The sequence below is a fragment of the Pseudoalteromonas luteoviolacea S2607 genome (assembly GCF_001625575.1).
GTDB lineage: Bacteria > Pseudomonadota > Gammaproteobacteria > Enterobacterales > Alteromonadaceae > Pseudoalteromonas > Pseudoalteromonas luteoviolacea_E.
In genome coordinates, this window is record NZ_AUXV01000029.1 from 1 (window position 1) to 50,787 (window position 50,787).

Consider the following 50,787-nt stretch of genomic DNA (forward strand, 5'->3'; position numbering starts at 1 on the left):
ACTCTTTCGGCATTATTTTTAGTCGTTCATAATTGAAATGGTTGGGTCACGAATCCTTCATCAGTTATTAAAATAGCTTATTTCACCTTGCGCAAAAGAAACGTACTCACTGCGCTCGCTGTCGTTAACCTTTTGCACTTAATTCATCCCTGAAGCAGGGTCCCATCGCGCATCCATGCGCTCACTTCCTCATGCTGCGAAACTTTGTTTCGGTCATTCCTCACCCTTGCGCAAAGGAAACGCACTCACTGCGTTCGCTGTCGTTAACCCTTTGCACCTAGTTAACCCTTTGCACCTATCTTGCGTAAAAGTGCCTGTACTTTCTTAGAACAAGACACTTAACTAACTCAGTAGAAAAGACGTAAAGTGGCGAGCAAGGGTCGATATGTGGATATATCTAAATTGCGTGAGGATACTTTTTAGGAGGGGTCAAGGGAGCTGTGTCGCCCCCTCGTTGTTAGATTATAGTTCGAATGGTGCGACGCCTACAGCTTGCATTGTGTACCCTGTTTGTGCGAGCTCATTCTTAAAGCTCTCCACTTTTATAGTACCGGTAACTGTAATGGCATCGTAAAGGCTGTCGATAGGCACTCCATTTTTAATTTTAACGTGCACAATTTGATTTGGTGGTGGAGGTGGTACATGGATACACGCACCAAAATAAGGTACAAGTAAAAACTCTGTAATTACTTCACTGTCACCTTCAAGTGGTACGACGAATCCTGGTAAGCTAATGCTTTTGCCATCAAGGCTTTTTACGACGGGCGCATCGAGATCCGGCTGAACCCAGTTTTTATCATCGCCATCATGGCTGGCTGCTTCTTGGTTGCTAATTTGAACATGTCCTGTAGGGATGAGGTCGTCCCAAAAGATTTCTTTAGGGGGAGCCGCTAGGGCTGTAAAGGACACTAAGATCATCATAGCTACAGATATGAGCTGCGATAGCAATCGAGTTGAAAACATAAATAACCTCTTAAAGTTTGATACTCATACCGTCATTGAGTGAGTAAAAATATGCACGAATAGCTGGGATTGTGCCTATCACCGCGCCTGTGCACATGATAACGCCAAGTAACATTAGTTCATAGTAACTGAGTAGAGATAAAGAGATCGAGATGCCGAATTGTGCCTGCAATACACCTTGGCCTATCAGCATGAGCAAATAGAACAGTACTACTCCAATTAAACTTCCAAGTACGGTAATAAGAACTGCTTCACTACACATTAAAGAAAAGATATGTTTTGGTCTTGCACCAACAGAGCGCAATATCGCAAGTTCTCTTCTACGTTGGCTTAGAGAAGATAGAAGTGTTGTGAGCATACCTAATAAACTAATTAATACCACAACAACTGAAAACAATAACAGGATCTTTTCGACGATATCTAACATCCCCCATAGTTCCCTGAGGGTTACACCTGGCATAATGGCCGATAGTGCCTCTGGCTTATATGTATTGATATTTCTGCGGACTTGAAGCGTATAGAGTGGTGAATCAAAACCCATTAAAAATGCTGTGAGTTGTTTTGGGTGACCAATTAGATCTCCAGGTTCACTTTCTAAAGCACTCAAGTCATGCGCTTTATGGTTGTGATGTTTGTGCTCGACATTATCATGCTCATGCTCATGCTCATGCTCATGCTCATGCTCATGCTCATGCTCATGCTCATGCTCATGCTCGTTGCTTATAATACGTGCGTCATTAGTATGTGCAGAGTCATGCATAAGTTCTATTGCTTTAAGCGGAACGTGTAAAGTTTTATCAACGGGTGTCCCTGTTGGTTCTAAAATGCCAACAATGGTGAGTGGGTTATCATCGTGATTATGGAAGCTGGTATTTCCCATTCCATGTGCGACAATAATCTGCTGCCCAACGTGATAATGGAGTTGTTTTGCAACTTCGCTGCCAATCACTACTTCTTGTGCATTATGATAGGCTCTGCCGTAAGTAAACGTTAGGCTTTGTTTCTTACCATAACGGTAATATTGAAAGTAGTTCTCGTCACTACCTAGTACTGAAAACCCTTTATGACTGTCCCCAAGACTAATAGGGATTGTCCAAGCAACACCTCGTTGATCTTTGATGTATTGATAGCTTTGCCAGGATAACCCGTTGTTAGCATGCCCAATTCTGAAAACACTAGACAATAAAAGCTGTATGTCACCAGTACGAGCGCCAACAATTAAATCGGTCCCTGATATAGTACTGCTAAAGCTTTGTTTTGCTTCTTGGCGTACTCTTTCAATTGAAAGAAGTAACATCACACTAATGGCAATAGTGAATAAGGTGAGGAGTACGCTGGCTTTGCGGTTTAGTATGCTCTTGAATGCGAGCGTTATAAGGTTCATCGGCAAGCTCCATTGATCTCTTGAAGACTCACTTTTCGATCAAATAAATCTGCAAGGCTATTGTCGTGACTGACAAATAACACTGTAGCTTGGTAGTGATCAGCTTGTTCAAACAATTGTTTTATAAATACATCTCTATTGTCTGCATCTAAAGCTGAAGTAGGCTCGTCAGCAATAATTAACTCTGGCTGACCGATGAATGCACGAGCAGCTGCAACACGTTGCTGTTGGCCAATACTTAACTCACCTACTGAACGGCTGCGGCATAGTTCATCAATGCCTAATTCTTCGAGTAATGTGATTGCTTGTTGATTGGCTGTACTATTTGCGGACTTTAAGGTTGCAGTTCTGCGGTCTGAAAAGTTACACCCTAAAATGACATTTTCAACTGGGCTCAAATAGGGTAGTAAATTGAAATTTTGGAATATAGTACCAATATGGTCTGCTCTGAATTTGTCTCGATTGGCATCACTGAGCTGACCCAAGTCTTGCCCTAATATTGTGATATTACCTTGCTGCGCCGTTTGAATTCCAGCTAAAAGGCCAAGCAATGTGGACTTGCCACTTCCACTTGGACCATGAAGAAATAGTTTTTCTCCTTTTGCTATGTGCAAGTTACTTATATGCAGTGTAGCTAGAGGCTGGCCCGGCCAGCTGAAAATCAGATCTGAAATTTGGATCATTTAAACATCTCTTTGTACCGAGTTTTAATTATGTTATCTCAGAACAGAACCTTGCTAAACTAAGTTTCGCTCGGTTTGCGTTGTAATGCGGTAAACAATTGTGATTTTTGTTGCGCTCGACTATTATACACCCCTCTAACCCCCTCTGTATTTTGCGTCCTTTAGCAAGACGCAGCCGTTCTCTATGGAGATACAATGAGTAGCTACAAAGTTTTAGACGTCAATGACGATCTACCAATACGCACCAAAGGTGCAGTTCACAGTGGTAAAGTACGTTCGGTTTATTGGTTAACCGACCAAGACAGCGCCAGATTAATCGAAGAAAAAGGTTATGATGTTCCCAAGGGAACTGAGCTTGCGATCATGGTTATTTCAGATCGTATTTCAGCATTCGATTGTATTTGGCAAGGTGAAAATGGATTAAACGGTGTGCCAGGAAAAGGCATCGCATTAAATAGTGTCGCCGCTCATTGGTTTAAATTATTTGATGAATCAGGCCTTGCTGGAAATCATATTGTCGATATTCCTCACCCTTATGTGTGGATTGTGAGAAAAGCAAGTACAGTGCGTGTAGAAGCGATTGCTCGTCAATATATAACAGGCAGTATGTGGCGTGACTATGGCAAAGGTGTAAGAGAGTTTTGTGGTATTAACTTACCTGAAGGCCTTGAGGCACATCAGAAACTGAATGATGTACTTATCACGCCATCTACAAAGGGAATTATATCTGGCGTTGACGGGGTACCAGAAGTGGATGATGTAAATATCACCCGCAGCAATATCACAGATAACTTAGAGGCGTTTAACTTTAAATCTGAAGATGACGTTGCCCGCTACGAGCAGCTACTCAGCGAAGGATTTAATTTGATTTCAGCGCAGCTGAGCAAATTAGACCAAATCTTCGTGGATACGAAGTTTGAGTTTGGTTATGTAGAAGATGCTGATGGTTCTTCGCGCCTTATTTATATTGATGAAGTTGGTACGCCTGATTCATCTCGTATTTGGGATGGACCAGCATACAGAGATGGCAAAATTGTCGAAAACTCTAAAGAGGGTTTCCGTCAGTTATTGATTAACAACGTTCCAGATAGTGATGTGTTGCTGAACAAAGATCGTATGCCAGAAAGAGAAGCGCTTGCAGAGTCATACAAACTGCCGCAAGACGTGATGATGTCAGTATCTGAAACTTACGTTGGTATAGCGAGTAAAATAGTTGGCCAGTCTCTCACTATTCCACAAGACCCTCGTGCGGAAGTTATTGCAATCTTAGACCAAGAATACGGTCTTATCGATTAAGCAAACTCACTAAAATGCCTAGCAGTCAGTTATTTACAGGATTGTTAGGCATTGCGACGTGAATTCCTTGCATTTCCTCCCTAAGTCACTTTTACTTAGTATAAATACATGCGCGTTCACTAGGTTTGAACGGAAAGGTCTCAATGTTGTTACCTGCTAGGTGTGAAAAATAATAGTGTAACTATTACAACGCCATTCAATTTTTCACTCTCTTTTCTTTGATATAGGTAGCGTCGTTTTATCTTTTCTATATTATAAGCAATAGCTTATAAAGTGCACCGTTCGCTCCTGAGGTGTAAAAGCATAAAGTTTTTTGATTGATTTTATTGATGCTGAAATTAAATGCCCGCCGGCAAGGTCTGTCATTAAGGGCATGCGTTTAGTAGTACAAAATCGAATAATCATAGGGTTGGTTACAGTAAGTTGTTGCTGTTTAGCCGGAGTTCTCCGGTTTCAGCTTGAACTGAATAATTGTAGTGTTAAAGGATCGCTATGGGCACGAGTTTTAAAAATCGCATTATAGTGCTGTGTGTTGGTTTGGTATTAATTACCGCGATTGCTAGTTTGGCGGGCTTTTGGTGGTCAACAAGCCAATTTAAAGAGCGTCAAGTCCAACAAGACATTCAAAAAGCACAGAGCGTATATCAACAATATTTAGTTGCCAGAGAGCGATTGCTCGTTACTGCCGCATCAGTGTTGACGCAAGACTTTGGCTTTAAACAAGCTGTTGCAACAAGAGATGCCTCTACGATTAGCAGTGTACTGTACAATCATAGCCAGCGTATTAATGCAGAGTTGATGCTACTGCTGGATATGCGTGGCAAATTAATTTCGACCAACCAAAACCAATTAGTCTTACCTCAAGATATGCGGCCGCTAGTAAAAGAACTGCTGGCGCATGAAGAACGCTCAGCTTTTTTGGTGCTTGATAAAAAACTCTATCAAGCAATTATTCTACCTGTAAAAGCCCCTAGAACCATTGCATTCACGATTGTTGGCTTTGTCGTCGATGAACCAATCGCAGAGCAATTGAAAGGGCTCACGGGCATGGAAATGAGCTTTATTAGTCTTGGTGAAAAGATGAAAGCGAGCTCTATTCAGTTGCCCGAAGACAGAGATTTGTTCGCCTATTTACATGAACAAAAAATTAGTAGGTGGTTTGGTGAGTATCCTTTGTATATTAATGCGGAAGTTGCATTGCCGTCTTTGTCTCAAGTGCCTGTGAGCCTAATTTTAAGCGCTGATTTGAGAAGTGAGTACGAAGAGTTTGATCAATTGGTACTGACGATTGTATTTCTGTCTTGTATTACAATGTTGTTTGGCTTTCTCGCCAGTGGCTTTTTAGCCAAAAACTTGGCAACACCGTTACAGCAGTTAACGGTAATGGCTAGGCGGTTTGCCAAAGGTGATTACAACGCCGAAATTCATGAATCGCGACCGACAGAAGAGATCTGTCAGTTGGTCGACGCTTTTCATGAAATGGGAGATGATATTCAGGCGCGTGAGAAACAGATCCGGTACCAGGCAAGTCACGATTCGTTGACGGGGTTTTATAATCGAACCTCTGCATTACCAATTTTGGATGCTTTGGTGTCGACAGATCAGGTTTACTATCTGTTAGCACTTGATATTAAGGGGCTAAGGCATATTAACGATAAACTTGGCCCACGCATTGGGGATAGCTGCATCGAGGCAGTTGCTAAGCGGATTGAGATTGTAACGTCTAGTTTCGAAGGGCTGAATATTCGTCTAGGTGGTGATGAGTTCTTAACCGTATTGCAAGCCAAGCCTGATTCGACGATGGAAAATTGTGTTGATAGTTTCCTAAGCGAGCTCAGTAAAAGCTATACCATACATAGCTTTGAGATTAGTTTGCGCTTTAGTGTTGGTGTCGTGCACAGCCCAGAGCAAGCAGACAATGCGGATGACAGTATCCGTCGTGCGCTGATAGCTGCCGATAATGCTGCACATGGGGTAGAGGATGTCTACTTTTACCAAACGGGTGAAGATGAAGCCTACTTAGAAAGATTAGAAATTATTGATGAGTTGAAGCAGGCACTAGTCGACGATGATGGTCAGTTGTTCATGACTTATCAACCTAAACTAAATATGCGTTCGGGTATGGTTGATAAGGTTGAGTCATTAATACGCTGGAAACGAAAAAGTGGTGACTGGGTGTCACCAGAGCTGTTTATTGATTTAGCAGAGCAATCAGGATTGATTGTAGACTTAACTCAATGGGTATTAAAAACGGTGGTATCCCAAATTGCGCATTGGGAAGCGCAGGGTGTCACCATGAAGGCGGCTATTAATGTCTCAGCGCAAGATATTGCAGATGTAGACTTCATTCCCCACTTGCAAAGTGTGCTAAGTGAGTTTTCAGTTGCGCCGGGCTTAATCACGATTGAGTTAACTGAGCGAGACATGATTGAAAATGAAGAAAAAGGGATTGCTGCGCTGCTGGCATTAAAAGAACTTGGTGTTCATATTTCTTTAGATGATTATGGGGTTGGGCAGACTTCTCTTGGGCGACTGAAAATGCTGCCTATCGATGAATTGAAATTGGATAAGGTCTTTATTCTTAAGTTGGCAGCATCCCATCAAGACCAGTGCATTGTGCGCTCTACTATCAGCTTAGGTCATCAATTAGGTTTTTCGGTTGTTGCTGAAGGGGTGGAAGATGCAGACTCATTGCAGCTACTTGATGAAATGAAGTGTGATTATGCCCAAGGGTACTACTTAAGCAGGCCATTAAAAGCCAATGATTTAACACAATGGTTAGGGCAATATCATAAAGCAGGCTAACAGTGCTCAGACAATAGTGTGCTTAATGCATGGTAAATCTTTTCAGGGGATACATCTTGTATCATATCTAACTCATTGAGCGATGTAGACTGGTGAGTTAAAGCAATCAGTTTGTCTGTTTTAGGAGCTACAAGGGACCATGGTGAAGTTCCGTGCCCCACGATGGCGACACATGGGACGTCACAAGCTGATGCGATATGCATTGGTCCAGAATCAATCGAAACAATGGCATCCATTGCACCAATATTATCTACGAGTTCTGCTAAACTCATGCTGCCGGCTAAATTGTGTACGGTAACGTTTTTCCTAAGCGCCAGAGAAGATAGGGACGCCATATCAGATTGTTCAGACTGATCACCCAACAGAAAAATATTAATATTTTTGAGGGTGGAAATGTGCTGAACAACCTGTATTGCCAGATGCTCTGGGTAATATCGAGTTCCTTTCACCTTTCCACCCAAGTAGAGCGCAACATTACATTGGGTCTCAGATAGCGTTAGTGTTGATGGTTGAGCTGTAAGCTTTGGCGAACTGAAATGTGTAAAAGGCCTGCCATGTGCATCATTGACCAGCTTACAGTAGCGATAGATATAATGGTGGCATTGGTCTAATTTAAAAGCATGGCTTAAAAATGGTCGGCGTGCGTTTTGAGCGTAGCCGATCACATTTTTTATACCTGCTAGTTTTGCCAAGACAGCGTCGGTGAGTGAACCACGAAATAAAACAGCTAATGCAAAGTTTTGATGTTTAAGCTGGCTGGCCATACCATAAAGGCCGCGATGTTTTTTACGGCAATGGCGATCATCAGATATGATCTCGAGTCCATATTGACTTGCGCGTGAGAATATTTCGGTCAGATGCGGCCTGACGAGAATACAGATACGTTGCGTTGGGTAGAGTTGCTTCAGTAATGCTAAAGCCGGCAGTGTATTGATAGCATCGCCGATAAACTTAGGTAAGATAGCTAATACAGCCCCATCTAGTCGATTTGAAACAATTACTTTATTACCCATACATTAACTTGAGATACAAATTTATCCTATCTAGTATAACGCTACGCGTTTTAGAAATTAACTAGAATCAATGAAATAAGTGTCTGACTATGACAAAAAATATAAAAAGCTGTCAATGGTTGTTTGAAAACCTAGCAAATGTAATTGTGCTCGATGCGGGGATAGTCAAACCTGGAGAAAAGGGCAATTATAGCCCACCTGCAATTATCCCTACCGCACTGCGCTTTGATATTAGCAAAAATTTAAGTGACGAATACTCAAATTTGCCAAATATGATGTGCTCAGAACACGTCTTTCAAGCCGAAATGCGCCAGTTAGGGATCGATGGTACAGACACGGTTGTGGTATATGATGACAAGGGGTTATTTAGTGCTGCTCGAGCTTGGTGGATGTTTAAAGCGATGGGGTTCGATCGAGTTTTCATTCTTGATGGTGGATTAAAGCAGTGGATGGCTTTGAGTTATGAGACAGCATCTGAATATTCAACTGTGAAGCAGGTTGGCAATTTTACAGTAATGCCTCGAGAGCAATATTTTATTGATAAACAGCAGGTATTGGCATGTATACCTCACCAAGATGTCTTGCTGTTGGACGCTCGAGGGCAACAGCGTTTCAAGGGTATAGTAAGCGAACCTAGAGCAGGCATGCGAAGTGGGCATATTCCTCAGAGTGTTAATTTACCTTATACCAATGTATTGACCGAGCAAGGCTTATTGAAACCCCTACCTGAATTGGCACAATTACTTGAGAGCTTGGGTGTGAATGAAACAATCAAGACATTACAGTTTAGCTGTGGCTCGGGAGTAACGGCCTGTATATTGGCTTTGGTCGCTTTAGAATGCGGCTACTCAAACCTACAAGTGTATGATGGCTCTTGGAGTGAGTGGGGCCAACTCGCTGACTATCCGATTACGGTTTGTGAGCGCTAGGTAAGAGTGGGTTACATATATATCAATTGTTGTACTTTGCTTTGTAAGGAAGCGGGGGTGGTATAAAGCGTTTGCATGTTTTTATCATTTAACGCGGCATGCAAAGGCAAAGTTGATATGCCAGCCATTGGCACAGAGTCGTTATTGGGCACTTTGATGAGACGCACGATATCTCTTTTTCCCAGCTGTGAAATGGAGGGAATAAAAGGTCTGAGCTGAGAAATCAAGAAGTCTAAGCATGGCTCCCCTATGTCTCCTCCCAGAATAATCGTCTGGGTGTTGAGAATGGACTCTAAGGTATGAATCGCAATGCGCAATGGTTCTGTTGCTTGCGATAGCCAATTTTTACTTGCGACGTGATTATTGGGGTTTAAGTGTTTAATGGAAGCAAGCGGTTTTTTGTCATTTTTTTCAAGGTATTTCTTAAGAGAAGTAAGGGATGCAAACTCGTTCAACGTGCCCAGTTCCCCTGTGGGTTTACTGCTTTCGGGGGTGACAAAAATATCACCCAAAGCACCTGTTATTCCATTCGTTCCGAGCATAATTTGTCTGTCATAAACTACTGCAGCTTCAACTTTATTACCAAGATGAATGTATATGAAGTTATGAAGCGTTTTAGCCTCACCAAATAACATTTGGTAAGCAGCACATGCAGACGCGGTTGTTTCTACCGCGACGGGCATCTCGAGCCTTTGGCTTAATTCGGTTTGTAGACGTTTATTCGTTTGGTATTGAAATAACGTATCTCCTCGCCCTGTTTGAATAGATAGTCCAGCTGCAAGTACTGAGTGATGATTGAGGTTTTCTGCTTGTATTAGCTTCAAAGCTTCATTTGCAATGTCATCGACATGCCAAGCAGTATCTGTGTGGTGTGTTATTTTCGAGAGGCACTCACCATTTACATAGTACAGGCCAAGTTCAAGCATTTCAGGTGAAATGCGCACAGCTAATGTGTAACAGGCTTTTTTATTCAGACATAGCATTTTTGAAGGTTTACCGGCTCCTTCTGAACGTTTAACTCCAACTTCTTCTATGAGGTTTACACTCAGTAAGTCCTCAACCATATTGGTAATCGTTTGTTTTGTGAGTTGGGTGTTACGTGCGATTTCGGCACGAGAGATAGGGCCTAACGTGACTACTTGCGATAATACTAAACGTAAATTAGCGGCTTTATTTTGTTTAGCATTTAACCCCTTCAATATACTTCTCCCGAGCTTGTCTAATACGACTTTGAAATTTGAAAGATATCTATCTTATTACACATATGAAAAATATCGAATAGTTTATCTCGCTCAATCATACCTGCCATCTTGCTGTAGTTAAGTAAAATTAATTGACAAATAGAGTGCCGCTGATTAAATGTACTAAATTAGGATTTATTAAAGGAACATTGTGTGTCAAGGAAAGGGTCTAATCTACCTACCACAATGCAGCAAAAAATTATTATTAAAACGACTTGGCTAAGTTTATGGGTGGGTGCACTTTGTTTTTCTGTTTTGGGTCATTCATCAACAACGTACACATTGACGCCTGAACAGTCCGCAAATGTACAAGGTGCAAGATTAAGTGCAGCAATGGCGTGGCATGGCTCCAGTCCTTGGATAAGTGCTGTTACTAAAGGTGCGAAAGCAGAATTTAAACGCTTGGGTATCAATGTCATTGCTGTGACCGAGGCACACTATGATCCAGCTAAACAAGTTTCTGACTTAGAGACTTTAACAGCATTAAAGCCCGATATTTTGCTTTCTCTGAGTGTCGATAGTTTGAGCACAAAGCCAAGTTATTTACAACTGATTAAGTCAGGAACGAAACTTGTGCTGCTTAGCAACCCAATTTCAGGCTTTAGTCACGGTGCCGACTTTGCTGGTATCGTCAAAGACGATGTGAAAGGGATGGGAGAGGCCGCAGCGCAATTGGTTGCTAAAGCTCTATTTGATAAAGGTCGAGTTGGGGTGATTTACCATGAAGCTAATTACCCTATAACAAACCATCGCGATAGCGCATTTAGAAAAGCGCTAAAGCGTTTTCCAGATATTAAAATTGTGAGTGAAAAAGGATTTGTTAAAAAAAATCAAACAGCTCAGCTTGCAGCTGCAATGATGATTCAACACCACGATATCGATGCAATATATGTATCTTGGGATGCTGCTGCAGAAGGTGTCATTGAGGCACTGCGTATAAGTGGCCATAAAGACACGAAAGTGATCACTCATGACTTGGGAGTCAACAATTTAATTGATATGGCACTGGGTGGAAATATGTTTGGTACAGTTTCCGATAGGCCGAATGAGATGGGAAAATTAATGGCAAGGATTGGTGCCGGAGCGGCCATTGGTTTAGATACCCCGCTTTATACGCAAGTTCACTTTAACACCGTGACACGAGAAAATATTGCGGCATCTTGGCAAATAGCTTTCGCAACCGAGTTACCTAAGTTGCTGCAACAAGTATTGAAGCAGAGCGAACAGGTAAAGGTGCCGGAATGATGAAGTTGAGTGCACAGGTGACGGCAAATACGTTGGTATATTACACCTTTGTACTGACTGTGGTTGTTTTTACTTTTGTTTTACACAGCAGTGCATTTTTCTCAGTAGAGAATTGGCTTAATATTGTGCGTCAAACCGCACCTATTGTGGTCATGGCTATTGCGTTGAATGTCGCGTTGTCAGCTGGTCAACTTGACCTTTCTATTGGTGCTGTAGTGGCTTTATCAGGCTTGATAGCCGCATTGTTGTTACCTGAGTATGGTGTGGTCATTGCCTCAGTGGTTGCTTTGAGTTTAGGTGGGGCGATAGGCGCGTTTAATGGCTACCTTTCGCTGCGTTTGGCAGTACCTTCATTGATTATCACTTTGGGTACTATGGTCTTTCTGAATGGTTTTGTGCGTTACCTATCAGGGCTTGAATCAATTCCCATTTTAAATAAACCGTTTTTGGCCCTCTTTGGTGGTGGCAGCATTTGGGGGGTGCCTACGCTGTTACTATGGGTTTTGGGTATCGCTGTGAGTGTTTATTGTGTGTTTAATTATGTACAACTAGGTAGACATTTATTGGCGACCGGCGCAAACGTAACTGCGGCTCGGGCTATGGGTGTCAATACAATCAAGGTACGTATCATTGCAATGTCCCTGTCTGGTTTTTTGGCGGCTCTCGCTGGGCTGCTGTACGCAGGCAGAATGCAAAGTGCGCGTTACACATTGGGTGAGTCTGAGCTAATAACGGTGTTAGCCGCCATTGCGATAGGTGGGTGCAGTTTACTGGGGGGGAAAGTCAGTATTTGGGGAACGGTGTTGGGCGTTTGGCTCATTGGTATTTTGAATAACGGTTTGATTTTGTCGGGTTTCTCCAGCGATGTTCAGATGATGATGAAAGGAGTGATCCTTATTGTCGCAGTTGGTATTACTTTTAGGGCTCGTAAGCAATGATACGTACTGCGTTAGATCAAATTGCTTTGCAGGTAGTGGATTTGCACAAATATTTTGAGGATTCACATGTCCTCCGAGGCATCAGCTTTACTGCGAATAGAGGGGAAGTTGTCGCTCTGCTAGGCGACAATGGTGCAGGAAAGTCAACACTCGTCAATTGCCTTGCTGGAAAGTTACTACCTACTCGCGGTGAGATCCTGATAAACGGCACCAAGCAAGTAATTAACTCCCCAATTAAAGCACAAAACTTGGGGATATCAGTGGTTTATCAAGATTTAGCGTTGATAAAAGAAATGAGTGTGGTTGAGAACTTGTTTTTAAATAGGGAAATAATGCACAGTAATACCCTGTTAAATCGCCTTGGTTGGTTAGATAAAAAAGCAATGGAAATGCGAGCTAACAAGTTGTTACGGCGCTTGGGAGGTGAGGGAATTGAGTTACAATTACCCGTATCGATGCTTTCTGGTGGGCAGCAACAAATTGTGGCTTTGATCCGTGCTGTGAATGCTGGTGCGAATATCATTGTGATGGATGAGCCTACAGCTGCATTGGGAAGTGAGCAGTGTAACCAAGTGATTCGGCTAATACGCCTATTGAGCTCTCAGGGTGCTACTATTGTCCTGATCAGCCATAATTTAGGGCAAGTGGCTAAGTTATGTGATCGGGCTGTGGTATTATATCAAGGCCAAACGGTCGCTGACATTGCAGTCAAAGAAGTTACGCAACTAGAGCTACTCGCGTTGATGAGTGGTAAACAATGCGATGGTGTTTCAGCTAATCAATTCAGCGAATACAAGAGTTAATTATGGAGTACTTTGAGGCACTAAGTGCATTTGCACGTTGTACCGTGAACAAGAGCGAAGCGATCGCTGTCTTGGCAACAACAGCAGATGGCTGTGGTTCAATTCAGGTAACGCTGCCAATGTTTAAAACGGTGTTGCAACAAGTTTTAAACGACGAGTTAAGCTTGGATGAGCTTGAGTTTTGGGCAACAATTTTATTGCAACGTGAAGACTTTCAGGTAGACGCAATAGAGGGAAGTTTATACGCATTGTCTGAGCCCGGTTTAATGGGCGGATTGGATAAGGCCAAAATAGCACGGCTATTAGCATTGCTAGATTGACCTAATTGGTGGTTGTTATTTGTGGTATGTCAAACAAGCTTCCACTTCGTTCTTAGAACCTAAGATGACCGCAACACGCTGGTGGATTTCCTGTGGTTCAATGTCCAGAATACGCGCTTCCCCTGTGTGAGCTAGGCCACCAGCTTGCTCAACAAGCATTGCCATCGGGTTTGCTTCATAAAGCAACCTCAGCTTGTACGGTTTTTCCGGGTTTTTGGTATCTGCAGGGTAGGTAAATAGTCCTCCGCGACACAATACGCGGTGCACGTCTCCAACCATCGCCGCTATCCAGCGCATGTTGAAGTTTTTCTCACGTGGCCCATCGCTGCCCGCTAGTAAATCAGCAATATAGTTTTTCATTGCAGGTTGCCAGTGGCGCTGGTTAGACGCATTAATTGCGAATTCTTGTGTATCTTCAGGGATTTTTGCAAAGTCCTCGGTTAACAGGAAGCTGCCATGGGTCTTGTCTAAAGTGAAAATACGAGTGCCTTTACCTGTGGTCAGCGCCAATGTAGTTGAAGGGCCATATAATACATATCCTGCGGCAATTTGGTTTTTGCCTGGTTGCATAAAGATGGCTGGATCTGCTGCGTCCGAGCCTTCAGGTGCTTCCATAATTGAGAAGATGGTGCCAACCAAAGAATTAATATCGGTGTTTGAAGAGCCATCTAGTGGATCAAACGAGACAATAAATTTTGCATCTGGATTACCCGCTACTGTGTAATCTTCTTCTTCTGAGGCAATGGCTTTAACATAGCCTGACTCAAGCAAGATGTCTTTAATTAGCTGATTGGAAAGTACATCTAACTTCTTTTGCGTTTCGCCTTGAATATTTTCATCCAAAGTTGAACCCAATACACCAGAAAGTGCACCTTGTCCTACGCGAAAAGAGATTTCTTTACAAGCGGCTAAGATAGTACGGATCAGAGAAACTAATTCTCTAGAACACCCATCTTCAAATAACACCGGCGGTAATCTACGCATATTTTAAATCCTGATAACGTTTGTCGGGCCGCAGTGAAGTGTATGTGAGAGAGTCACTGCAGGCTGCGCTGAATTTCGTCTTGATTCACTGTTTTTTGTATACAATTTTATATACTAGGTAAAAAACAATCACAAAACATGAAATAACAAAGACACAATTATGATAAAGAGACGTATGACACCTTATCTCGTTTCGACTTTGTTACTGCCTATGATAACGCATGCTCAGGCAGCAATTAAGTCCATAGACGAATTTACTGATAAGTTTAATCATTTTCCAGGCTATTATTCGTTTTACAGCGACAAAAGCAGCGGCAAAATATACCTAGATGTAGATAAACTTTCACAGCCTTTCTTATTACAGCATAGTTTGCCTTATGGGGTTGGTTCAAATGACATTGGATTAGATAGAGGTCAGCTAGGTGGCACGCACCTTGTTCAGTTTGAACGATTTGGTGATAAAGTCATGCTTCGCGCCAACAACACTTACTACCGTGCTAGTGCAGATAACAATGCAGAGCAACAAAGTGTGAAAGAAGCGTTTGCTTCAAGTATTTTGCATGGCTTTAAGGTTGTCGCGGAAGACTCGGACAGTGTACTGATTGATTACACCCCTTATTTGTTGTCGGACGTGCATGGTGTAAGCCGCCGTTTAAAAGCCACTAAACAGGGCAGTTATAGCCTCGATAAAAATCGCAGTGCGGTATATTCGCAGCGCTCAAAAGCTTTTGTGAACAATACTGAGTTAGAAGCGGTACTTACCTTTAAAGGAAAAGACCCCGGAAAATATGTGCGTCAAGCAGCTGCCGACCCTTATGCGATTACTGTACACCAAAGGCACTCGTTAATTGCATTGCCAGATGAAAACTACACGCCGCGTCAGTTCCACCCTCAATCTGGTTTTTGGAGTATTGAGCACAAAGACTATTCTGCACCACTGGGTGAGTCTATGTATGTACGATATATCCCGCGCCATCGTCTAGAAAAGAAAGATCCAACGGCAAAAGTATCCGAAGCAGTAAAACCGATCGTCTATTATTTAGACCCCGGTGTACCAGAGCCCGTAAGAACGGCTTTACTTGATGGGGCTCGCTGGTGGGAGCAAGCCTTTGAGGCTGCGGGCTATCGAGATGCATTTCAGGTTAAAATGTTGCCCGAGCATGCTGACCCAATGGATGTGCGCTACAACGTGATCCAGTGGGTTCACAGGGCAACTCGCGGATGGTCTTATGGTGCATCTGTGGTAGACCCGCGCAGTGGTGAAATTATTAAAGGCCACGTGACTTTAGGGTCGCTTCGTGTGCGCCAAGATATTCTTATTGCAGAGGCTCTGGCTGCGCCCTTTATGAAAGGCGATGAGGTAACTCAGCGACTTCATGATATGGCGTTGGACCGTATTCGTCAGCTCAGTGCCCATGAAATAGGACATACTTTGGGTATTGCGCACAACTTTGCGGCTTCCGGAGATGAGCGAGCTTCTGTGATGGACTATCCACACCCCTTGGTAAAGTTTGATGCGCAAGGCAAGCTGGATGTAAGTGAAGGTTATGCGAAAGGCATGGGGGCTTGGGATATTCAAGCTGTAAAGTATGGCTACAGTGATTTCTCAGCGACCAATGAAGCCGAAGCGCTCAGTGGCGTTATTCAGGAAACCAAAGATCTTGGCCTCGGGTATATATCTGATGCCGATGCGAGACCGAAAGGCGGGGCGCACCCGAGTGCCCACCTTTGGGATAATGGCGCAGATCCTGCCACAGAGCTGCGCAGAGTGTTGGGTATTCGCAAACAAGCGCTAGCGCAATTTGGTATAAACAACATTCAAAATGGGGTTGCGTTATCTCAACTTGAAGAGAAGCTTGTACCACTTTACCTGTTCCACCGCTATCAAGTTGAGTCTGTTGTTAAGCTTATCGGTGGAGTTGATTATCACTACGAGGTACGTGGAGAGGGACCATTGAAAGGTGCTGAAGTTGTGGCGAAGTCAGAACAGGCTGATGCATTGAATGCGCTTCTAGAAACGTTAACGCCTGAAGCATTGGCTATTCCTGAGTCAGTACTTTCTGTTATACCACCTAAAGCGTATGGTGAATCTCGTAACCGTGAGAGTGTACATGGTCGAACAGGCTTGCCGTTGGATGCGATGGCTTTACCTGAAATGGCAAGTTCACATACACTGGATCTGTTGTTAAATGCAGAGCGATTGAATCGTGTGGCTCAGCAATATGCAAGAAACACCAAGTATCTTGGTAGTAATGAATTGTTGACTAAGTTACACAAAACCGTGTTCAAATCTACAGCGAGCGCTCCAATGGCAAAAAAATTGAACGAGCGAGTTCAATATTTAACGGCACATAGAATGGCTACGCTTAGTGCCAGTTCAAAAGTTGACCCAGAAGTTCAAGCACAGTTACGTTATTACTTGCAGCAAGTAGCTGATGAGTATACTGAACAGTCTATGTTCTCGAGCACTGACATATCGAAGGCCTTTGAGCAGTATTTAGGGGAGCATATTCAATATTTCTTAAAACGAGGCAAGTGGCCAGAGAGCTTTAAACCGCTTTCAATGCCGCCAGGTTCTCCTATTTAGGACGGGTCTTAAGCTATAAAAAAGCCCCAATGAAGGGGCTTTTTACTACGAATTCTGGAGCCTATTACCATTTAAGCGATTTGCTTTTCAGCCAATTTCAATTCCATGGTCGCTTTCAATAATCGATATAAATTAATCGCGGCATCAATTTCTTCTTTACGATTGGTTAAGCTTTCAATGTTTAGCCCAAGGGGCACATCAAGCTGAGCGCAACTGCGTAAGATTAAATCCAAATTTTCACGGCAGATCTTAATCGACTCTTTCAATGTATTGTCTGAATCTAGCATACGCCACTTGGTTGCTTCTGGAACTGAAATGCCGAGCCACTGCATAAACTGCAAAGTTTTCTCACCACCGCAGGGTGTAAAAGTTAAAATAATACGTTTAGGTTCGATGCCTTGCTGGCGACATGTACGCGCATAGCTAGTTAGCAAATCTATGGTTGCTTGCGCGTCATACACAGCTTGAGAAATGAAGAACTCGCACCCTTGTGTCGTTTTGTCAATTAAGCGTTCATGCTCATTGCGTTTACTGGCATGACGCTCGGCTATCGTTACACCGCCAAGAAAGAAATCATCTTGATGGTCACGCAACGTTTGGTAGGCATCTGGCAAACTTAGCTTAATGTCCCCTTTTGACGATGGGCTACCGACAAGTACTAGGTTACTCAATCCAAAATCTTGTTTTGTTTTATGCAACCATTGGGTAAATTCACTTTGATCTCTTTGCGCAACACTTTTATAAGTAATGACATCTAATTTAGACAATTCGCTAACTACTTGGCTATATTCACAAGGGTCAACAGTCTGCTTAAATGGAAATGGGCGAGGCACATCCGTGCGGCTACTTTCATCTTGAATATCGTAAATAACAACACCGTCATATTCGATTTCATGTAATCGATTCAATAGCTTAGTGGCAATGGTTTGTACTTGTTCTTTATCGGTCCCCTGCTTTGGCGGTGTGGTTCCGATTAAATATACCCCTTGATTCGGGTCTAAGATTTTCTCTTGCAGCGATAATGCCATGGTCCTCATTCCTGCCAATTCGTAGTTTCTCGTGTAAATATAGCAGCCATTTAGACGTCTAGATAGATTTTTATTAATGAAAGAAATTCAATTAACTTGAATTAAATTCATATTGAGGTGTCGTAGTGCTATTTTGTGCTTGTCTTTTCAGTACTTAGAATTTTTGGTTATTTTTGAGTTTTTGTCGTGATAATGCAGATTTATTGAGGCATTAATGCATAATTGTGTCACTGACAAGCGCTCACAAAATTGCGTGTATAAAAAACATCAAGATAAAGACTAGGGACACATATGAAATATAAGCTTTTAGCGACCAGTCTAGCGGTGACGTTAGCACTGGCTGGTTGTGCATCTAACAAAGCCACACTCTCATCGGCTCAACAGAGCACCGCTGCAACCCAACAAGCGAATGACAAAGTATTTTCCCATGACTATGTATTAGAAGAGTTAGATAATGGCTTACGAGTTATGGTGGTTAAAACCGATTACCCAGATGTTGTGTCACTGCAGATCCCTGTGTCGGTTGGTTCAAGAAATGAGATAGAAGAGGGTAAAACGGGCTTCGCACATTTCTTTGAACATATGATGTTCAAAGGATCGAAAAAATACCCCGAGCAAATTTATAAAGACATAATCAAGAATTCCGGTGTTGATAACCGTGCATACACCACGAATGATTACACGAATTACTACCTGAGTTTTTCCAAAGAGCACTTAGACAAGGTGTTGGAAATACAGGCTGATATTTTTCAAAATTTACACTTTAGTGAAGAGCAGTTCCGTACAGAAGCGCTGACTGTGAAAGGGGAGTATCTGAAAAACAATGCTAATCCTTTACGCAAATTACTCAGTGCAGTTCGTGATAACGCATATGAAGAGCACACATATAAGCATACTACGATGGGGTTCTTTGAAGATATTGAAGCAATGCCAGATCAAATGGCCTATGCGGACCTATTTTTTGAACGATTTTACAAGCCTGAGTATGCAACGATTATCATCGTGGGTGATGTGGAACCACAAGTAACGGTTGATATGGTAAAAAAACACTGGGGTGAGTGGCAGCGCGGTGACTACCAAGCCGATATCCCTGTGGAGCCAAAACAACAAGCAGCAAAATATAAACATGTCGTCAACGAGGGACAACCAGGTCATTGGTTGCTGGTCTCATATAAAGGCCCTGCTTGGCAGCCAAGTAAAAAAGATCGCGCTGCGGTTGACTTGATTTCAGAGCTTTATTTTTCAGAAAACTCAAAGCTTTACCAAGAGCTTGTAGTAGATAAACAAATTGCGACCCAACTTATTACTTACAATGCCGAAACGAAAGATCCTGGCTTATTACACGTATTCGTAAAAGTTGAAGATGAGAAAGATTTGGCTGCAGTGCGCGATGCTGTAAATCGCACGTATGCGAGTGCGCGTACTGAGCTGGTCGATGCTGAAAAGCTTGCAGCACTTAAATCAAATCAGCGTTACAGCTTTGCAAATAGTATGGACTCCTCAAAAGCCATCGCATCCACATTGGCAAGCTATGTCCACTTCGAACGCGACCCAGAAGTGATTAATCAAATGTACGCGACAGCTGATACAATCACACCTGAAGACATCCGTAAGATTGCAAATCAATACTTTGTTGATAGCGGCAGAAATACAGTGACAATGTCAGCGCTTGAAACAATTGAAGGCTTTGAGCAAGAAGTTGGGCTTGATGCCTTAGCTGAGAAGATGGGCAAACCAGCCAAGCAATATTTTACTGTACTCGACAAAACGTCAAACTCTCCACTGGTGGACGTAAACTGGTTATTTTATACCGGTGCTGCAGCGGATCCTGAAGGGAAAAAAGGCCTTGCCGCATTAACTGCTGCAATGTTGGCAAAGGGGGGCAGTGCAACCAAGTCTTACAAAGAAATTCAAAAGGCCCTCTACCCATTAGCTGGAAGTTTGTCTCATCAGGTAGACAAAGAGATGATCTCTTTACGTGGTCGCGTGCATAAGGATAACGCCGACCAGTGGTATGCATTGGTGGGGGAGCAGTTATTAAACCCAGGCTTCAGAGAAGATGACTTTAATCGTCTGAAAAAAGAGATGATAGATGGTATTAAGTCGGGTTTGAAATCATCTAATGATGAAGAGCTAGGCAAAGAAGTACTCTATCACCGACTTTATCAAGGTCATGTATATGAGAGCTTAAACCTAGGCGATTTATCTGATTTAGAGGCACTTACACTGGACGATGTTAAAGACTTTTATCAGAGTCAGTTTACACAAGCTAAGCTGAATGTTGGGCTTACCGGTGCACTCAATAACGAACTTAAAGCACAGCTGATTAGAGATTTAACTAAACTACCTAAAGGCGAGCAAAAGCGCCTCAATGTTGACGATGCCCCTAAATTGGAAGGCATTCATGCAACGGTTGTGGAGAAAAGTGCAAAGTCTACGGCGGTTTCTTTTGGCTTCCCAATTGATACCATTCGCAGCAGTAAAGACTGGACAGCACTGTGGTTAGTACGTTCGTATTTTGGTGAACATCGTAACTCGGGGGCGTTTTTGTTTGACCGTATTCGTCAAACCCGTGGTATGAATTATGGTGATTACGCATATATTGAGTATTTTCCTCGCGGTATGTTCCAGACCATGCCAGATGCAAACTTAGGCCGTTCAGAGCAGATCTTCCAAGTTTGGTTACGCCCACTTCGCTCGAATAATGATGCGCATTTCGCAACACGTGTAGCCGTGTATGAGTTGGATAAGCTGATCAGCCAGGGCATGACAGAAAAAGACTTTGAAGCGACGCGTAACTTCCTAAATAACTACGTACCTCAACTTGTTGCAAGTCAAGATAGACAGCTAGGTTATGCGCTTGATAGTCAATTCTACAAGACTGAGGAGTTTGTTAATTTAGTTCGCGCTCAATTGGCATCTTTGAGCTTAGAAGATGTTAATCGCGTCATTCGTGAAAATCTACAAACAGACAACATGCACTACGTATTTGTCACTGGCGATGGTGAAGATATGAAACAGCGTCTAGCGAATGAGCAAGTGTCGCCGCTAAAATACAATGTAAGTAAACCGCAGGCTTTGTTAGATGAAGATAAGATAGTTGAAGGCTACAAGCTATCTGTACCAGCTAACAACATTGAAGTAATCAAGGCGGATGATTTATTTCAATAATCGCTTATGAGTAAGAGAACGCCTCGCTATGCGGGGTGTTCTCATTTTTGCTAGTCAACACATCCCTTCAATACCCGAGAAATTCACTGAATGTACTTATTTTGTAGCCAGATGCTTGGTTTATGATTATAAATACATCATTATAGGAACCTTAAGTTATATTTAATAACGATAAAATTCCTTGACAGTAGTGCGCATTCGAGAAGATGCGCGTTAAGATAAGTATTAGGTCGTTAACGATAGACATGTGGTAATTATGAGACACGAAATTTGGCAGCAACTAAGAGATGAAGCACAAGAATTGGTTAAACGTGAGCCGCTATTGGCAAGTCATGTCTACTCGAGTGTGTTAAACCATGAATGCTTAGGTGCCGCCTTAAGCTTTATTGTGGCCAATAAGCTAGCTGATGCTGTGGTATCTGCGTTTACCATTCGAGAGTTGTTTGATCAGGCGTTTGTCGATTGTGACCGAATGCTGACCCATGTGGCGCATGATATAAAAGCTGTTAAAGATCGAGACCCTGCTGCCGATAGTTATCTTAACGTGATACTAAATCTTAAGGGTTTCCATGCATTACAAGCACACCGCCTCGCTTACTGCCTGTGGCGACAACAGCGTAAAGAGCTCGCCCGTTTCGTACAAAGTCGCACCTCTGAGGTATTTGGTGTTGACATCCATCCTGCTTGTAAAGTCGGTCATGGTATTATGCTTGACCATGCGACTGGTATAGTCATCGGTGAAACTGCTGTTATAGAAGACAATGTTTCTATTCTACAATCTGTCACTTTAGGTGGTACTGGTAACGAACAAGGTGACCGCCACCCGAAAATTAGAGCGGGCGTCTTAATCGGTGCTGGCGCTAAAGTATTAGGTAATATTGAGGTGGGAGAAGGTGCGCGTATTGGTGCAGGTTCTGTTGTTTTAAAAGCGGTTGCTCCTCATACCACTGTTGTCGGTGTCCCAGCTAAAGTCGTTGGTAAACCGAACTGCCCATGTCCTGCTGAAAGCATGGATCAAAACTTCTTAGATGATGCAATCAGCCGTATCAACGATTCTCATACCAGCGCCATGCTCTAACTAGAGGTTATATATGCTCCGCCAATTATGTATGGTAACTGGCGCATTTTGCCTGGGTATATTCGTCGCAAATGGATATCACGAGCGTATCCGTGCAAAGGAATCCGACGCAAATACTGGCCTATCAGATTTTGACGCTCAGCAAAGGCAACTAAACAGCGCAGAAGTTATCGGAGCCGAAGAGCCCGAATTGTCTGGGCCTGAGCAAGTTTCCGACAGCCGCCCCTCTCCAGTACATGAAGCCCCCTTGTTAACGCTCGAACAAGAAAATGCCGGCTTGCGTGCGCAGATAAAAAGGCTGCAGATGCAAGCTCATCAAACTCAGCCAACAGGCAATATCGCAGCTAAGCTGCAAAATATTTTTGTATACCAAGAGCGAGATGAGTTGTGGGCCAGTGAAGTTGAAATTCAGGCGGCAGATTTTCTGTATGTAGCGGAGTTGCATGAAGTCGTTAATATGCAACAGGTTGCATGTAAAACGCATGTATGCCAATTGAGCTTTCAGGCGTTTACGTTGGAGGACGGCAATAAGCATTGGCAGGATGTTTATAACGCCTTAATTAAAATGCCTTGGATGCGCCAATTTAAGACCATTACTGCGGTTCAGAATGGTCCATCAATGCAAGTGCATCTCAGTTTAAAGCACAGTACTGAGCTTCAGCGTGAATACTAGTTACGCGATTATTTTGATTTAATACTGGTAATTGTTGAGTGAATTTGGCCGTCGCTCAATTGTGTGGTGAGCGTTTCTCCGGATTTTGCATCTGCCACCGTGGTCAATACATGCTGGTTAATTTGTGTAATGCTATAGCCACGAGATAGCACGGCTAAGGGGCTTACACTATCAAGTCTAGCCGCCAATAGAGCAAGTCGATTCTGGCGCTTTTGCTGGTGGTTATCCATGCTATTTTTCAAGGCGACCTCAAGCTGCTCAAGTTTAGACTTAGCCATGCTAAGGCGCTTTTCTGGATGGAATTGCAGTAACCTTTGATGGAGTACATTGACGCCGTTGTGATGCTTGTGTTGTTGATACTGAAAAGCGCGCGTTAATCTTTGCTGTAGCTCATCAACACGCTGCATTTGTTGCATTAGCTGACTTTTCGGGTGCTGTAACCCTAAGCGCTGCTGCAAACGCGCAATATGCTGCTGTTCACTGAGTATTTTGCGATTGAAAGCTTGAACAAGACGGTGCTTTCGGTCTTTTACAAATGCAATCAGTTCGCTGCTATCGGGGCTGACTAATTCTGCCGCTGCCGATGGCGTCGCGGCACGCATATCGGCCACATAATCACTGATAGTCGTATCTATCTCATGGCCTACTGCGCTGATGATTGGCAGTTCGCTGGCATAAATAGCACGCGCAACAACCTCTTCGTTGAAGCTCCATAAGTCTTCTAATGAACCGCCGCCTCGCCCAACGATGAGCACGTCTACTTCGTTGCGCCTGTTTGCTAGCGCAATTTTCTCAGCAATTTGCGCAGCAGCCTCTTGCCCTTGCACCAACGTTGGATAAATCAGCACTTCTAATTGGGGGGCACGGCGCTTGAGCACAGAAAGGATATCTTTGATTGCAGCCCCTGTTGCAGAAGTTACAACACCAATGCGATTGATAGCATGGGGAAGGGGCTTTTTATGGTGGCTGCTAAAAAGGCCTTCTGCGGCTAGTTGCATTTGTAATGCTTCGAACCTTTGCTTAAGCAACCCCTCACCCGCAGGTGCCATGTGCTCAACAATAAGTTGATAGTCACCGCGCGGTTCGTACACCGACACTCGGGCTTTAACTTGTACTTGCGTGCCATTTTCTGGGCGATATTTGCAATAACGGTTATTGCCGCGCCACATGGCAGCTTTAATCTGCGCTTTTTCATCTTTGAGTGAAAAATACCAGTGCCCAGACGCTGGCGCGACAAAGTTTGAAATTTCGCCGGTTAATTCAAGTGACGCAAAGCCTTGCTCTAATATACTGCGAATTTCGCGATTTAGGCGCGAAACGGTATAAACTTTGTTGTTTTGTGGCAATGACATACCTAACTCCATAAAAAATTCACAGACACTTTACCATATTTTTTGCTAAATTTTGTTTACTCGCATAAGGAACGCTGATAAAATGCGCACGCAATTCCTTATACTCAGAATTCACTTGAGAGAAGCCGCACACATGCTAAGAATTGCAAAAGAAGCCCTAACTTTTGACGACGTACTATTAGTACCCGCTCATTCAACTGTTCTACCGCACACGGCGAGTTTAAAAACACGTCTAACGCGTAATATCGAGCTTAACCTGCCACTTGTTTCTGCGTCAATGGACACAGTTACAGAAGCGCGCTTAGCGATTGCCCTTGCGCAAGAAGGCGGCATTGGCTTTATCCACAAAAACATGACCATCGAAGAGCAAGCAGATAACGTACGTAAAGTTAAAACGTATGAAGCTGGTATTGTTACATTCCCTGTTACTGTAACAGCGGATAAAACAATTGCAGAAACTATCGCACTTGCTGACGAAAAAGGTTTTTCAGGTTTCCCTGTTGTTGGTACTGATAACCAACTAGAAGGTATCGTGACTAGCCGTGACATGCGTTTTGAAACGCAATTAGATAAACCAGTTTCGTCTGTTATGACTAAAAAAGCGGATCTTGTGACTGTAAAAGAAGGCGCTGGTCGTGAAGAGATTCTAGGCCTAATGCACGAGCACCGTATCGAGAAAATCCTAGTGGTTGACGATGCGTTTGCACTTAAAGGCATGATCACAGTTAAAGATTATCAAAAAGCACAAGAAAAACCGAATGCATGTAAAGATGCGCAAGGTCGTCTTCGTGTAGGTGCCGCTGTCGGTGTTGGTGCTGGTACTGATGAGCGTATTGCTGCATTGGTTGAAGCGGGTGTTGATATCTTACTTATCGATACATCGCATGGTCACTCTCAGGGAGTTATTGACCGCGTAAAAGAAACGCGCGCAGCATACCCAGAGTTACAGATTGTTGCTGGTAACGTAGCAACTGGAGCAGGTGCACTAGCACTTGCAGATGCGGGTGCAGATGCCGTTAAAGTGGGTATTGGCCCAGGCTCAATTTGTACTACGCGTATTGTAACTGGTTGTGGTGTACCGCAAATTACAGCCATTTCAGACGCTGTTGAAGCGCTAAAAGATCGCGATGTGCCAGTTATTGCAGATGGCGGTATCCGTTTCTCAGGTGATATTGTCAAAGCATTAGTTGCTGGTGCAGCGTGTGTGATGGTGGGCTCAATGCTTGCGGGTACTGAAGAGTCTCCAGGTGAAGTTGAGCTTTACCAAGGCCGTTACTACAAGTCATACCGCGGTATGGGCTCTCTGGGGGCAATGAATCAAAAAGAAGGTTCTTCAGACCGTTATTTCCAGAAGAGCAACCAAGCAGACAAGCTAGTACCAGAGGGTATTGAAGGCCGTGTTGCTTACAAAGGTCCAATTGCAGCAATTATTCACCAGCAAATCGGCGGCATTCGCAGTGCAATGGGTTTAACTGGTTGCGCAACAATTGCAGAGCTAAATATTAAGCCTGAGTTTGTACGTGTAACGTCAGCAGGTATGGGTGAGTCTCACGTTCACGACGTACAGATCACTAAAGAAGCGCCTAACTATCGCTTAGGTTAAGCTGGCCAACGCGCGTTGAGCCCGCAAAATTGTTAGGGCTAGCAGCAGCTAGCCCTTTTTAATTCTGGTAAAGCAGGTTAGCTGTGCTTTACTAATTTTATCGTTTCCTAACTAACGAGATTATCAATGAGCAAAGACATCCATGATTCCCGTATATTGATCTTAGACTTCGGTTCTCAATACACGCAGTTGATCGCACGTCGTGTACGTGAAATTGGCGTTTACTGTGAACTTTGGGCTTGGGATGTAACGGAAGAGCAGATCCGTGAATTCAATCCTCAGGGTATCATCCTGTCTGGTGGTCCAGAGTCGACAACAGAAGAAAATAGCCCGCGTGCACCTGAGTACGTATTTGAAGCCGGTGTTCCTGTACTGGGCGTTTGCTACGGCATGCAAACAATGGCTATGCAGCTTGGTGGTAAAGTACATAGCTCTGATAAGAAAGAGTTTGGCTATGCTAAAGTTGAAAAAGTTGGTAACTGTGCACTATTCGAAGCGATTGAAGACCATATTGAAGAGGGTGTTGGCCAGTTAGATGTGTGGATGAGCCACGGTGATAAAGTTGTTGAGATCCCTGATACTTTCGTAACAAGCGCAAAAACGGATACTTGCCCGCATGCGGCGATGTCTTGGGAAGAGAAACGTTTTTACGGCGTACAGTTCCACCCAGAAGTTACACATACACAGCAAGGTACACGTTTACTAGAGCGTTTTGCCATTGATATCTGTGGCTGTGAAAAGCTTTGGACTCCTTCGCAAATCATCGAAGATGCTGTTGAGCGTATCAAAGAAAAAGTAGGCGATGATGAAGTTATCTTGGGCCTATCTGGTGGTGTCGACTCTTCAGTTGTTGCAATGCTTATCCACCGTGCGATTGGTAAAAAGTTAACGTGTGTATTTGTTGATAACGGTTTACTTCGTTTAAACGAAGGTCAGCAAGTAATGGAAATGTTTGGTGATAAGTTCGGCCTGAATATCATCAAAGTGGATGCTGAAGAGCAGTTCCTAAATGACCTAGCTGGTCTTTCTGATCCTGAAGATAAGCGTAAAGCAATTGGCCATACGTTCATTGACGTATTCGATGCTGAATCTAAAAAGTTGAAAAATGCTAAATGGTTAGCGCAAGGTACAATTTACCCAGACGTAATCGAGTCAGCGGCGTCTAAAACAGGTAAGGCGCACGTGATCAAGTCTCACCATAACGTAGGCGGTCTGCCTGACGATATGGAAATGGGTCTAGTAGAACCACTTCGCGAGCTGTTTAAAGATGAAGTACGTAAGATTGGCCTTGAGTTAGGTTTACCTTACGATATGCTTTACCGTCATCCATTCCCAGGGCCTGGTTTAGGTGTACGTGTACTTGGTGAAATCAAGAAAGAATACTGTGATTTACTTCGTCGTGCAGATGCTATCTTCATTGAAGAGCTGCACAAAGCGGATATTTACCACAAAGTATCTCAAGCATTCACTGTATTCCTTCCGGTAAAATCTGTAGGCGTAATGGGTGATGCACGTAAGTACGATTGGGTCGTATCACTACGTTGTGTAGAAACAATCGACTTTATGACAGCGCGTTGGTCACATTTACCATATGACTTCTTAGGTCTTGTTTCAAACCGTATCATCAATGAAATCGACGGGATCTCTCGTGTGGTATACGATATTTCTGGCAAGCCACCAGCGACAATTGAGTGGGAATAACCTCCAGTTAAATTGCTGCAAATAGCGTAAAAAAAGGGCGAATATGATGAATATTCGCCTTTTTGTTTATTTATAGTGCAAACAAACAAAAAAATGCATTTTTCTCTTTACCTTTTACGAAAGCTCATTATAATGCGTCGACATTGCAGGGGCGTAGTTCCAATTGGTAGAACAGCGGTCTCCAAAACCGATGGTTGCGGGTTCGAGTCCTGCCGCCCCTGCCACTTCAACTCCTACACTTCATTGATTCTTTTACAGCTTACATTTAGACTCATTAAAAAAGTGTTTTTATCATGCATCCAATTCAAGCTCAGTTGCTCGGTGTTACACCCTTAAAACTCAAAGCTCAATATTCAACAGATAGTGCTGCTGATCAACAACTATCAGATCCTGTTTTATTAACTCTATCTGAGCGATTACAACAAGATATTTTGCTTGCAGTACATCCACAGGAATTGGAATTTGTGCAAGGTGAGTCTATTGCACTAATAGACAGTACATTGCAATTACCTGGGGCGCAGTTAGATGCTGAGCAAAAGAAACAATTATGGCGAGTGATTTGTGATGCAAGTTCCAAGTAATGATATGTTGGGTCAACATACAATGTCTGACATTATGGCGGTAGAAGTGGCGAGCCACCCACACCCATGGAGTGAAAAGACCTTGGCTTCATGTATTGGCGGACGTTATTTTAATGCTGCACTGACTCACAACGATCAGTTAATTGGCTACTACATAGCTGAGCGAGCTGGCCCAGATTACACGCTGATGAATATTTGTGTACACCCTCAAAGCCAAGGGCAGGGATTTGCTAAATTATTAATGCAATCATTGATATCGCGCTGTGTAACAGAGCACGCTGAAAACCTATTTTTAGAGGTGCGTGCCTCCAATACGCGAGCCATCGCACTCTATGAAAAAATAGGGTTGGCGGTGATGGGGCGGCGTAAAAACTACTACCCGACCGCGGATGGTAAAGAAGATGCGATTTTAATGGGCCTACAATTTACCGAACAAGCGAGCCAGTAGTTTAGGCTAGCGCGCTGTTTGTAGTTGTACTTCTTCGTTACTCAAGGTGTACTTTATCGCCTGTACTAGATTCAAGGTAGCGTATTGCCACTGTGCCTTGTTATTGTCTCTGAGACTATTTTCAAGCTCACCAGCGGCGCTGTGAATGTTCGTAAACCCGAAACAGCCGGCACTGCCTTTTAGACTATGTGCCAACGCACGCAGAGATTCCCAATCTTGCTCACTATACAATGACTCCACAAGGTCCATTTGCTCAGGTAGCTTTTCAAGATAATTTTGGCTGATCTGTAAAAACTTTTCGCTTTCCAGCAAATTGTTCCACTTAGATAAATTGTCATTGTCCACTTGTAAAAACTCAAGTAGCACTGCCCCAAGCTTTTCTCTATCAATGGGTTTACCAAGCGTTGCATCGCATCCTGCGGCGAGATAGTTGTCGATGTCGTTTTTCATAATATTGGCAGTTAGCGCCACGATAGGGCCGTCATATGCGGCATGTCGAAGCATCTCGGTTGCCTCTAAGCCCCCCATAACAGGCATTTGCATATCCATCAAAATGAGGTCGTAGTCATTTACGAGTGACATTTCAACGGCTTCTGCACCATTGTTAGCGATATCCGGCACTAAGCCCCAAGTACTCAATAGCAGGGTAATCAGCTCTTGGTTATCTTTATTGTCTTCCGCAAGTAAGATGTTGGCTTCAAGTTGTTTTTCAGCAAGTTCTTGGGTGCTACTAACTTGATTATGGATATACGAGTCACAATCAATCCATTCAATATTCGCGGTTTGATGATTAGCTGCAATACTAATTGAAAATACACTGCCATTGCCTTGTTCACTGGTTACCTCAACATCACCTCCCAGTAACTGGGCTAGATTTTTTGAAATACACAAGCCTAGCCCTGTGCCGCCAAATCGTCGGGTTGTTGTGGTATCCGCCTGTTCGAAGGGCTTAAAGACTCTCTCCATTTCGCTCTCAGACATTCCTATACCAGTGTCTTTAATGACAAATACAAACTGATCTGGGCCCGCTTTAAAGTCTACACCAACAATGATGCTACCTTGCTCGGTAAACTTGACCGCATTACTGGCAATATTGAGCAAAATTTGTTTCAGGCGCGTTTCGTCACTATTGAGCAGTTTTGGCAATGGGAAGTTATAGTCGAGCATAAAATCTAGCTGTTTTTCTTCTGCCATAGGCAAAATGATAGACTCCACATCTTTAAGCAGAGGTAAAAACTCGATTTCGTTTTGTTCAACCTCTAGCTTTTCGGCTTCGATTTTGGATAGATCGAGGATATTGTTAATAAGTTCCAGCAAGTGCTTTGAGTTACGTAAAATGGTATCGAGATGGAGCTCTGCATTTTTTGCTTGTGGGTTATGTAGCAACTGCTCCGTAAAGCCCATAATTGCGGTAAGCGGGGTGCGGATCTCATGACTCATATTGGCTAAAAAGCGGCTCTTAAGCTGGTTGGCCTGCTCAGCTTCTGTAATGGCTACTTCTAACTGTTGGTTCATTTCCTCAAGCGCACGGGTACGGTTTTCTACCTTTTCTTCAAGGTGAAGTTTGTAATCTTCAAGCTCGCCTTGGAAGTCGCGTATTTGCTTGACCATGTGATTAAAGTCGTCAAATAATGTGCCGACCTCATCATCTTCATGGGCAGGTAAAAATACGGATAAATCACCATCTCCGACCCGATGGCTAGCCTCTCCCAGTAATTCAATTGGCGTCAGTAGCAGATTTCGAACAACGATAAAAATAAGCACGGGCAGCGTCACAACAGACAAAATTACGATCAAGGCGGTAATGAGGCTAATGGCCTTACCTGATTGGTACAAAATACTCTTTGGTATCGTTGAGATATAATAATAACCGCCACTCAATTGGGCGCTGTATGTCATGCGTTTAAGTTCATCAACAGAAGGCAGTACAATTGAGTCAAGCTTGCCTCTATCTGCCAATGAGCTGATTTGTGCCATTTCTTGATCGCTTAAATAACTTTGTGTGAAGTGCCCATCGGATGAAAACAGCACTTCACCTTGCCCTGAAACAAGTAAGTTAAGTGTGTTGTCATAAGGCGCCTCTAATATGCTGCTTGAGATGATAGAAGGGGCGACTTGAACAATGATATAACCCTGACGCTGAGGTCTTTTTAGGTGGAAGTTTACGCTATAAATTTGCTGCACAAAATACAGTTGCGTGCCGCCTTCTTTCGCGGGCAGCATGTATTGCTGCTGACGTAAGTTACTTTTAATTACTTGATCAAAAAACGGATACTCTTCGGGGGCAAAGCTCAAATTGCTTGAATAAAATGCAGTGCTATTACCTTGAGCGTCCACTAAGTTGATGCTGATGATATCTGGATATGCTTCGCTGTAGCTCGCGAAAACGTCCATCAAAGCACCTAACCTTTTGGTCTTGGTTTGGTTTTCATTGGGGGCTGTGAGTAAAAAGTCGCTGAGTACAGGTGAGGTGGAGAGCAGTTTTGTGGTGGACTGGTAGATCTCCATATAGTTGAACATTTTCTGTTGTTGTTGTTCAACGAAGCGACTAACAATTAATTTAGCTTGCTTTTGAGTTGAGCTCGTTACATTGGTTAGCGTAAAGCCCCCCAAAAATAGCAAAGGAAGGATCACCAGTGGAGTGATATACCACAGTAATCTGATACTGAGTTTACTGGTTTTCATCTATCCTGATATCCATATGTTCCTATACTAGCTGAGTTACTATCCATTAGAAGTCCAAACACAGATCATATGATGGCTAGCTGAATTTCTCAAGTTTTTGCGCTGTGCAGCAATTGTACAGGATAAAGAGGTACAAATAAAAATCGAAGTAACGCAGGCGGGTGCTGAATGACGTCATTGGGATTGAGGTATGGAGCAAAATGTGACTGCAATTTGCTCCAAGATATCGTGATTTATAAAGCCCTAAACAACTCTATTTCTGCAAGTTGAAGTAGGTTGTTACCGTTGGCATCCGTTGCCGTGTGGGTTAAATCAATTCGATAGTGGCTATATTGTGTTTCGTTATCAATTCTAAACTTCTTGGTTTGATTACGTGCATCAAAGCTCTGTTCACTGCGCGTGTCTAGTATCTGCCAGTGCACACCATCATTGGAGCCGAGTAACTCCCAACTAGCAGGGTCGCGTTCTGGGGCATCGTTGCCACTGGTGATGCTATAAGCATGCAGTACGTGCTGTGTGGGCGCTTCAAATTGCAGCCAACCACTTTGCGTGAGCGCGACATATTTATTACTAAAGTTGCCATCGAATGCGCTTTCAAACCCTTCTCCCCATTGACCGAACCCTTCGTGTTCAGCACTGAGTTGACCACCAGCAAGCACAAAATTATCGAGTTCAAGGGGAAGTGTTGCTGTCGCTTTATCTACCAGTAAGTCGATATCCGCGATTTGAAATACCTCTTGACCATTTGTTTGCGGGCCACTGTTGGTAAAGCTAAATTTATAGTGACGGTAAGGGATTTCTAGATTCAACGAAAATTCTCTGGTTTCTAAACGACGGCTGAAAACTTGGTTTGATTGTGTATCGACAACATCCCAATGTGTGCCATCCTCTGAGGCGAATAACGTCCAGCTACTTGGGTCTCGGCTCGGCTGGTTCTCTCCGACGGTTAAGCGATAACCGGCTAGCTGGCCCTTACCGTAAGCAGAGAAAGCAATGTCTGCACCCGGATGGATAGTTAAGTATTTTGAGAAGCGGTCCCCATCGAAGGCGTTTTCTATTGCGTAGATTGGATCAACAGGGGCTTGTAATACCTCGATGTCCCCACCTATTTTGACTAAACTGATTTGAGAGTCTGGGATCGGTGGGGCCTCAGGCGCAGCACCCAATGAGGCCTGATATTTTTGCCACAAGACGTCAATATCTTGGTTTAAGATACGCTTTAGGGCTTCTTTTAGCGTCCATTCCCACCCTTCACGTTGGCTAGTGAGCACCATTTGATTGATTTTATATGTGAAGTCAGCATCGTAGTTATCTTGTAACCAAGATAGGAAAAAACCTGTGTTGGTATAGCCACCTAACCAGTTTTTTGCTGGCGATGGTTTGCGGGTAGCATGATAACCTGCACGGATCCGAACTAAATCAGCGATACCTTCAATAATAGCGTGAACTTCGTCGCCGTCTTGCATCGCACCTGTCGGGAAATGTTGATAGCCATGTACCAATTCATGCCAAAACACGCCAAGTAACTCATAAATTACCTCGTCATCACTTGCGTTTGCCAGTGACTCCGTAATGTACTTTGTACTAAAAGCAATCTCCATATTACGGCCAGAGCCTGCACGATAAGCCAGGGTATCCATCCATTTTAAACTGAATGTCACCGAGTCAAATTCGGGAGATTCTCCATAATGCTTATATAAAAATTGGTTCACTTGTAGGGTGACATCGTTAATGGTTTTTTCTAGATCAGGGAAAAGCCGATGAATTCGCTTGTAGCCTTCACTTTCTGTATCTTCATGGGCAAATTTAATCTCTGGGTAGCTAAAGCCCTGCCAAGGGTTTTGCGGGTCGACTACCTTGACCTGCTGAGTCGCGATATTACTTTGACCATGCCAATTATAGGTAGTTAACCTGACTTCTTTAATGCCTGGTGTTTTAAATACGACTTGCGGATTTTTAGCTAGGCTCGTTGTTGGAGTGCCTTGTTCAAATTGCCACTCAAAGCTGTTAGGTGCATTGCGACTGGCATCATTAAAAGTGATAGGTTCATTGATAAATACAGTATTGGTGTCGCTGGTGATATTGGCTATGGGCAGCTGTGTTTTGCCAAACAAATCTATCTCAGCGATTTGAAGTAGGTCGTAACCCCAGTTGTCGGTGCCTTTGTGACTTAATTCAAAGCGATAATGTTTAAATGGAGGCGCATGCTGGACTTGATAGGTTTTTTGCTCGAACCGTTGACTAAAAACCTCATTTTTACGGCTGTCTAGCGATTGCCAACTTTCACCATCGTTGGAAGCTAATAGTGTCCAATTATGCGGATCTCTCCCTGGCGCATCGTTTGCTGAAGTAAATTGGTATTGCGCAAGTTGCTTAGCCTCGGCCAGTGAGACTTGTATCCAACCCTGAGGCTTTAACGTGACGTACTTAGTGCGTGGGTCGCCATCAAAAGCATTATTCAAGCCTTCGCCAGCAGGAGAGTCAGCTTGTTGTTCTGTTAGCTCGCTTTGAGCGCCGACCAAACTTTGCAAAGCACTAGGATCGCCTTGTTTATCATGGGCGAGTTTTTCCCAAACTTGGTGTGTGCCGGGAGTGTCATTGCGTGTCCACCAACGCGCTTTAAATAACTCCCCTTTATAGGCGACAACGTGACCCTTTGTATAGGTTTGTGAGCTTAACCATGGCGAATTTGTCTGGGTAGTGTCATTAATAAATTGTAGCAATTGCCAAGCACCTGAAATGTTTTCGGTAGGGGAATCGCCTTGCGTCCACCAGCTTGCTTGGTAAAGTGCCCCTTCAAATAGCACGCGTTGACCTTTTTTATACGCGCTTTGCGGTTGCCACTTTACGGGCGTACTAGAGGTGTGTTGAGTATGTTGATGTGCGTGTCCTGAGTGTGCAAGCACAGCCGTCGACTGAATGGCTAAGGCGATTGCACACACTGCGTATTTTTTCATGACTAACTCCCATTATGTCACTTGTTATTATGATTTGGAACGTTCCATTTATTATTGGCATAAGTTGCCGATAAAGAAAAGTGTTTAATAAATCATCGCGTAATTATCAGGAAAAGGAATGGGAGTTCTGTTGATTGATGAGATAAAAAGCCGACTAAGTCGGCTTTTTATGAAAATTAGCTGTCAGCACGGCTCATGAATTTAACTTCAGCTGTGTTGATCTTGATTTTGTCGCCAGTTGAGATGTGCTCTGGAACTTGAACAATTAAGCCAGTTGTTAATGTCGCAGGTTTTGTACGTGCACTTGCTGAAGCCCCTTTAATTGAAGGCGCAGTCTCTTCAATCACAAGTTCAACACTGGAAGGTAAATCAATAGACACCGGTGTGCCCTCAACAACTACTACAAGTAGACCTTTCGTGTCTTCATTGATGAACAAAACTTGCTCAGAAATGGCTTCTTTATTTAAGTGATACGGTGTGTAGTCTTCTTCATCCATAAACACATACTCTTCACCATCAACGTATGAGAACATCGCAGGACGGCGTGTTAAGTCTGCCAGTTTTAGCATTTCTTCGGCTTTAAAGGTTTCATCTACCTTACCGCCATTAACAACATCATACATGCGCATACGGTAGAGACTACCGCCAGCACGACCCTGTGGTACTGAGCGCTCGATATCGCGAACAATCATGACGCGACCGTTATACTCAATCGCTGCGTGCTTTTTAATTTCACTGGCTTTAGGCATTGTAATTTCCCATTTAATTTTGTTTTGCAGAAAACTAGCATGAAGCTCGCTTTAGGCCAAGGTCTTAGGTTATTTTATTGCATTAAAAAGCGCGCATGGGTTAGCATGAAAAAGGTAGAAAACACGCTTATTTTATTCCCTGTTGGTTGAAAACTTAATAGTGAGGAACGAACATGACCGAGTATTTGGATGTACGCTGTGACTGTGGCTCCGTGAATGGAAAAGTAGCGATGGGGCAGCGCTTTTTTCAAAATCGTGTTATGTGCTATTGCGATGATTGCCAAGCGTTTGTACATCATTTAGGGCACGAAAAGTCCCTTAATAAGTATGGGGGGACAGATGTGTATCAGGTAAGTGCCTCACAAGTGTCTATCGTATCTGGACATGAACATGTAAGGTGCTTAAAAGTAACGCCAAAAGGCGTTCACCGTTGGTATGCTGGTTGTTGCAATTCACCTTTAGGGAATACCATCAATGCCAACTGGCCACTAGTGGGGTTGATTAGCTCTAGCATTGTGCAGGACCTAGATAGCACTGTTGGGCCGATTAAGGGCAGTGTGTTTTGTAAGTTTGCCAACCAGTCAATCCCGAAAGAGGTAAAAGGTCCTCGTTCCCATAAGCAAATCGTCGCGATGATGATCATAAAATTGCTCATATGGCGAGCACTTGGAAAAGCTCGGCCAAATCCATTCTATCGGGATGGTAAGGCAATCAGTAAACCTATATGCCTCACCAGTGAAAAAGGGTAATTAAAGCGCGTAAAGCGCTGCCATCTCGTGATAGGCTAAGCCAAACTGTTTTTTAAACCAGCTATTCACAAATTCATTTTGTGGTGCAATTTTGCCACAGCGCAGTATGTATTCTCCGTATTGCGCGCCAATTAAGCCATTGCAGTGGGTTTCGATCCAAATTCTGTCAAGCTGTGTTTTAAAATGAGTTTGTAAAGTCGTTAACTGCTTATCTAGCCTCGTTTCCACATCTAAAAACGTTGCTTGAACGGGCGAAATGCCAAGTTGCGGAAAATCAGCATGGTGACTTTGCGTGTAATGAACTTGGCTGTCGTCCACTTTAAACTCAATGCTCTGGCTTGCTAGGGTACCGTTGTAAATGGCATCGATACTAAATTGCTCAGTAAACTCCGTTACGGGGTAGCTATATGCTTGTTTTACTTCAACATCTAAAGTCTTTTTTGGGTCTTGTGGGTTAATACGTTCTTCGACAGTCGTATAGTGCTTTTGCCGATTTACAAGTTTAGCCTGGCGACTATGCTCTAGCTTAGCCTGAAACGCTAAATCAAATGTTTGTTGTCCTATGGGACTGTACCACAAGCTTTCTCTAAAAATTTGCTTGAATGCCAAAGACGCTGTATTGAGGGCATTGGCTTGTCGACTGGTTTGGTGGAGTCTTACGGTGAAATCAGGAGATAAGCTGATACTAGAATAGCGAGTTGGATCTTTGCCAGTAGATTTAAAGGCTTGCGGCAGTGACCAAGACATACAGTATTTTTCAGCAAATTGGCGCAAGAAAAAGCGTTGCTCGGTAGCTTGTGACATCATCTGCTGGCATTGCATTTGCGCTTTATTTTGTAAGGGTATTCTGTATTCAACAAACTGTGAGCCCAGCTGTGCATTACTGATTAAGAATGAGTAACTGTGTTCAAAATAGCGAAATTTATCGGGAAAGCGAGATTGCGAAAGCAATTTAGCTTGCTGTTGAAGCCACTGTGCAGCATAGGCAAGCTCTTCACTTTGGGTGTTCGCTATGGGTCCAAATGGCTCGACCTGCCAGTCAACTTGATTGCGTAACAACGACTCTAGTTTGAGCGTCGCGCCTGTTTGATTGCCACCAAGTCGTAGCATACGAACGTCAATCAGCCCTTTATCGAGAATTTTATTACGCGCTTGAGCAAGCCCTTTTTGTGCTTCAATATTGTGGGGATCTTCGACAAGCGCTTGCTCATAGTACTCTGCAGATTGAGTATACATTCCGGCCTGAAAGAGATTATGTCCTTTTTCTACTAAGCTTTTACAACCGACGAGCGCGACTGTAAACACACATAAAGCGAGTGCTTTTTTCATGTTTTTAAATTCCTTGTTGCACCAATGGCAGGCTTTGGCTTGAGTCACTATATTACCAAGCAAGTTCTGTTAATTGCTTAGCAGTTAATGATAATCGTTCATTTGTTCCCATGTCTATGATTATGGGTGAATATTCGATTAAATTTTGTAAGTGTGATAACTCAGTTTTTTATAGAAGGAGTGGGACGCTAGAGAGCTATTTTGCTCCTAGCGTTTTTGCAAGCTCTATAAGTTGGTGATTAAGCGAATAACAGTCTGTTTGACTTCGTCACTACATGTATTGATAAAAAAGTGATCGCCATTAAATTCATGCTTAGTAATTGGGGCTGCTGACAAATCTTGCCAGGCATCAATTTGCTCAGCGGTGACATCGACATCATCCGTTCCAAATAACACATTAATGGGGGTTGGCAAAGCATCTTTGTTTGCTTGGTAACATTCCGCTATCTCAAAGTCAGCACGTAGTAAAGGCAAGAACAATTCCATCAATTCGGTATTTTCCAGTATTTCTTTGGGGGTACCGTTGAGTGATTTCAGTTCTTCGACAAATTCATCATGTGGCAGATTATAGAATGGACGTTTGTGGCTTTTTAAGTGTGGAGCACGACTTCCAGATGCAATTATTTTTAATGGGATTGTTTTGTCTGTTTGTAGTAAATGACTGGCGAGTTCATAAGCAATGCGACTACCTAAGCTATGACCAAAGAAAATACAGGGCTTTTGAGTGATGAATGCTTGGTGCGACATGAGTTCCGTAATAAGGGCATCCATTGTGTTGTGTGCAGATTCCATCAACCTTGCACCGCGACCAGGTAATTGAACGGCAACCAGTTCTATATGCGCTGGCATGTCATTTACCCACGGCATGAAAATGCTCGGTGCGCCTCCAGCATATGGGAAGCAAAACAAACGGAGTGTTGCATTTGGATTTGGTTTTGGGATAGAAAACAGTTTACTTGTCATGATGTCGTTATTTTAATTAGACTTTTTAGCCTATCCTATCAATTTGCCTGAAATTGTATAGTGCCTAGATAGGCCAAAAGGGGTCGGTAAAATAAAATTCTCGACAAATACACAAGGAAATTTATCCGAATAAAGCATGTGATTTGTTGAGTTTTTGAAAAATACGCTACGCCTAGAACAAATGTGCTCACTTTCTCATTCTGGACTCAATATATTATCTGGAATTTGTCTGCCGATAAGTTGTTAAAATAGTCAGGATCAGAGACAATATGCGGATATGTGTTCATAGTAGAGTGTACTGAATTAGCAATCACACTCCGAAAAGCCAAAAGTAGAGTTTTCAATGTCAAATAACAGTATCCAGCAAGAGGTTTCGCTACGTCGTACTTTTGCCATCATTTCTCACCCGGATGCGGGTAAAACCACTATCACAGAAAAGGTTCTTTTATTCGGAAAGGCGTTACAAAAAGCTGGTACGGTAAAAGGTCGTGGTTCAAACCAGCACGCAAAATCTGACTGGATGGAAATGGAAAAAGAGCGTGGTATCTCGGTAACAACCTCGGTGATGCAGTTCCCATATAATGATGCATTGGTAAACCTACTAGATACCCCGGGACACGAAGACTTCTCTGAAGATACTTATCGTACGCTGACTGCTGTTGACTCATGTCTAATGGTGATCGATGCGGCAAAAGGTGTTGAGGATAGAACACGTAAATTAATGGAAGTGACTCGCTTACGTGACACGCCAATCGTGACTTTCATGAACAAACTTGACCGTGATATCCGTGACCCAATGGAAGTGATGGACGAAGTTGAAACGGAACTGAATATCATGTGCGCACCTATTACTTGGCCAATCGGCTGCGGTAAAGAGTTTAAAGGCGTGTACCACATTCATCGTGATGAAACGATTTTATACGCAACGGGTCAAGGCCATACCATTCAAGAAAAACGCATCATTAAGGGCTTAGACAACCCAGATCTAGATGCCGAAATCGGTGATGAGTTAGCCGAGCAGCTCCGTGAAGAGCTAGAGTTGGTGATCGGCGCATCAAATGAGTTTGATCATGAGTTATTTTTATCGGGTGAGCTAACACCCGTTTACTTTGGTACAGCATTAGGTAACTTTGGTGTTGACCATATGCTTGACGGTTTAACAGAGTGGGCGCCAACGCCAATGCCACGTCAAACTGAAGAGCGTGAAGTAAAAGCTGAAGAAGAAAAGTTCTCAGGCTTTGTATTCAAAATTCAAGCGAATATGGACCCCAAACACCGTGACCGTATTGCCTTTATGCGTATTGTATCGGGTAAATATACTCAAGGTATGAAGATGGACCATGTACGTATTGGCAAAAAAGTCAGCATCTCCGACGCGGTAACCTTTATGGCGGGTGACCGTGAACGTGCTCAAGAGGCTTATGCTGGTGACATCATTGGCTTGCATAACCACGGTACAATCCAAATCGGTGATACGTTTACGCAAGGTGAGAAGCTGAAATTCAGTGGTATACCTAATTTCGCGCCAGAATTATTCCGTAGCATTCGTTTGAAAGATCCACTTAAGCAAAAGCAGTTGTTAAAAGGCTTAGTGCAGCTGTCAGAAGAAGGTGCGGTACAGGTATTTAGACCTCTACAAAATAACAGCTTAATCGTAGGTGCGGTCGGTGTGCTTCAGTTTGATGTGGTTGTAGCGCGCCTGAAAGCTGAATATAACGTAGATGCAATTTACGAAAGCGTAGCAGTACAAACAGCCCGTTGGGTGACGTGTGACGACGATAAGAAGATGGCTGAGTTTAAACGTAAGTGTGAAGCAAACTTAGCCCTAGATGGTGGTGATAACTTAACTTACATTGCGCCTAGCCGTGTAAATTTAAACTTATCAATGGAACGCTACCCTGATGTTCAGTTCCACCATACACGTGAACACTAATAAACGCTTAAATTGAATCGAATTTAACCTTGCTGGTTTGATAGCTAGCAAGGGTCACAGGATAAAAAAATGAACCTCAAAACTCTATTAATTGAAAAAGCCAATGCAGCGATGCAAGCTGCGGGCATTCCTGAAGGCACAAACCCTGCGGTCACACAATCTACTCGCCCGCAATTTGGTGATTACCAAATCAATGGTGCAATGGGCGCCGCAAAAGCACTCAAAACGAATCCGCGTGAAGTGGCACAAAAGATCATTGATAACTTAGATATCGATGATGTTGCTGCAAAAACTGAAATTGCAGGCCCAGGTTTTATTAATATTCATCTAAAACCAGAGTTCTTAGCATCAAGCTTAGAATCAGCCAACCAAGATGCAAAGCTTGGTGTAGCGCAGCACGCAACCCCACATAAAGTCGTCGTGGATTACTCTTCGCCAAATCTAGCAAAAGAAATGCACGTTGGTCACTTGCGTTCAACTATCATTGGTGATGCGGTTGTGCGCGCGCTTGAGTTCCGTGGCGATCAGGTTATTCGTCAAAACCACATGGGTGACTGGGGCACACAGTTTGGTATGTTAATAGCGCACCTAGAAGACTTACTTGAACAAGGTATTGATCTTGAAACTGTGGCATTGGCTGATTTAGAAAGCTTCTATCGTGATGCGAAGAAGCGTTTTGACGATGAAGAAGGTTTTGCAGATAAAGCGCGCGATTACGTTGTAAAATTACAAGGTGGCGATGTGCACTGTGAAAAACTGTGGCAGTTATTCATCGACACCTCTGTGAAGCATTCAGAAGAGGTTTACAAAAAGCTGAATGTGACGTTAGGTCGTGAAGACATTGAAGCTGAGAGTGCTTATAACGCACGTCTTAATGGCGTCATCGAGCTATTAAAAGAAAAGGGTATTGCGGTAGAAGACCAAGGTGCTCAGGTTGTATTTCTCGATGAACTTGCTAACAAAGACGGTGAACCATCAGTGTTCATCGTGCAAAAATCTGGTGGCGGTTTCTTGTATTCAACAACAGACTTAGCGGCGTGTGATTATCGCTCAAATGAGTTGGATGTTGATCGTATTTTGATTTTTGTCGATGCAAGGCAGGGGCTTCATTTTAATCAAGTAGAGATCACAGCACGTAAAGCGGGCCTGTTAAAAGACAAAACAAGTTATGAGCCGAGCTTATTTGGCACCATGATGGGCGACGACGGCAAGCCGTTCAAAACACGTACTGGTGGCACGGTTAAGCTTGCTGATTTACTGGATGAGGCAGTAAGTCGTGCAGCCGATAAGCTCGCCGATCGTGCTTCAGAGCTTTCAGAGGAAGCGCGCACAGAAATAGCCCGTAAAGTGGGTATTGGTGCGGTGAAATACGCTGATCTATCTAAACACCGTACGAGTGACTATATCTTCAATTGGGATACGATGCTGAGCTTCGAAGGCGCAACGGCACCCTACCTTCAGTATGCGTATACCCGTGTAAGAAGTATTTTCCGCAAAGCGAACGTCAATAGCAATGAGCTTGCTGGCAAGATTGAAATTGTAGCACCGCAAGAAAAAGCGCTTGCGCTTAAGCTGTTGCAGCTAGAAGAAATCTTGGATCTGATGATCAGCGAAGCGACACCGCACGTATTATGTGGATACTTATATGAGCTTGCGAGCTTGTACATGTCTTTCTACGAAGCGTGTCCAATCTTGAAAGACGACGTGAGTGAGCAAACACGTGAAAGTCGCCTAGTTTTATGTAACTTAGTGGCAAAAACGCTGCAGTCTGGTTTAGACCTGTTGGGTATTGAGGTAATGGAGCAAATGTAACGTTTGCTTTGCATGCTCAATATTACGAAAAGCCGCCAGATTAGGGCGGTTTTTTATTATTTGATGGCGACCTGATAGAGTGTGTCAGGTGGAGATAATTAGTAATTGCTAGGGAGTCGCCCTGATGAAGTTAGATGATATTCGCAGAGAATATATACAAGGTGGATTAAGCAGAGAAATGCTTGATGAAAACCCCATTGCTCAATTTGAGAAATGGTTGGCACAAGCTGTAGAGGCCAAATTTAGCGCCGATCCCACTGCGATGGTCGTTGCGACAGTAGACGAAGAGGGTCAGCCTTCACAGCGTATCGTACTGCTCAAACAACTCGATCAGAATGGTTTTGTATTTTTTACCAATATAGGATCAAAAAAAGCACAAGACCTCGGTGTAAACAACAAAATTTCCCTGCACTTTCCTTGGCATGCCATTGAACGACAAGTGATCGTTTATGGCGAGGCACAACCTTTAAGTACGGCTGCGGTTGCGAAATACTTTTTATCTAGGCCCAAAGAAAGCCAATTGGCAGCTTGGGCTTCTCAACAGTCTCGCCCAGTGTCTTCTCGTCAAGCGTTGATGCAGACTTTCCAGAGTATGAAAAGTAAGTTCGCCAAAGGGGATATTCCACTCCCTGATTTTTGGGGAGGCTACTGTGTGGTGCCACATAAAATTGAGTTTTGGCAAGGCGGTGAGCACAGACTGCATGACCGCTTTATGTATATCAAGCAAGCGGATGATAGTTGGCAGATTGAGCGCTTAAATCCTTAGTCATGCACTTTATCGATACGCACTGTCACCTTGATTTTGCAGAGTTTGGTGACGAGTTAGATTTGCATATCCGTGACGCAGCGGGCCTTGGCATCACCGAGTTTGTGGTGCCAGGGATCACTCTGGCGCAAAGCAAATCGTTACTTGATTTTAAACAGCGCTATCATCAATGCCATATCGCTTTTGGCCTACATCCTTACTTCTTATCCTCGGACAGTAAAAAGGCGATGGAGCAACTCTGGCAGCAAGCGCAGTTACATCGAGAGAGTCTCAGTGCTATTGGCGAGTGTGGAATTGACGCTAAATGTGACCATTTGGTGCTACAACAGACCTTATTCATTGAACACATTCAATTGGCTAACACGTTAGCGTTACCGCTCATTGTTCATCACAGGCAAAGCCATCACCTTATTGCGCAGGCCTTTAAATCCGTGAAGCCTCAGTATGGTGGCGTTATTCACGCCTTTTCAGGGTCTGTACAGCAAGCTAAATATTATGTTGATATGGGTTTCAAGCTGGGAATGGGAGGCACCATTACATATCCTAGAGCACAAAAAACACGTGCCGTGATAAAAGCGCTGCCGCTGACGTCTTTTGTGTTAGAAACGGACGCGCCGTCTATGCCTCTCAATGGGTTTCAAGGTCAGCCAAATCTGCCAAAGCGCTTGTTTGATGTATTTGAGCATTTTTGCTCATTGCGCGATGAATCTAAGCAAGCAATAGCGCATCAGCTTTACTCTTCTTCCTGTGCGCTTTTTTCTATCTGATTTTTCACATCTCTGCGGGTTAACGCTCGACCTATTTGCCATGTAAAAATGCCGACAATAATGAGCATCAGTAATACAACACGACCGAGCTGATGAAAGTGTTTATGACTTTCGCTCATTGCCGCATCGGTTAGATACTCAATAGTGACAAACCCAATGGTTTGTTCATTGTGTTTTATGGTGCTTACAATGGCATCTTTACTTGGGTTGATACCAGCTAGCCCACTCGGTAAGCCGGCAAAGCTTGGCGGTGCACTAAGCCCATCATTACCCATGACAAAGGTACCTTGCTGGCTGTACACCGCCACAGAAAGGACATAAGGGTCACTGGCTAGGTGATTGCTCAAGGCCCTAAGTCTAGGTGTATCTGAGCGCGATAGCGGCTCGGCAGCATTGAGTGCAAACTGATTGACTAAGCTTTGCGCGGCATGATTGGCATTGGTATGGAGTAACTGATGTGAGCGAAAGCTGGTATTACTGGCGATCCAAACTAATGCGAGCAAGCAACTCGCTGCCACAATGAGCCGTAACATGCGCTTGCTTTTAGAAGATTTGAGAATCTCACTGGCTTGTGTATTTTTCATAGTTAATAGTTGCTGGCTGACATTACAGGCATTAGATGATAAAAAGGTCTCCTACCGTTACTAGGAGTGCTCCATGCCAATGCAAAATGTTATTGATATCAGTCAGCTTGATGTCCGCCCTATTGAAAATCAACTTACCTTAGCAAAGTGGTATCCATTTGAAAATGGCCAATTGTCTGATGTAAGAAGCGAAGAGAAGATGACAAAGCGTTTCATCGTACTGTTCGGCAGCGAACTGAGCGGTAGTCAAGTGGCTGAATTTGTAGCAGCGTTGAAATCACCCGTTGAATATCATCGTATTTGTTGTTTTGAGGCACATGAAAGCTTGCCTCGGGGTATCGCTATGGAAGTTTCTTCGGGGGCCGATATTAAAGATGTAGTGCGTAACACGGCACGTCAAATTGGTTGCCAAGGCGCGGTGCTAAATATTCTGCCACAACTCTCTGTCGCTGGTCTTTTAGTTATGGATATGGACTCCACAGCCATCGAAATTGAGTGTATTGACGAAATTGCACGTTTGGCAGATGTATATGATGAAGTTGCTTCAGTGACAGCTCAGGCGATGGCTGGGAAGCTAGCATTCAGCGACAGCCTGCATCAAAGAGTTGCCAAGCTTAAAGGCATACCCCTTAGCTTAATTGAGCCACTCAAGGCTAATCTACCTCTCATGGCCGGAGTTAAAGAGTTATGTATTGCGCTTAAAGCGCATGGTTGGCATTTGGCGATTGCATCTGGTGGCTTCACTTGGTTTGCACAAGCTGTACAAGAGCAGTTGGGTTTAGATTGTGTTTTTGCTAATACCCTAGAAATCGCAGAACAGCAGCTAACAGGCAAAGTGTTGGGTGAAGTGGTCGATGCACAAAAAAAAGCAGAGGTCTTACAGGCTTTACAGGCTGAGTATAAAATTGCCCCAGAGCAAACTCTCGCGATGGGGGATGGTGCAAATGATTTAGTCATGATGGCGGCTGCTGATCTCGGAATTGCAGTACATGGTAAACCCAAAGTGGTAGAGCAAGCCGATACGGCAATATGCCAAGGTTCGCTACTACAGGTGTTGTATTTTCTGACGGTGCCAAGGCCTGAGTGAACTTTATCGCAGGTAACAGATATATAGCATGGTGGAGCAAAACTTTGCTTCATCGCTCTATTTTGAGCAACATAGATTGACGTCAGTAACGCTTTGTGCAATTTATAATCAGATGTGTAAATGGAAGAGCTGTCATGATGAAGCGCAGTGTACTTATTAGTTTAACTTGCTTACTAGCAGCGTGCGGTGGTGGAGAGTCAGCCCAAGACTCAGCCGCTAAGCAATCTCAAATTGAACCAGTTAATTTAGTCGTTAATAAGCCTGTGCCTGACAATCACAATGCGCAGGCATACGCCATTGCGCTTATTGGCAATAGTCACGCGGCTGGATTGGTCCCTTACCTTCAGGATACGATTGAGCATTATGTGCCTGAAAAGCCCGTTTCTGTAGAGGCTTTGGGGTTTGGCTTTACTGATGACCTCTATAACAATGCTGGAGTGCATGGCAAGCTGCGGGAAGGGGGTTGGACGCATTTAATTATTCAAGGTCAAAAATACTCTCAGTCTGGCACGGTTTTGTATTCGACCGAAGCAACGCAACAATGGATTGCGTTGGCAAAAGATTTGGGGATCACACCTATTTTATTTCCTGAGCACCCACAGCGAGGCCGAACTCAAGAGGCTGAATATATCATGGGGATTCATCAAGGCATTGCCAGTAAACAAGCTAGTTGTATTGCACCCATAGGGCTCGCTTGGGACGCTGCGATACAGCATATGCCAAATGTCCCATTCCATACAGCAGATGGTAATCATGGGGCGCCAACAGGCTTGTTACTGAGTAGTTTAATTTTCAGTGAGATAATCACCGCAGAGCGGGTAGATACTGGCCCTATTTCAATTATTCCTAACACAATACTTGGCATTGAGCAGCAAGGTGCGTTAAGTCAGATTGCATCGCAAGTCTTAGTTGAGCAACCTGCATGTGACTAACTTACCAGTGTGACACTATTTCGGTTGCCTATTTTACGGCAACTTTTCGGTAGTATCGCAGTCTGCCAAATTACGCAGTTTGACTGTATCTCTTATACATCTTAAAGGGGCTACTCAAAAAGCACATTAAGTGATCTTTCAACTTAATTTGGGGTTTTAATCAGTTCCAATTTACGTACTCAAAAGTTTCCCATTTTATCTGGTCTGACCATTTTTATTTTTCTTTGCAATCAATTTTAATTGTATAAAGTTTAATCTGAATGAACGCGGAAAAAGGATATTCAAAATGATGAAAAAGTGGATTTTTGACAGCGCCGCTTGATTTTGATAACTTATTGTTCAAATTTGGTATGACCAATTTACCTAACAGGTCAAAATATACTAAATTTTCAAGTAAATATTGCCAAGTTTTAAGTACTTACAGTGAATTTATGGAAGTACTGGGACTTTGCTGGTGGATACAACCCAAATTGGCGTGTTATCAATGTCTTTGAAAATTAAAGCTGCAAAACTGTCAGATGTGATTTTAGAGCAACTGGAAAATATGATCTTAGAAGGGTCATTATTACCTGGTGAAAAGCTACCTCCTGAGCGAGAACTAGCTAAGCAGTTTGAAGTGTCACGCCCCTCTTTGCGAGAGGCCATTCAAAAGTTAGAAGCCAAAGGGTTAGTCACACGTCGTCAAGGCGGTGGGACATATGTAAAAAACCAGCTGGAAGAGGGGTTGACTGATCCGCTTTTTGATTTGATCAGTAAACACCCTGAATCTCAATTTGACTTGTTAGAATTCCGTCATGCGCTTGAAGGTATTGCAGCCTACTATGCTGCGCTTCGAGGTACAGATAATGACATGCAAAAAGTTAAGCAAAGCTATGACAATATTGCCAAAGTTGAGGATGATTTGACCCTCAAAGCCAAGGCAATCAATGCATTTCATTTCACTGTAGCAGAAGCGTCACATAATGTGGTGTTGTTACACCTAGTACGCGGAATGCAAACATTACTTGAGCAAAATGTATTGCAGAACTTAACCGTATTGGTGCAAAAGTCAGACGTTAGTGAACAACTTGCGCAGCATCGAGCGGTGTTGATGGATGCTGTTATTCAAGGTAACCCAGAAAAGGCAAGGCTTGCGAGTAACGCGCACCTTGCCTTTATTGAAGAAGCATTATTAGAAGCGGGCAGAGAGCGCTCTCGTATTGAGCGCAGTCTGAGACGTACTAAACAACAATAAGTTAGGTAAATTTGGTATTTTTAGCAAAATCAAGCATATAGTGCTTGGTTGCGCCTTAGGCGCATTGAATAAATTTGCATTTTAAACATAAGGAACACTCCATATGTCTGAGGTCAATAAAATTGACGTTGACGCGTTAGAAACCCAAGAATGGTTGCAAGCGCTTGAGTCAGTCGTAAAAGAAGAAGGCGTTGAACGCGCGCAATTCCTACTAGAGCAAGTGTTAGAACAAGCTCGTTTGGATGGCGTAGACATGCCGACTGGTATCACGACTAACTATGTGAACACTATCCCTGCGGATCAAGAACCAGCTTACCCTGGTGATGTTACCGTTGAGCGTCGTATTCGCTCTATCATCCGCTGGAACGCGATCATGATTGTTCTACGTGCTTCTAAGAAAAACTTAGAGCTTGGTGGACATATGGCGTCTTACCAGTCATCGGCTGCTTTCTACGAAATGTGTTTTAACCATTTCTTCCGTGCGCCGAATGAAAAAGACGGTGGTGACTTAGTTTATTACCAAGGTCACATTTCTCCTGGTATCTACGCACGTGCATTTGTTGAAGGGCGTTTAACTGAAGAGCAGTTAGATAACTTCCGTCAGGAAGTAGACGGTAAAGGTATTTCTTCATACCCACACCCTAAATTAATGCCTGAATTCTGGCAGTTCCCGACTGTATCTATGGGTCTTGGCCCGATTGCTTCAATCTATCAAGCACGTTTCCTTAAGTACCTTGAAGGCCGTGGTCTTAAAGAGACCAACGAGCAGCGCGTATATGCGTTCTTAGGTGACGGTGAGATGGATGAGCCAGAATCACGTGGCGCAATCTCATTTGCCGCGCGTGAAAAACTCGACAACCTTTGTTACCTAATCAACTGTAACCTACAGCGTCTTGATGGCCCAGTAATGGGTAACGGTAAGATCATTCAAGAGCTTGAAGGTCTATTTAAAGGTGCAGGCTGGAACGTCATTAAAGTTGTTTGGGGTTCAGGTTGGGATGCGCTACTTGCTAAAGACACAACGGGCAAGTTGCTACAACTAATGAATGAAACAATCGACGGTGACTATCAGACATATAAGTCAAAAGACGGTGCATATGTACGTGAGCACTTCTTCGGCCGTTACCCTGAAACAGCAGCACTTGTTGCTGATATGACCGACGAAGAGATCTTCGCGTTGAAGCGTGGTGGTCATGAGCCTTCGAAACTATTCGCAGCGTTCAAAGCAGCGCAAGACGAAAAAGGCCGTCCAACGGTTATCCTAGCTAAAACTGTTAAGGGTTATGGCATGGGTGAAGCGGCTGAAGGTAAAAACATTGCACACCAAGTTAAAAAGATGGATATGTCTAGCGTTGAGCACTTACGTTCACGCCTAGGTCTTGAAGATCTTGTTTCTGACGAAGAAATCGCGAACCTGCCTTACCTTACACTGAAAGAAGGTACGGCTGAGTACGAATACCTACACGCACGCCGTAAAGCACTACACGGTTACACACCGCAGCGTCTGCCTAACTTCACACAAGCACTTGAACTACCTCAACTAGATCAGTTCAAGCCGCTACTTGAAGAGCAAAAGCGTGATATCTCAACCACAATGGGTTATGTACGTGCACTAAACATCTTGTTGAAAGACAAGGGTGTTGGTAAAAATATCGTACCAATTATTGCGGATGAAGCGCGTACTTTCGGTATGGAAGGTCTATTCCGTCAAATCGGTATTTACAACCCGCATGGCCAGAACTACACGCCTCAAGACCGTGACATCGTTTCTTACTACAAAGAAGCAACATCAGGTCAGGTACTGCAAGAAGGTATCAACGAGCTAGGTGCAATGTCTTCATGGGTTGCTGCTGCAACGTCATACAGCACAAATGACCTACCGATGATCCCATTCTACATCTACTACTCTATGTTCGGTTTCCAACGTGTTGGCGACATGGCGTGGATGGCGGGTGACCAACAAGCACGTGGTTTCCTATTAGGTGCTACAGCAGGTCGTACAACGCTAAACGGTGAAGGTTTACAGCACGAAGATGGCCACTCGCATATTCAAGCGGGTACTATTCCTAACTGTATTTCTTACGACCCAACGTTCGTATTTGAAGTGGCGGTTATCTTGCAAGATGGTATCCGTCGTATGTACGGTCCAGAGCAAGAAAACGTGTTCTACTACCTAACGCTGATGAATGAAAACTATCACCAGCCAGCGATGCCTGAAGGCGCAGAAGAAGGTATCCGTAAAGGTATCTACAAGCTTGAGTCAAACGCAGGTGAGAAAGCACACGTACAACTTATGGGTTCAGGCACAATCTTGAACGAAGTACGTAAAGCAGGTGCAATCCTAAGCGAAGAGTACGGCATTGGTTCAGATGTATTCTCTGTGACTTCATTCAATGAGCTTGCGCGTGACGGTCAAGATGTTGAACGTTTCAACATGCTTAACCCTGAAGCGGATGCAAAAGTACCTTACATTGCAACTGTACTAGGTGAGTCTCCAGCGATTGCTGCGACTGACTACATGAAGAACTATGCAGATCAAGTACGCGCATTCATGCCAAGCAGCTCATACAAGGTGCTAGGTACTGACGGTTACGGTCGTTCAGACAGCCGTGAAAACCTACGTCGTCACTTCGAAGTGAATGCAGGTTATGTGGTTGTTGCTGCACTTAACGAACTTGCTCAACAGGGCAAGGTTGAAAAATCAGTTGTTGCTGACGCTATCAAGAAATTTGATATCGACACAACAAAAGCTAACCCACTTTACGCATAAGAGGCAAAAACATGTCAATTGAAATTCATGTTCCAGATATTGGTGCCGATGAGGTTGAAGTAACCGAGCTCCTAGTAAGCGTAGGTGACACGGTTGAAGTGGATCAGTCATTGATCACAGTTGAAGGCGATAAGGCTTCAATGGAAGTACCCGCAGCGGCTGCTGGTACGGTAAAAGAAATCAAAGTAGTTGAAGGTGACAAAGTTTCAACAGGTTCTTTGATTATGATTTTTGACGCAGCCGGTGCAGAAGCACCCGCTGCGGCACAAGCGCCTGTAGCTACTGCTGCAGCGCCAGCTCCTGCGGCACCAGCTGCTGCAGAGCTTAAAGAAGTACACGTACCAGATATCGGTGGTGACGAAGTTGAAGTTACTGAGATCATGGTTGCTGTGGGCGACGCGGTTGAAGCAGATCAGTCAATCTTAAACGTAGAAGGCGATAAGGCTTCTATGGAAGTACCTGCACCATTTGCAGGTACTGTGAAAGAAATCAAAGTAGAAGTTGGCGGTAAAGTGTCAACAGGCTCTTTGGTATTCGTATTTGAAGTTGCAGGCAGTGCGCCAGCAGCGGCACCTGCGCCAGCGGCGGCACCAGCGGTGGCACCAGCGGCGGTAGCAGAAGCGAAAGAAGTACACGTACCAGAT

Annotated in this window: 39 protein-coding genes and 1 tRNA gene; 26 read left to right on the forward strand and 14 right to left on the reverse strand. The window is 43.7% G+C overall.

Annotated elements, in window-relative coordinates; all coding sequences use genetic code 11:
* Positions 1-462: 462 nt before the first annotated feature.
* The 3 genes from N480_RS14685 to N480_RS14695 are packed head-to-tail and all read right to left on the reverse strand — an operon-like array spanning position 463 to position 3,030.
* Positions 463-921 (reverse strand): DUF3299 domain-containing protein, encoded by a 459-nt coding sequence (locus tag N480_RS14685; RefSeq protein ID WP_231101543.1) that lies wholly within the window; start codon positions 919-921, stop codon positions 463-465.
* Positions 922-973: 52 nt separating this feature from the next.
* On the reverse strand, positions 974-2,347 hold the full coding sequence (locus N480_RS14690; protein ID WP_063373237.1) for an ABC transporter permease: 1,374 nt from the start codon (positions 2,345-2,347) through the stop codon (positions 974-976).
* Positions 2,344-3,030: an ABC transporter ATP-binding protein gene (locus N480_RS14695; protein WP_063373238.1), complete on the reverse strand. Its 687-nt coding sequence runs from the start codon at positions 3,028-3,030 to the stop codon at positions 2,344-2,346. The genes N480_RS14690 and N480_RS14695 overlap by 4 nt, the downstream gene beginning before the upstream one ends.
* 195 nt (positions 3,031-3,225) lie before the next feature.
* Here N480_RS14695 and N480_RS14700 point away from each other — a divergent pair, with 195 nt between their 5' ends.
* Both N480_RS14700 and N480_RS14705 read left to right on the forward strand, forming a co-directional pair.
* Positions 3,226-4,326: a phosphoribosylaminoimidazolesuccinocarboxamide synthase gene (locus N480_RS14700; RefSeq protein ID WP_063373239.1), complete on the forward strand. Its 1,101-nt coding sequence runs from the start codon at positions 3,226-3,228 to the stop codon at positions 4,324-4,326.
* A 492-nt stretch (positions 4,327-4,818) separates the two neighbouring features.
* On the forward strand, positions 4,819-7,131 hold the full coding sequence (locus N480_RS14705; RefSeq protein WP_063373240.1) for an EAL domain-containing protein: 2,313 nt from the start codon (positions 4,819-4,821) through the stop codon (positions 7,129-7,131).
* Here N480_RS14705 and N480_RS14710 read toward each other — a convergent pair.
* Positions 7,128-8,144: a glycosyltransferase family 9 protein gene (locus N480_RS14710; protein WP_063373241.1), complete on the reverse strand. Its 1,017-nt coding sequence runs from the start codon at positions 8,142-8,144 to the stop codon at positions 7,128-7,130. The genes N480_RS14705 and N480_RS14710 overlap by 4 nt on opposite strands.
* Before the next feature lie 89 nt (positions 8,145-8,233).
* Between N480_RS14710 and N480_RS14715 the strand changes: the two genes are divergently transcribed.
* Entirely contained in the window at positions 8,234-9,073 is an 840-nt protein-coding gene (locus tag N480_RS14715; RefSeq protein WP_063373242.1) for a sulfurtransferase, read from the forward strand.
* A gap of 11 nt (positions 9,074-9,084) precedes the next feature.
* On the opposite strand, the gene N480_RS14720 is transcribed toward N480_RS14715, so the two are convergent.
* Entirely contained in the window at positions 9,085-10,272 is a 1,188-nt protein-coding gene (locus N480_RS14720) for an ROK family transcriptional regulator (RefSeq protein WP_063373243.1), read from the reverse strand.
* 195 nt (positions 10,273-10,467) lie between these two features.
* On the opposite strand from N480_RS14720, the gene N480_RS14725 reads away from it, so the two are divergent.
* Genes N480_RS14725 through N480_RS14740 form a run of 4 tightly spaced genes read left to right on the forward strand, consistent with a single transcriptional unit; the run spans position 10,468 to position 13,620 of the window.
* The gene (locus N480_RS14725; RefSeq protein WP_231102266.1) at positions 10,468-11,559 is read left to right on the forward strand and encodes a substrate-binding domain-containing protein; all 1,092 of its coding nucleotides are present in this window, start codon (positions 10,468-10,470) and stop codon (positions 11,557-11,559) included.
* Positions 11,556-12,497 (forward strand): ABC transporter permease, encoded by a 942-nt coding sequence (locus N480_RS14730; protein WP_063373245.1) that lies wholly within the window; start codon positions 11,556-11,558, stop codon positions 12,495-12,497. Before N480_RS14725 ends, N480_RS14730 begins: the two co-directional genes overlap by 4 nt.
* Entirely contained in the window at positions 12,494-13,300 is an 807-nt protein-coding gene (locus N480_RS14735; RefSeq protein WP_063373246.1) for an ATP-binding cassette domain-containing protein, read from the forward strand. Before N480_RS14730 ends, N480_RS14735 begins: the two co-directional genes overlap by 4 nt.
* A gap of 2 nt (positions 13,301-13,302) precedes the next feature.
* Complete coding sequence (locus tag N480_RS14740; RefSeq protein WP_063373247.1) at positions 13,303-13,620, forward strand: hypothetical protein; 318 nt, start codon at positions 13,303-13,305, stop codon at positions 13,618-13,620.
* A gap of 15 nt (positions 13,621-13,635) precedes the next feature.
* Here the strand turns inward: N480_RS14740 and N480_RS14745 are convergent, their stop codons facing one another.
* Positions 13,636-14,604 carry a class 1 fructose-bisphosphatase gene (locus N480_RS14745; RefSeq protein ID WP_063373248.1) on the reverse strand — a complete coding sequence of 323 codons (969 nt, stop codon included), beginning with the start codon at positions 14,602-14,604 and terminating at the stop codon, positions 13,636-13,638.
* A gap of 160 nt (positions 14,605-14,764) precedes the next feature.
* On the opposite strand from N480_RS14745, the gene N480_RS14750 reads away from it, so the two are divergent.
* Entirely contained in the window at positions 14,765-17,191 is a 2,427-nt protein-coding gene (locus tag N480_RS14750; protein ID WP_063373249.1) for a zinc-dependent metalloprotease, read from the forward strand.
* Positions 17,192-17,262: 71 nt separating this feature from the next.
* On the opposite strand, the gene N480_RS14755 is transcribed toward N480_RS14750, so the two are convergent.
* Positions 17,263-18,219: a methylenetetrahydrofolate reductase gene (locus tag N480_RS14755; protein ID WP_063373250.1), complete on the reverse strand. Its 957-nt coding sequence runs from the start codon at positions 18,217-18,219 to the stop codon at positions 17,263-17,265.
* 291 nt (positions 18,220-18,510) lie between these two features.
* On the opposite strand from N480_RS14755, the gene N480_RS14760 reads away from it, so the two are divergent.
* The 3 genes from N480_RS14760 to N480_RS14770 all read left to right on the forward strand — a co-directional run bounded on the left by N480_RS14760 (position 18,511) and on the right by N480_RS14770 (position 23,141).
* Entirely contained in the window at positions 18,511-21,390 is a 2,880-nt protein-coding gene (locus tag N480_RS14760) for a M16 family metallopeptidase (protein WP_063373251.1), read from the forward strand.
* Between the two features lie 256 nt (positions 21,391-21,646).
* On the forward strand, positions 21,647-22,468 hold the full coding sequence (gene cysE, locus N480_RS14765) for a serine O-acetyltransferase (protein ID WP_063373252.1): 822 nt from the start codon (positions 21,647-21,649) through the stop codon (positions 22,466-22,468).
* Positions 22,469-22,481: 13 nt separating this feature from the next.
* Positions 22,482-23,141, forward strand: a complete 660-nt coding sequence (locus N480_RS14770; protein WP_063373253.1) for a hypothetical protein — start codon at positions 22,482-22,484, stop codon at positions 23,139-23,141.
* Between the two features lie 8 nt (positions 23,142-23,149).
* On the opposite strand, the gene xseA is transcribed toward N480_RS14770, so the two are convergent.
* Entirely contained in the window at positions 23,150-24,493 is a 1,344-nt protein-coding gene (gene xseA / locus N480_RS14775) for an exodeoxyribonuclease VII large subunit (protein WP_063373254.1), read from the reverse strand.
* A 133-nt stretch (positions 24,494-24,626) separates the two neighbouring features.
* Between xseA and guaB the strand changes: the two genes are divergently transcribed.
* The 5 genes from guaB (at position 24,627) to rimI (ending at position 28,826) form a co-directional block, all read left to right on the forward strand.
* A complete protein-coding gene (gene guaB / locus N480_RS14780; RefSeq protein ID WP_063373271.1) occupies positions 24,627-26,096 on the forward strand; it encodes an IMP dehydrogenase in 1,470 nt (489 codons plus the stop codon).
* Between the two features lie 126 nt (positions 26,097-26,222).
* Positions 26,223-27,797, forward strand: a complete 1,575-nt coding sequence (gene guaA / locus N480_RS14785; protein WP_063373255.1) for a glutamine-hydrolyzing GMP synthase — start codon at positions 26,223-26,225, stop codon at positions 27,795-27,797.
* A gap of 147 nt (positions 27,798-27,944) precedes the next feature.
* Positions 27,945-28,021 (forward strand) — tRNA-Trp (locus N480_RS14790).
* A gap of 69 nt (positions 28,022-28,090) precedes the next feature.
* Positions 28,091-28,378 carry a hypothetical protein gene (locus N480_RS14795; protein ID WP_063373256.1) on the forward strand — a complete coding sequence of 96 codons (288 nt, stop codon included), beginning with the start codon at positions 28,091-28,093 and terminating at the stop codon, positions 28,376-28,378.
* The gene (gene rimI / locus N480_RS14800; RefSeq protein ID WP_063373257.1) at positions 28,362-28,826 is read left to right on the forward strand and encodes a ribosomal protein S18-alanine N-acetyltransferase; all 465 of its coding nucleotides are present in this window, start codon (positions 28,362-28,364) and stop codon (positions 28,824-28,826) included. The genes N480_RS14795 and rimI overlap by 17 nt, the downstream gene beginning before the upstream one ends.
* Positions 28,827-28,832: 6 nt before the next feature.
* Here the strand turns inward: rimI and N480_RS14805 are convergent, their stop codons facing one another.
* The 3 genes from N480_RS14805 to yeiP all read right to left on the reverse strand — a co-directional run bounded on the left by N480_RS14805 (position 28,833) and on the right by yeiP (position 35,217).
* Positions 28,833-31,511, reverse strand: coding sequence for an ATP-binding protein (locus N480_RS14805; RefSeq protein ID WP_063373258.1), 2,679 nt, complete (start codon positions 31,509-31,511; stop codon positions 28,833-28,835).
* 233 nt (positions 31,512-31,744) lie between these two features.
* On the reverse strand, positions 31,745-34,468 hold the full coding sequence (locus tag N480_RS14810; protein WP_063373259.1) for a basic secretory protein-like protein: 2,724 nt from the start codon (positions 34,466-34,468) through the stop codon (positions 31,745-31,747).
* A 176-nt stretch (positions 34,469-34,644) separates the two neighbouring features.
* Positions 34,645-35,217: an elongation factor P-like protein YeiP gene (gene yeiP, locus N480_RS14815; protein WP_063373260.1), complete on the reverse strand. Its 573-nt coding sequence runs from the start codon at positions 35,215-35,217 to the stop codon at positions 34,645-34,647.
* Between the two features lie 173 nt (positions 35,218-35,390).
* Here yeiP and N480_RS14820 point away from each other — a divergent pair, with 173 nt between their 5' ends.
* Positions 35,391-35,966: a DUF6151 family protein gene (locus N480_RS14820; RefSeq protein ID WP_063373261.1), complete on the forward strand. Its 576-nt coding sequence runs from the start codon at positions 35,391-35,393 to the stop codon at positions 35,964-35,966.
* Here the strand turns inward: N480_RS14820 and N480_RS14825 are convergent, their stop codons facing one another.
* Both N480_RS14825 and N480_RS14830 read right to left on the reverse strand, forming a co-directional pair.
* Entirely contained in the window at positions 35,967-37,295 is a 1,329-nt protein-coding gene (locus tag N480_RS14825; protein WP_063373262.1) for a tetratricopeptide repeat protein, read from the reverse strand.
* Between the two features lie 225 nt (positions 37,296-37,520).
* Positions 37,521-38,258, reverse strand: a complete 738-nt coding sequence (locus N480_RS14830; protein ID WP_063373263.1) for a thioesterase II family protein — start codon at positions 38,256-38,258, stop codon at positions 37,521-37,523.
* Positions 38,259-38,601: 343 nt separating this feature from the next.
* Here N480_RS14830 and prfC point away from each other — a divergent pair, with 343 nt between their 5' ends.
* The 4 genes from prfC to N480_RS14850 all read left to right on the forward strand — a co-directional run bounded on the left by prfC (position 38,602) and on the right by N480_RS14850 (position 43,536).
* Positions 38,602-40,191: a peptide chain release factor 3 gene (prfC, locus tag N480_RS14835; protein ID WP_063355724.1), complete on the forward strand. Its 1,590-nt coding sequence runs from the start codon at positions 38,602-38,604 to the stop codon at positions 40,189-40,191.
* 69 nt (positions 40,192-40,260) lie between these two features.
* Positions 40,261-42,003 carry an arginine--tRNA ligase gene (gene argS / locus N480_RS14840; RefSeq protein ID WP_063373264.1) on the forward strand — a complete coding sequence of 581 codons (1,743 nt, stop codon included), beginning with the start codon at positions 40,261-40,263 and terminating at the stop codon, positions 42,001-42,003.
* Between the two features lie 121 nt (positions 42,004-42,124).
* Positions 42,125-42,769, forward strand: coding sequence for a pyridoxamine 5'-phosphate oxidase (pdxH, locus tag N480_RS14845; protein ID WP_196761501.1), 645 nt, complete (start codon positions 42,125-42,127; stop codon positions 42,767-42,769).
* A 2-nt stretch (positions 42,770-42,771) separates the two neighbouring features.
* Positions 42,772-43,536: a TatD family hydrolase gene (locus N480_RS14850; RefSeq protein WP_063373266.1), complete on the forward strand. Its 765-nt coding sequence runs from the start codon at positions 42,772-42,774 to the stop codon at positions 43,534-43,536.
* On the opposite strand, the gene N480_RS14855 is transcribed toward N480_RS14850, so the two are convergent.
* Complete coding sequence (locus tag N480_RS14855; protein ID WP_063373267.1) at positions 43,503-44,120, reverse strand: AhpA/YtjB family protein; 618 nt, start codon at positions 44,118-44,120, stop codon at positions 43,503-43,505. The genes N480_RS14850 and N480_RS14855 overlap by 34 nt on opposite strands.
* Positions 44,121-44,199: 79 nt before the next feature.
* Here N480_RS14855 and serB point away from each other — a divergent pair, with 79 nt between their 5' ends.
* From serB to N480_RS14880, 5 genes are all read left to right on the forward strand, one after another.
* Positions 44,200-45,207: a phosphoserine phosphatase SerB gene (serB, locus tag N480_RS14860; RefSeq protein WP_063373272.1), complete on the forward strand. Its 1,008-nt coding sequence runs from the start codon at positions 44,200-44,202 to the stop codon at positions 45,205-45,207.
* A 134-nt stretch (positions 45,208-45,341) separates the two neighbouring features.
* A complete protein-coding gene (locus tag N480_RS14865; RefSeq protein ID WP_063373268.1) occupies positions 45,342-46,139 on the forward strand; it encodes a hypothetical protein in 798 nt (265 codons plus the stop codon).
* 484 nt (positions 46,140-46,623) lie between these two features.
* Positions 46,624-47,373, forward strand: a complete 750-nt coding sequence (pdhR, locus tag N480_RS14870) for a pyruvate dehydrogenase complex transcriptional repressor PdhR (protein WP_063373269.1) — start codon at positions 46,624-46,626, stop codon at positions 47,371-47,373.
* 103 nt (positions 47,374-47,476) lie between these two features.
* On the forward strand, positions 47,477-50,143 hold the full coding sequence (gene aceE / locus N480_RS14875) for a pyruvate dehydrogenase (acetyl-transferring), homodimeric type (protein WP_063373270.1): 2,667 nt from the start codon (positions 47,477-47,479) through the stop codon (positions 50,141-50,143).
* 11 nt (positions 50,144-50,154) lie between these two features.
* On the forward strand, positions 50,155-50,787 hold a 633-nt coding region (locus tag N480_RS14880; protein ID WP_331245797.1), incomplete at its 3' end, for a biotin/lipoyl-containing protein.

Excerpts from the sequence above, each read along its gene's own strand:
- argS (WP_063373264.1), top strand. The coding sequence starts at position 40,261 with ATGAACCTCAAAACTCTATTAATTGAAAAAGCCAATGCAGCGATGCAA.
- N480_RS14700 (WP_063373239.1), top strand. The coding sequence starts at position 3,226 with ATGAGTAGCTACAAAGTTTTAGACGTCAATGACGATCTACCAATACGC.
- N480_RS14855 (WP_063373267.1), bottom strand. The coding sequence starts at position 44,120 with ATGAAAAATACACAAGCCAGTGAGATTCTCAAATCTTCTAAAAGCAAG.
- guaA (WP_063373255.1), top strand. The coding sequence starts at position 26,223 with ATGAGCAAAGACATCCATGATTCCCGTATATTGATCTTAGACTTCGGT.
- N480_RS14810 (WP_063373259.1), bottom strand. The coding sequence starts at position 34,468 with ATGAAAAAATACGCAGTGTGTGCAATCGCCTTAGCCATTCAGTCGACG.
- cysE (WP_063373252.1), top strand. The coding sequence starts at position 21,647 with ATGAGACACGAAATTTGGCAGCAACTAAGAGATGAAGCACAAGAATTG.
- aceE (WP_063373270.1), top strand. The coding sequence starts at position 47,477 with ATGTCTGAGGTCAATAAAATTGACGTTGACGCGTTAGAAACCCAAGAA.
- xseA (WP_063373254.1), bottom strand. The coding sequence starts at position 24,493 with ATGTCATTGCCACAAAACAACAAAGTTTATACCGTTTCGCGCCTAAAT.
- N480_RS14715 (WP_063373242.1), top strand. The coding sequence starts at position 8,234 with ATGACAAAAAATATAAAAAGCTGTCAATGGTTGTTTGAAAACCTAGCA.
- N480_RS14750 (WP_063373249.1), top strand. The coding sequence starts at position 14,765 with ATGATAAAGAGACGTATGACACCTTATCTCGTTTCGACTTTGTTACTG.
- N480_RS14760 (WP_063373251.1), top strand. The coding sequence starts at position 18,511 with ATGAAATATAAGCTTTTAGCGACCAGTCTAGCGGTGACGTTAGCACTG.
- N480_RS14805 (WP_063373258.1), bottom strand. The coding sequence starts at position 31,511 with ATGAAAACCAGTAAACTCAGTATCAGATTACTGTGGTATATCACTCCA.
- prfC (WP_063355724.1), top strand. The coding sequence starts at position 38,602 with ATGTCAAATAACAGTATCCAGCAAGAGGTTTCGCTACGTCGTACTTTT.
- pdhR (WP_063373269.1), top strand. The coding sequence starts at position 46,624 with ATGTCTTTGAAAATTAAAGCTGCAAAACTGTCAGATGTGATTTTAGAG.
- N480_RS14685 (WP_231101543.1), bottom strand. The coding sequence starts at position 921 with ATGATGATCTTAGTGTCCTTTACAGCCCTAGCGGCTCCCCCTAAAGAA.
- N480_RS14795 (WP_063373256.1), top strand. The coding sequence starts at position 28,091 with ATGCATCCAATTCAAGCTCAGTTGCTCGGTGTTACACCCTTAAAACTC.
- N480_RS14770 (WP_063373253.1), top strand. The coding sequence starts at position 22,482 with ATGCTCCGCCAATTATGTATGGTAACTGGCGCATTTTGCCTGGGTATA.
- N480_RS14745 (WP_063373248.1), bottom strand. The coding sequence starts at position 14,604 with ATGCGTAGATTACCGCCGGTGTTATTTGAAGATGGGTGTTCTAGAGAA.
- guaB (WP_063373271.1), top strand. The coding sequence starts at position 24,627 with ATGCTAAGAATTGCAAAAGAAGCCCTAACTTTTGACGACGTACTATTA.
- N480_RS14820 (WP_063373261.1), top strand. The coding sequence starts at position 35,391 with ATGACCGAGTATTTGGATGTACGCTGTGACTGTGGCTCCGTGAATGGA.
- N480_RS14695 (WP_063373238.1), bottom strand. The coding sequence starts at position 3,030 with ATGATCCAAATTTCAGATCTGATTTTCAGCTGGCCGGGCCAGCCTCTA.
- yeiP (WP_063373260.1), bottom strand. The coding sequence starts at position 35,217 with ATGCCTAAAGCCAGTGAAATTAAAAAGCACGCAGCGATTGAGTATAAC.
- N480_RS14825 (WP_063373262.1), bottom strand. The coding sequence starts at position 37,295 with ATGAAAAAAGCACTCGCTTTATGTGTGTTTACAGTCGCGCTCGTCGGT.
- N480_RS14735 (WP_063373246.1), top strand. The coding sequence starts at position 12,494 with ATGATACGTACTGCGTTAGATCAAATTGCTTTGCAGGTAGTGGATTTG.
- serB (WP_063373272.1), top strand. The coding sequence starts at position 44,200 with ATGCAAAATGTTATTGATATCAGTCAGCTTGATGTCCGCCCTATTGAA.
- N480_RS14865 (WP_063373268.1), top strand. The coding sequence starts at position 45,342 with ATGATGAAGCGCAGTGTACTTATTAGTTTAACTTGCTTACTAGCAGCG.
- N480_RS14705 (WP_063373240.1), top strand. The coding sequence starts at position 4,819 with ATGGGCACGAGTTTTAAAAATCGCATTATAGTGCTGTGTGTTGGTTTG.
- rimI (WP_063373257.1), top strand. The coding sequence starts at position 28,362 with ATGCAAGTTCCAAGTAATGATATGTTGGGTCAACATACAATGTCTGAC.
- N480_RS14830 (WP_063373263.1), bottom strand. The coding sequence starts at position 38,258 with ATGACAAGTAAACTGTTTTCTATCCCAAAACCAAATCCAAATGCAACA.
- N480_RS14730 (WP_063373245.1), top strand. The coding sequence starts at position 11,556 with ATGATGAAGTTGAGTGCACAGGTGACGGCAAATACGTTGGTATATTAC.
- N480_RS14690 (WP_063373237.1), bottom strand. The coding sequence starts at position 2,347 with ATGAACCTTATAACGCTCGCATTCAAGAGCATACTAAACCGCAAAGCC.
- N480_RS14740 (WP_063373247.1), top strand. The coding sequence starts at position 13,303 with ATGGAGTACTTTGAGGCACTAAGTGCATTTGCACGTTGTACCGTGAAC.
- N480_RS14850 (WP_063373266.1), top strand. The coding sequence starts at position 42,772 with ATGCACTTTATCGATACGCACTGTCACCTTGATTTTGCAGAGTTTGGT.
- N480_RS14710 (WP_063373241.1), bottom strand. The coding sequence starts at position 8,144 with ATGGGTAATAAAGTAATTGTTTCAAATCGACTAGATGGGGCTGTATTA.
- N480_RS14755 (WP_063373250.1), bottom strand. The coding sequence starts at position 18,219 with ATGGCATTATCGCTGCAAGAGAAAATCTTAGACCCGAATCAAGGGGTA.